This window comes from Pseudomonas sp. WS 5011, assembly GCF_012985775.1.
Lineage (GTDB): Bacteria > Pseudomonadota > Gammaproteobacteria > Pseudomonadales > Pseudomonadaceae > Aquipseudomonas > Aquipseudomonas peli.
On the sequence record NZ_JAAQXA010000026.1, the window covers coordinates 1 to 41,632 of the forward strand.

Annotated in this window: 38 protein-coding genes; 31 read left to right on the plus strand and 7 right to left on the minus strand. The window is 60.4% G+C overall.

Annotated elements, in window-relative coordinates:
• Positions 1–252 precede the first annotated feature (252 nt).
• A complete protein-coding gene (locus HBN63_RS19405; protein WP_090248566.1) occupies positions 253–657 on the plus strand; it encodes an acyl-CoA thioesterase in 405 nt (134 codons plus the stop codon).
• Positions 658–679: 22 nt separating this feature from the next.
• Here the strand turns inward: HBN63_RS19405 and HBN63_RS19410 are convergent, their stop codons facing one another.
• On the minus strand, positions 680–1,357 hold the full coding sequence (locus HBN63_RS19410) for a hypothetical protein (protein WP_160085231.1): 678 nt from the start codon (positions 1,355–1,357) through the stop codon (positions 680–682).
• A 223-nt stretch (positions 1,358–1,580) separates the two neighbouring features.
• Between HBN63_RS19410 and xerD the strand changes: the two genes are divergently transcribed.
• The 6 genes from xerD (at position 1,581) to HBN63_RS19440 (ending at position 7,304) form a co-directional block, all read left to right on the plus strand.
• A complete protein-coding gene (xerD, locus tag HBN63_RS19415) occupies positions 1,581–2,477 on the plus strand; it encodes a site-specific tyrosine recombinase XerD (RefSeq protein WP_170050543.1) in 897 nt (298 codons plus the stop codon).
• Between the two features lie 93 nt (positions 2,478–2,570).
• Positions 2,571–3,296, plus strand: a complete 726-nt coding sequence (dsbC, locus tag HBN63_RS19420) for a bifunctional protein-disulfide isomerase/oxidoreductase DsbC (RefSeq protein WP_170050544.1) — start codon at positions 2,571–2,573, stop codon at positions 3,294–3,296.
• A gap of 112 nt (positions 3,297–3,408) precedes the next feature.
• Positions 3,409–4,713, plus strand: a complete 1,305-nt coding sequence (locus HBN63_RS19425; RefSeq protein ID WP_170050545.1) for a homoserine dehydrogenase — start codon at positions 3,409–3,411, stop codon at positions 4,711–4,713.
• Positions 4,714–4,778: 65 nt separating this feature from the next.
• On the plus strand, positions 4,779–6,188 hold the full coding sequence (gene thrC, locus HBN63_RS19430; RefSeq protein ID WP_167141976.1) for a threonine synthase: 1,410 nt from the start codon (positions 4,779–4,781) through the stop codon (positions 6,186–6,188).
• An 89-nt stretch (positions 6,189–6,277) separates the two neighbouring features.
• Positions 6,278–6,538: a ribosomal protein L7/L12 gene (locus HBN63_RS22155; protein ID WP_223181888.1), complete on the plus strand. Its 261-nt coding sequence runs from the start codon at positions 6,278–6,280 to the stop codon at positions 6,536–6,538.
• A gap of 31 nt (positions 6,539–6,569) precedes the next feature.
• A complete protein-coding gene (locus tag HBN63_RS19440; protein ID WP_170050546.1) occupies positions 6,570–7,304 on the plus strand; it encodes a transporter substrate-binding domain-containing protein in 735 nt (244 codons plus the stop codon).
• A gap of 23 nt (positions 7,305–7,327) precedes the next feature.
• On the opposite strand, the gene HBN63_RS19445 is transcribed toward HBN63_RS19440, so the two are convergent.
• Complete coding sequence (locus HBN63_RS19445) at positions 7,328–8,527, minus strand: CaiB/BaiF CoA-transferase family protein (RefSeq protein WP_170050547.1); 1,200 nt, start codon at positions 8,525–8,527, stop codon at positions 7,328–7,330.
• 259 nt (positions 8,528–8,786) lie between these two features.
• Between HBN63_RS19445 and HBN63_RS19450 the strand changes: the two genes are divergently transcribed.
• From HBN63_RS19450 to recJ, 3 genes are all read left to right on the plus strand, one after another.
• Positions 8,787–9,350 (plus strand): rhomboid family intramembrane serine protease, encoded by a 564-nt coding sequence (locus HBN63_RS19450; RefSeq protein ID WP_170050548.1) that lies wholly within the window; start codon positions 8,787–8,789, stop codon positions 9,348–9,350.
• A gap of 94 nt (positions 9,351–9,444) precedes the next feature.
• Positions 9,445–9,984, plus strand: coding sequence for a YaeQ family protein (locus tag HBN63_RS19455; RefSeq protein ID WP_160085224.1), 540 nt, complete (start codon positions 9,445–9,447; stop codon positions 9,982–9,984).
• 202 nt (positions 9,985–10,186) lie between these two features.
• A complete protein-coding gene (gene recJ / locus HBN63_RS19460) occupies positions 10,187–11,899 on the plus strand; it encodes a single-stranded-DNA-specific exonuclease RecJ (protein WP_170050549.1) in 1,713 nt (570 codons plus the stop codon).
• Positions 11,900–11,903: 4 nt separating this feature from the next.
• Here recJ and HBN63_RS19465 read toward each other — a convergent pair whose 3' ends face one another.
• Complete coding sequence (locus HBN63_RS19465; protein WP_170050550.1) at positions 11,904–12,575, minus strand: transglutaminase-like cysteine peptidase; 672 nt, start codon at positions 12,573–12,575, stop codon at positions 11,904–11,906.
• 289 nt (positions 12,576–12,864) lie between these two features.
• On the opposite strand from HBN63_RS19465, the gene HBN63_RS19470 reads away from it, so the two are divergent.
• Both HBN63_RS19470 and HBN63_RS19475 read left to right on the plus strand, forming a co-directional pair.
• Positions 12,865–13,611 (plus strand): tellurite resistance TerB family protein, encoded by a 747-nt coding sequence (locus HBN63_RS19470; protein ID WP_170050566.1) that lies wholly within the window; start codon positions 12,865–12,867, stop codon positions 13,609–13,611.
• A gap of 91 nt (positions 13,612–13,702) precedes the next feature.
• Positions 13,703–14,497: a hypothetical protein gene (locus HBN63_RS19475; protein WP_170050551.1), complete on the plus strand. Its 795-nt coding sequence runs from the start codon at positions 13,703–13,705 to the stop codon at positions 14,495–14,497.
• Between the two features lie 3 nt (positions 14,498–14,500).
• Here the strand turns inward: HBN63_RS19475 and HBN63_RS19480 are convergent, their stop codons facing one another.
• Entirely contained in the window at positions 14,501–16,138 is a 1,638-nt protein-coding gene (locus HBN63_RS19480) for a sensor domain-containing diguanylate cyclase (RefSeq protein ID WP_170050552.1), read from the minus strand.
• 170 nt (positions 16,139–16,308) lie between these two features.
• Here HBN63_RS19480 and prfB point away from each other — a divergent pair.
• The 7 genes from prfB to HBN63_RS19515 all read left to right on the plus strand — a co-directional run bounded on the left by prfB (position 16,309) and on the right by HBN63_RS19515 (position 23,041).
• A protein-coding gene (gene prfB / locus HBN63_RS19485) for a peptide chain release factor 2 (protein WP_170050553.1) occupies positions 16,309–17,404 on the plus strand; the annotation gives its coding sequence in 2 pieces (ribosomal slippage) (positions 16,309–16,380 and positions 16,382–17,404; 1,095 coding nt in all).
• A 61-nt stretch (positions 17,405–17,465) separates the two neighbouring features.
• Positions 17,466–18,968 carry a lysine--tRNA ligase gene (gene lysS, locus HBN63_RS19490; RefSeq protein ID WP_090251173.1) on the plus strand — a complete coding sequence of 501 codons (1,503 nt, stop codon included), beginning with the start codon at positions 17,466–17,468 and terminating at the stop codon, positions 18,966–18,968.
• Between the two features lie 127 nt (positions 18,969–19,095).
• Positions 19,096–19,809 carry a TetR family transcriptional regulator gene (locus HBN63_RS19495; RefSeq protein WP_167141924.1) on the plus strand — a complete coding sequence of 238 codons (714 nt, stop codon included), beginning with the start codon at positions 19,096–19,098 and terminating at the stop codon, positions 19,807–19,809.
• Between the two features lie 30 nt (positions 19,810–19,839).
• On the plus strand, positions 19,840–20,391 hold the full coding sequence (locus HBN63_RS19500) for a hypothetical protein (RefSeq protein ID WP_090248542.1): 552 nt from the start codon (positions 19,840–19,842) through the stop codon (positions 20,389–20,391).
• A 20-nt stretch (positions 20,392–20,411) separates the two neighbouring features.
• Entirely contained in the window at positions 20,412–21,707 is a 1,296-nt protein-coding gene (locus HBN63_RS19505; protein ID WP_170050554.1) for a flavohemoglobin expression-modulating QEGLA motif protein, read from the plus strand.
• 189 nt (positions 21,708–21,896) lie between these two features.
• A complete protein-coding gene (locus HBN63_RS19510) occupies positions 21,897–22,643 on the plus strand; it encodes a TIGR00266 family protein (RefSeq protein WP_170050555.1) in 747 nt (248 codons plus the stop codon).
• A gap of 92 nt (positions 22,644–22,735) precedes the next feature.
• A complete protein-coding gene (locus tag HBN63_RS19515; RefSeq protein WP_090248537.1) occupies positions 22,736–23,041 on the plus strand; it encodes a hypothetical protein in 306 nt (101 codons plus the stop codon).
• 2 nt (positions 23,042–23,043) lie between these two features.
• Here the strand turns inward: HBN63_RS19515 and HBN63_RS19520 are convergent, their stop codons facing one another.
• Positions 23,044–23,385: a pilin assembly protein gene (locus tag HBN63_RS19520; RefSeq protein ID WP_090248535.1), complete on the minus strand. Its 342-nt coding sequence runs from the start codon at positions 23,383–23,385 to the stop codon at positions 23,044–23,046.
• Positions 23,386–23,550: 165 nt separating this feature from the next.
• Here HBN63_RS19520 and ppc point away from each other — a divergent pair, with 165 nt between their 5' ends.
• From ppc to HBN63_RS19555, 7 genes are all read left to right on the plus strand, one after another.
• Positions 23,551–26,187: a phosphoenolpyruvate carboxylase gene (gene ppc, locus HBN63_RS19525; protein ID WP_090248534.1), complete on the plus strand. Its 2,637-nt coding sequence runs from the start codon at positions 23,551–23,553 to the stop codon at positions 26,185–26,187.
• A 246-nt stretch (positions 26,188–26,433) separates the two neighbouring features.
• On the plus strand, positions 26,434–27,081 hold the full coding sequence (adk, locus tag HBN63_RS19530) for an adenylate kinase (protein WP_090248532.1): 648 nt from the start codon (positions 26,434–26,436) through the stop codon (positions 27,079–27,081).
• 194 nt (positions 27,082–27,275) lie between these two features.
• The gene (locus HBN63_RS19535; RefSeq protein ID WP_170050556.1) at positions 27,276–28,061 is read left to right on the plus strand and encodes an HAD family acid phosphatase; all 786 of its coding nucleotides are present in this window, start codon (positions 27,276–27,278) and stop codon (positions 28,059–28,061) included.
• A gap of 161 nt (positions 28,062–28,222) precedes the next feature.
• Positions 28,223–28,903: a tRNA (adenosine(37)-N6)-threonylcarbamoyltransferase complex dimerization subunit type 1 TsaB gene (gene tsaB, locus HBN63_RS19540; protein ID WP_170050557.1), complete on the plus strand. Its 681-nt coding sequence runs from the start codon at positions 28,223–28,225 to the stop codon at positions 28,901–28,903.
• Between the two features lie 134 nt (positions 28,904–29,037).
• Positions 29,038–29,379, plus strand: a complete 342-nt coding sequence (locus HBN63_RS19545; protein ID WP_090248529.1) for a hypothetical protein — start codon at positions 29,038–29,040, stop codon at positions 29,377–29,379.
• A gap of 134 nt (positions 29,380–29,513) precedes the next feature.
• A complete protein-coding gene (locus HBN63_RS19550) occupies positions 29,514–30,374 on the plus strand; it encodes a DUF72 domain-containing protein (protein ID WP_170050567.1) in 861 nt (286 codons plus the stop codon).
• A gap of 13 nt (positions 30,375–30,387) precedes the next feature.
• Complete coding sequence (locus HBN63_RS19555) at positions 30,388–31,080, plus strand: extensin family protein (RefSeq protein WP_170050558.1); 693 nt, start codon at positions 30,388–30,390, stop codon at positions 31,078–31,080.
• Between the two features lie 169 nt (positions 31,081–31,249).
• Here HBN63_RS19555 and HBN63_RS19560 read toward each other — a convergent pair whose 3' ends face one another.
• Entirely contained in the window at positions 31,250–32,014 is a 765-nt protein-coding gene (locus HBN63_RS19560; protein WP_262499046.1) for a hypothetical protein, read from the minus strand.
• Positions 32,015–32,119: 105 nt separating this feature from the next.
• Here HBN63_RS19560 and HBN63_RS19565 point away from each other — a divergent pair, with 105 nt between their 5' ends.
• Positions 32,120–32,908 carry a class I SAM-dependent methyltransferase gene (locus tag HBN63_RS19565; RefSeq protein WP_170050559.1) on the plus strand — a complete coding sequence of 263 codons (789 nt, stop codon included), beginning with the start codon at positions 32,120–32,122 and terminating at the stop codon, positions 32,906–32,908.
• Positions 32,909–33,070: 162 nt separating this feature from the next.
• Here HBN63_RS19565 and HBN63_RS19570 read toward each other — a convergent pair whose 3' ends face one another.
• Positions 33,071–33,709: a TetR/AcrR family transcriptional regulator gene (locus HBN63_RS19570; RefSeq protein ID WP_170050560.1), complete on the minus strand. Its 639-nt coding sequence runs from the start codon at positions 33,707–33,709 to the stop codon at positions 33,071–33,073.
• A gap of 91 nt (positions 33,710–33,800) precedes the next feature.
• Here HBN63_RS19570 and HBN63_RS19575 point away from each other — a divergent pair, with 91 nt between their 5' ends.
• The 4 genes from HBN63_RS19575 (at position 33,801) to HBN63_RS19590 (ending at position 41,521) form a co-directional block, all read left to right on the plus strand.
• The gene (locus HBN63_RS19575; protein WP_170050561.1) at positions 33,801–34,922 is read left to right on the plus strand and encodes an efflux RND transporter periplasmic adaptor subunit; all 1,122 of its coding nucleotides are present in this window, start codon (positions 33,801–33,803) and stop codon (positions 34,920–34,922) included.
• Positions 34,923–34,927: 5 nt separating this feature from the next.
• Positions 34,928–38,008, plus strand: a complete 3,081-nt coding sequence (locus HBN63_RS19580; protein WP_170050562.1) for an efflux RND transporter permease subunit — start codon at positions 34,928–34,930, stop codon at positions 38,006–38,008.
• Positions 38,009–38,371: 363 nt separating this feature from the next.
• Positions 38,372–39,811: a sodium:solute symporter family protein gene (locus tag HBN63_RS19585; protein WP_170050563.1), complete on the plus strand. Its 1,440-nt coding sequence runs from the start codon at positions 38,372–38,374 to the stop codon at positions 39,809–39,811.
• 1,098 nt (positions 39,812–40,909) lie between these two features.
• A complete protein-coding gene (locus HBN63_RS19590) occupies positions 40,910–41,521 on the plus strand; it encodes a restriction endonuclease (RefSeq protein ID WP_170050564.1) in 612 nt (203 codons plus the stop codon).
• The last annotated feature ends 111 nt before the right edge of the window (positions 41,522–41,632 follow it).

The window sequence follows — 41,632 nt, forward strand, 5'->3', positions numbered from 1 at the left end:
ATGCCACCCCTGCGTCGCTGCGCTCCGACTGCCCGGCCGGATGGCCGTGGAACAGGTGGCCAGATGGCCCTGGAATGCCTGGCCAGATGAGAGCGGACTGGGTGGCCGGATGGCGTGGAATCCGCATTTCTGGGCCGGTGACTGGTAAGTTTTACCCGCCTTAGCTCTGCCCGTTTGGCAGCGTGAAAATAATCATAAGAACCTCCCGCAGCACAGTGGCAGCCACATCCGATTGATTCAGGCAGTAGTGGTATGACCCCGAGAGAGCAAGAAATCCTGCGGCGCATCGAGCTATCGGAAACCCGTGTGACCAAGGCGGTATTCCCGCCGACCACCAACCATCACAACACGCTGTTTGGCGGTACGGCGCTGGCCTGGATGGATGAAGTGTCGTTTATCGCCGCCACGCGCTTTTGTCGCTTGCCCTTAGTGACGGTGTCGTCTGATCGCATCGACTTCAAGCACGCGATTCCCGCCGGCTCGATCGTCGAGCTGATTGGGCGAGTGATCAAGGTCGGCAATACCAGCCTTAAAGTCGAGGTCGAGGTGTTTGTCGAAAGCATGTGCAGCGATGCCCGCGAACGGGCAATCAGCGGCGTGTTTAGCTTTGTCGCGATTGACGGGCAGAAGAAGCCGGTGCCTGTGTTGCCAGTCTGAAGGCTGGTGTCTGCTGTCGGTTCTATTGGTGCAGGCTGATTCGCAGTGAGGCCTGCGACAGGTCGATATCGTGCAAGCTCAGGCTGCCGAAGCTCTGTCCTGGTGAGGCGCCAGCAACGCGGATGTTGTCGAAGCGCAGCTCACCAATCGAACTCGGCAGGCGCACATTGACTGAGCCATCGGCATTGATCGCAGAGGTCAGTTTGCTGGTGTCGTACTGCACATCCTTCATCGAGGTTTCCGCCTCAAGGCTGCTCAGTACGGGCATTACCAGTTTGCTTAATTGACCAACGGTGCCCAGGCCGTCGCCGCTGCCGGCCTGTAGAAACAAACCTTGCAGTACATCGTCCAGGCCCTGCGCGCTGACATTACTCATTTCCATATCGCTCAGCGGGCGCAGGCCGCGCGGGGTTTCTTCCTGGCTGATGGCGCTGGGCAGGTTGCGTGGTGCATCGGCACTGGCAATCTGGAAGGGGCTGAGCAGGGCGGCGACCAGAGTGGCGGCCAGGCGCAGGTTGTTCTGTTTGCTGAGGGCTTTTTTCAGCTGGCGTTCAGTTAGCCAGCCTTGCTCGATCAGCGTCTCACCTAGGCGTTTATGGTTGGTGAGTTGCAGTTGAATGGCCGCATCCAGCTGGCCGCGGTTAATCAGTCCTTTGTTGATCAGAACCTGACCAAGGCGTGAGTTCTGTTGGCTGGACATGCGTTGGCACCATTGTGCTGTAGTGGCGTGATGCAATCATGGTCTGCAAATGGGCATCTGTCACCCTCCCAAAGATAGGGTGACGACGGCTTTTTTCATTGGTCTCGCCACCGCTGGTCGGTTGTCTATCGACCTTCCGGTGCGGTCTTGCGTGCATGTGCTTAACGCTGGCCCATGGCGCTGCGCTCGTGGACACTAGGGGGATGTCGTTTGAGGTTTTTTGATGCCTGCTATTGATCACCTGTTGATTGACCGTTTTCTTGAGTCGCTCTGGCTCGAGAAGGGCTTGTCTGTCCATACACGCGCCGCCTATCGCAGCGATTTGGCGCTGTTCAATGGCTGGTTGCAGGCGTGTGATGTGCAACTGGCTGACGCGGGGCGTGAACTGATTCTCGATCACCTGGCCTGGCGCATGAATGAGGGCTACAAGGCGCGCTCTACCGCGCGTCTGCTCTCGGGTTTACGCGGTTTTTACCGGTTTCTCCTACGTGAACAATTAATCAGCCGTGATCCGACCCTGCAGGTGGAGTTGCCGCAACTGGGGCGGCCCCTGCCGAAGTCGTTGTCCGAGGCCGATGTCGAGGCTCTGTTGGCCGCTCCTGAGTTGGATGATCCGATTGGTTTGCGCGACCGCGCGATGCTTGAGGTGCTCTATGCCTGCGGCCTGCGCGTGAGCGAGTTGATCGGTTTGACGCTGGAGCAGGTCAACCTGCGTCAGGGTGTGTTGCGGGTGTTCGGCAAGGGCAGCAAGGAGCGCCTAGTGCCGCTGGGTGAGGAGGCGATTGCCTGGATCGAGCGTTACAGCAAAGAGGCGCGACCGTTTCTGCTGGATGGCAAACCCAGCGATGTGTTGTTTCCCAGCCTGCGCGGCGAGCAGATGACCCGGCAAACCTTCTGGTACCGCATCAAGCACCAGGCAAAAGTGGCAGGAATCAGTAAAAGCCTGTCGCCCCATACGCTGCGTCATGCGTTTGCCACGCACCTGCTCAATCACGGCGCCGATTTGCGGGTGGTGCAGATGTTGCTGGGGCACAGTGATCTGTCAACCACGCAGATCTACACCTATGTTGCCCGCGCGCGGCTGCAGGAGTTGCATGCGCAGCACCATCCGCGAGGCTGAGAACGCCGTCCGGCCTGCGATGGTCGGCCTCTGTGGGCTTCTATGGTAGGCTGCGTGCATCCTTTATTAGGTCGTCTTCCGCCAGGAGTTTGTATGCGTTTTAACCGCATTGTTGTTGCATTGGCCTTGGGTCTGGCCAGCAGCGTGGGCGTTGCCGCCGATGCCGATCAGGCCATTCGCAACAGCCTCAAAGCTATCGATCCTGCTCTGCCGATTGAGGCAATTGCCGAAAGTCCGATGCCCGGCGTTTATCAGGTCGAGCTGGCCGGTGGCCGGCAGCTGTACACCAGCGCCGACGGCCAGTTTCTGCTGCAGGGTTACCTGTTTCAGGTCAAGGACGGCAAGCCGGTCAACTTGACCGAAGCCGCTGAGAGCAAGGGCGTGGTCAAGCTGCTGGATGCCATCCCTGCTTCGGAAATGGTGGTGTTTGCGCCCAAGCAACCGAAAACCCACATCACCGTATTTACTGACACCGACTGTGGCTATTGCCAAAAGCTGCACAGTGAAGTGCCTGAGCTCAATCGTTTGGGCATTGAAGTGCGTTACCTGGCCTTCCCGCGCCAAGGTTTGGAAAGTGAAGCGGCAAAAGAATTGTCCAATGTGTGGTGCGCTAAGGACCAGCAAGACGCCATGAACCGTGCGAAGAGCCGTCAGGGCGTGGCGGATGCTCAGTGCGACAGCCCTGTTGCCAAGCAGTATGCCCTTGGGCAAATGATCGGGGTCAGCGGTACACCCGCCATCGTTCTGGCCAATGGCAAGATCATTCCGGGCTATCAACCAGCTCCGCAGCTGGCGAAAATTGCCCTGGAATCCAAATGATCTGAGGCATGCGCCTGATTGACTAATAAACAGCCGCTTCGTATGGTGCGGCTCTTTTCTACGGCCGGGGCTTGCTCCGGCCGTTTTACGCAGTGCAGATGGGGAGTTCAGTGTGAAACCGGTGAAAGTAGGCATCTGTGGGCTGGGTACCGTCGGTGGCGGTACGTTGAATGTACTCAAGCGAAATGCCGAGGAAATTACCCGGCGCGCAGGGCGCGGTATTGAAGTTGCCCAAATTGCCATTCGCTCGCCCAAGCCGCAGTACGACACGACCGGTATTAGCATCACCAGCGATGTGTTTGAGCTGGTGAACAACCCTGAGATCGATATCGTTATCGAACTGATCGGCGGTTACACCTTGGCCAAGGACCTGGTGCTCAAAGCCATCGAAAACGGCAAGCACGTGGTTACCGCCAACAAGGCGCTCATCGCTGTGCACGGCAATGAAATTTTTGCCAAAGCGCGTGAAAAGGGCGTGATTGTCGCCTTTGAAGCCGCTGTTGCGGGCGGTATCCCGGTGATCAAGGCGATTCGCGAAGGCCTGGCAGCCAACCGTATCAACTGGCTGGCCGGCATCATCAACGGTACTGGCAACTTTATCCTCAGCGAAATGCGCGAGAAGGGTCGCACCTTTGACGACGTGCTGGCTGAGGCGCAAGCGCTGGGTTATGCCGAAGCCGATCCGACCTTCGACGTTGAAGGCATCGATGCTGCACACAAGCTGACCATCCTGGCTTCCATCGCCTTTGGAATCCCGCTGCAGTTCGACAAGGCCTACACCGAAGGCATCACCAAGCTGACCACCGCTGACGTGAACTACGCCGAAGCGCTGGGCTATCGCATCAAGCACCTCGGCGTTGCCCGTCGTACCGACGCTGGTATCGAGTTGCGCGTACACCCGACGCTGATTCCGGCGGATCGTCTGATCGCCAACGTCAACGGCGTGATGAACGCCGTAATGGTCAATGGTGATGCCGCCGGCAGCACACTGTTCTACGGCGCGGGTGCTGGTATGGAACCGACTGCGTCTTCGGTGATCGCTGATCTGGTTGACGTAGTCCGTGCGCTGACCGCCGATCCAACCAACCGCGTGCCGCACTTGGCCTTCCAGCCCGACTCGCTGTCCGATCACCCGATACTGCCGATTGAGGCTTGCGAGAGCGCTTATTACCTGCGCGTTCAGGCCAAGGATCATCCGGGTGTGCTGGCCCAGGTGGCGAGCATCCTGTCGGCACGCGGGATCAATATCGAGTCGATCATGCAGAAGGAAGCTGAGGAGCAGGACGGTCTGGTGCCGATGATCCTGGTCACCCATCGCGTGCTAGAGGCACAAATCAATGAGGCGATCAGCGCCCTTGAAGCCTTGACTGATGTGGTCGGCAGCGTTGTGCGTATCCGCGTCGAGCAGCTGAACTAATCCGCTTTTGGCCGCCGCAGCCGGGCTGCGGTGGCTCTCGAAGATTTAACCGAAGGTTTGCCCCTATGCGCTATATCAGTACCCGTGGCCAGGCACCGGCCCTGAATTTCGAAGATGTGCTGCTCGCCGGCTTGGCCAGCGATGGCGGCCTGTACGTACCGGAAAATCTGCCGCGTTTCACCCAGGAAGAAATCGCCTCCTGGGCCGGCCTGCCGTACCACGAGCTGGCCTTCAGGGTTATGCGCCCGTTCGTCACTGGCAGCATTCCGGATGCCGACTTTAAAAAGATCCTCGAAGAAACCTACGGCGTGTTTGCCCATGGCGCTGTCGCGCCGCTGCGTCAGCTGAACGGTAACGAGTGGGTGCTGGAGTTGTTTCACGGCCCCACCCTAGCGTTCAAGGATTTCGCCCTGCAGCTGCTCGGTCGTCTGCTCGATTACGTGCTGGCCAAGCGCAATGAGCGCGTAGTGATCATGGGCGCCACTTCCGGTGATACCGGCTCTGCGGCCATCGAAGGCTGCAAGGCCTGCGATAACGTCGACATCTTCATCATGCACCCGTACAACCGTGTGTCCGAGGTGCAGCGCCGGCAGATGACCACCATCCTCGGCGACAACATCCATAACATCGCCATCGAAGGCAACTTCGATGACTGCCAGGAAATGGTTAAGGACAGCTTCGCTGATCAGGGCTTCCTCAAAGGCACCCGTCTGGTCGCGGTGAACTCGATCAACTGGGCGCGGATCATGGCCCAGATCGTTTACTACTTCCACGCAGCCCTGCAGCTTGGTGGTCCGGCGCGTTCCATCGCGTTCTCGGTACCGACTGGTAACTTCGGTGACATCTTCGCCGGCTACCTGGCGCGCAACATGGGCCTGCCGATCAGCCAGCTGATCGTCGCGACCAACCGTAACGACATCCTGCACCGCTTTATGAGCGGCAATCAGTATGTGAAAGACACCTTGCATCCGACCCTGTCGCCGTCCATGGATATCATGGTGTCGTCGAACTTCGAGCGTCTGCTGTTTGACCTGCACGGCCGTAACGGTGCGGCAATCGCCGAGCTGATGGCCAACTTCAAACAGGGCGGCGGTTTCAGTGTTGATCAGGATCGCTGGACCGAAGCACGCAAGCTGTTCGACTCCCTCGCGGTGGATGATGCGCAGACCTGCGAAACCATCACCGAGGTGTTTAACGAGTGTGGCGAGCTGCTTGATCCGCACACGGCCATTGGCGTGCGTGCTGCACGTGAGTGCCGTCGCAGCCTGGCGACGCCGATGGTCATCCTCGGTACCGCGCACCCGGTGAAATTCCCGGAAGCCGTTGAGAAGGCCGGTGTCGGTCAGGCGCCTGCCTTGCCGGCGCACCTGGCGGATCTGTTCGAGCGTGAAGAGCGTTGCACGGTTCTGGCCAATGACCTGAAAACCGTACAGGGCTTTGTGGCCCAGCACGGTAATCGCGGCAAGCCGCTGTAAGCCCGGCGCTGGTCAATAAAGCCGGTACCCGCAAGGGGCCGGCTTTTTTTGTGGCTATGCTCTGGCTACTTACCGGAGAGGGATGTGCGATGGCTGAGTCTGATCAGGATTTACCCGCGCAGGTAGTGGCGGCGCTTGAGCGTGGGCAGAAAATCGAGGCGATCAAACTGCTGCGCGAGCTCAGGGGGCTGGGCTTGAAAGAGGCCAAGGATTTAGTCGAGGGCTGCGGAACGGATCGACAGATGGCAGGTGTATCGGTGGTGCAGTCGGGCGGGCATGGCGGTATCGTCTGGTGGCTGGGTTTGCTCGTGCTGGGTGCTGCAGTGGCCTGGTGGTTTGGCGCGTTTTAGCGGCAGTGTGTTGTGCAGTAGAGGTAGTCGGGTGAAGGGGTTGATCAAAGCGGTTGTGCTGCTGTGCGGTTTCTCTCCTCTGGCTGGTGTCCATGCCGCTAGTTTTGATGTTGGTTTTTATAACTACCCGCCGATGATGATCGAGCAGGATAAGACCGGCATCTATCAGGATATTTTCGATGAGTTGGGCAAGCTGACGGGCGATACCTTCAACGTGCACTACTACCCCTATCCGCGCCTTGGCCTGTTGTTTAATGGCGGGCAACTGGATATCGAGCCGGGTGTTTATCCGGGCTGGGTGCAGGGGCAGTCGACGCCTGGGGTATTTTCGGTACCGTTTGGCAAGGTCGTCGATGTCATGGTATTTGCCCCAGGTAAGGCCTTCCCGGTGGCGCGGCCTGAGGATTTGCGCGGTAAGTCAGTTGGGTTAGTGCGTGGCTATGCCTACCCAGACCTGCGTGCGTTGATTGATGAGGGGCTGCTGGATCGGCGCAATGCACTGAATGAAGCGCAATTGCTGGAGATGCTGGCCAAATCGCGCTTCGATCAAATTGTGGTCAATAAGGCGATTGCGCAATACAGCCTGGCAAAGATCCTTGAGTATCGGGATCTCGAGATTGGCGATGTGATGAGTTCTTTTGATATCAGCATGCGTGTTCAGCCGCGCCATGAGGCCTGGGTCGGCAAGCTTGATGCCGCCATTCTGACGCTCAAGCAGCGCGGTGTAATTGACGCGATCTATGCCAGGTATGGCATTCATCTCTAATTGCGCGCACATGCAATGGCTGATTAGATGACACCGTCGCGGCGTAAAGCCGCAATCTGCTCACCGCTGTAACCTAACCGGCTCAGCACCTGTTCATTGTGCTCGCCCAGTTCCGGGCCGACCCAGTTCACCTCGCCTGGTGTGTCGCTTAGTTTGGGTACGATGCCGGGCATTTTGAAGGCTTTGCCGTCTGGCAGCTTGGCCGACAGGAGCATTTCTCGGGCGAGAAACTGCGGGTCGTTGAACATGTCCTCAGCGCTGAAAATGCGGCTGGCCGGCACTTCGGCTTGGTTCAGCGTCGTCAGCACCTGCTCCAGCGGCAGCGAGCCGACCCAGCGGTCGATCACGCCATAAATCTCGTCGCGTCGCGCATCGCGGCCGTCATTGCTAGTCAGCGTCACGTCGTCTGCCAGGTCCCGGCGGCCGATGGCCTGCATAAAGCGCTTGAAGATCGCATCGCCGTTGGCGCCTATCTGAATATGTTTGCCGTCGCTGCTGGTATGGATGGAGGAGGGCGTAATGCCGGGCATGATGTTGCCGGTGCGCTCGCGGATAAAACCGAACACATCGAACTCCGGCACCATGGACTCCATCATGGCGAAGATCGCCTCATAAAGCGCCACGTCCACCACCTGGCCGCTACCGCCGTTCACTTCGCGGTGTCGCAGCGCCATCAGTGCGCCGATCACGCCCCACAGCGCGGCAATCGAATCACCAATGCTGATGCCGGTGCGCACTGGTGGGCGATCCTCGAAGCCGGTGATGTAGCGCAGCCCGCCCATGGACTCACCCACTGCACCGAAACCCGGTTGATCTTTCATGGGCCCGGTTTGACCGAAGCCTGACAAGCGCACCATCACCAGCTTCGGGTTCAGTGCATGCAGCACGTCCCAGCCCAGGCCCAGTTTCTCCAGCACGCCGGGGCGAAAGTTCTCAATCAGAATATCCGCTTCACCAAGCAGCTTCTTCAGTACCTCACATCCGGCCTCGTGTTTGAGGTTGAGGGTGATCGACTGCTTGTTGCGCGCCTGCACAAACCACCACAGCGAGGTGCCCTCATACAGCTTGCGCCACTTGCGCAGCGGGTCACCGCCGTCCGGTGACTCGACCTTGATCACCTCTGCGCCAAACTCGGCGCAGATGCGCGAAGCAAACGGGCCGGCGATCAGGGTGCCGAGCTCGATCACTTTCAGGTCGGCGAGGGGTTTGCTGGGCAAGGACATGCTGTCTCCTAGGCTTGTGGGGCGCGGCTAAGCCTATTGCATTGTGCGCGGTTGGGCTATTGCTCCAGGCGGTTGCGGCAAGGCACCGGCTGCAGTGGCCGAGCCGCTGCAATCTGCCCTCTGGAAAGCCCGGCCGATATCCGGCATAACGGCTTACTGCCCTGATGGATGCGCTAAACCCGATGATGACCCTCGAGCCCTGCCTGTATCGGCACCTGTCCAGCCCGTCGCGGCCGGATTGTATGGCCGGTGAGCGACCATGAAAACCTGGCTGCTGGTACGCCTGCAGTTGCTGCTGGGCATTGCCGTGCTGATGCTGCTTTTGCAGGTGGGTAACAGCCTGAGCGGTTACAGCCTGAATATCTGGGGGGTGATACCGCGGCGGGTCGAATCCTTGCCGGGCATTATCTTCGCACCCTGGTTGCATGGCGGCTGGGCGCATCTGTTGAGCAATCTCAGCGGGCTGCTGGTGCTTGGTCTGCTGGCGCTACTTGAATCGCGGCGCGACTTTATCAAGGCAAGTGTGGTGATACTGCTCGGCAGTGGCTTGTTGGTCTGGGTGTTCGGCCGCGAGGGTATCCATGTCGGAGCCAGTGGCTGGCTGTTCGGGCTTTGGTCGTTATTGCTGGCGCGTGCCTGGTTTCGCAGTAGTTGGCTGGATCTTCTGCTGGCGGTCCTGGTGCTGCTGTTGAATGGTGGCTGGGTATTCGGTCTGTTGCCGCAGCAGGGTATTTCCTTCGAATATCATCTGGCGGGCGCTCTGTGCGGTGCGCTCTACGCGGCCTGGCGCTATGCCCCGCGGCGGCGACAGCAGGGCGGTTGAATAGGGCTCTGCTCCACCGAGCGCTCGGGTTCGTTGCAGGGCTGCCTTTGCGGTAGACTTGCCGGCTTATTCGACCAGTCAAGAAGCCCCGTCCATGGCCCTGCCGTCTACCACTTACAAAATCGAGCTGAACCTCACCGACATGGACCGCAGTGTCTATGAAAACCTGCGTTTCACCGTGGCCAAGCACCCTTCGGAGACCGAAGAGCGCCTGGCAGCGCGGCTGGTGGCCTATTGCCTGTTCTATCACGAGCAGCTGGCCTTCGGTCGCGGCCTGTCGGATGTGGATGAGCCGGCGTTGTGGGAAAAGAGCCTGGATGACCGTGTGCTGCACTGGATCGAAGTCGGTCAGCCAGACAGCGACCGCATCACCTGGTGCTCGCGGCGTACCGAAAAATTCAGCCTGGTGGCCTACGGCAACCTGCGCGTTTGGCAGACCAAGGCGCTCGATCCGGTGCGCAGCCTGAAAAATATCAACGTCGTCGCCCTCGACCAGGAAGCCTTGGCCAAGCTGGCGCTGGATATGCCGCGCTCGCTGAACTGGAGCGTGATGATCAGCGACGGTGAGCTGTTCGTCACCGATGAGCGCGGCCAGCATGAGCTGCCGATCGAGTGGTTGGCTGGCGAGCGCTAAGAACCTATTGCGATCTGCTGCGCGTCGGCCCTGCTGCGTTAAAAACAGGCTCGGCAAGCCGCTTGCGGCTAACGCGCTTTAGCGCGGCCCGAAGGGCGAGCGAAGCGAGTAGTGCTCATTTACAGCTAGTCGTAGTGCGGGCAGCACCCGCCCCGTTTTGATTTCGGCGGGTTGCACCCGCCCTACATGACAAAGAATAACCATGCGTATCGAGTCCCGCCCGCTTCCTGAAATCCTGCCTAATCTTGGCGCTCTGCCGCCGTTGTTGACCCGTTTGTATGCCGCTCGCGGCGTGCAGTCGGCTGCCGAGCTGGACAAGGGCCTGGCGCGGCTGATTCCGTATCAGCAGCTTAAAGGCCTGGACGCGGCAGTCGATTTGCTGGTGCTAGGGCTGCAGCAAAGCCAGCGCATGTTGATCGTCGGCGACTTCGATGCCGATGGTGCCACCGCCAGCACGGTCGGTGTGCTGGGGCTGCGCATGCTCGGCGCAGCGCATGTCGATTACCTGGTGCCCAATCGCTTTGAGTACGGCTACGGACTTACGCCTGAAATCGTCGCAGTGGCGCTAGAACGCGAGCCGCAATTGCTGATTACCGTGGATAACGGTATTTCCAGCGTCGAAGGCGTGGCCGCAGCTAAGGCCGCGGGGCTCACCGTACTGGTTACCGATCACCATTTACCCGGTGCCGAGTTGCCAGCGGCGGATGCCATCGTCAATCCTAATCAGCCGGGCTGTGCGTTCCCCAGCAAGGCGCTGGCTGGGGTTGGGGTGATGTTCTATGTGCTGCTGGCGCTGCGTGCGCGGCTGCGAGAAACAGGTTGGTTCAGTGCTCAGCATCCAGAGCCGAACCTGGGCGAGCTGCTTGATCTGGTGGCTTTGGGTAGCGTGGCCGATGTGGTGCCGCTGGATGCCAATAATCGCATTCTGGTGCATCAGGGCCTCGCACGGATTCGTGCCGGCCGTGCGCGGCCGGGCTTGCGCGCGATTCTCGAAGTGGCGGGGCGTGATCATCGGCGCATCACCTCCACGGACCTGGGTTTTATCCTTGGCCCACGGCTGAATGCGGCCGGGCGGTTGGATGATATGGCGCTGGGCATCGAATGCCTGCTCTGTGAAGACGAAGCGCTGGCCCGCGATATGGCCGTGCAGCTCGATCAGCTCAATCAGGACCGCAAGGCCATTGAGCAGGGCATGCAGCGCGAGGCTTTGGCCCAGCTCAAGGACTTGCCGTTGGAAGACATGCCCTTTGGTTTGTGCCTGTTCGAGGCGGATTGGCATCAGGGGGTAATCGGCATCCTCGCCTCGCGGATGAAAGAGCGTTATCACCGTCCAACCATCGCCTTTGCCGATGCCGGCGATGGTGTGCTGAAAGGTTCGGCGCGTTCTGTGCCGGGTTTTCATATTCGTGATGCGCTGGATGCGGTGGCCGCCAAACACCCGCAGCTGATCAGCAAGTTCGGTGGCCACGCGATGGCTGCCGGGTTGTCACTGCCGCAGGAGAATTTCGGCGCCTTCGCCGCAGCCTTTGACGCCGAAGTGCGCCGCCAGTTGTGTGAGGACGATCTGACCGGGCGGTTGCTGTCCGATGGCGCCTTGTCTATCGAAGAATTCCACCTGCCCTTGGCCAAGGAACTGCGCAATGCCGGGCCCTGGGGTCAGCATTTCCCTGAGCCGCTGTTTCATGGCGTATTTCAGCTGGTGCAGCAGCGGGTGGTGGGTGAGCGGCACCTCAAAGTGGTGCTGAAAAGCGAATGCGGCAGCGTGCAGCTCGATGGCATCGCCTTTGGTGTGGATCGCGAAATCTGGCCGAACCCGACCGTGCGCTGGGTTGAGTTGGCCTACAAGCTGGACGTCAATGAATACCGTGGGCAAGAAAGTGTGCAGTTGCTGATCGCCCATATCAGCCCGCGCTGATTGGCTAGCTCTGTGGTGAGGGCGCGGCTGAGCCATCGGCCAGCGCGCGTTCGCTCAGCTCATACCAGCGGGCGAGAAACTCCGGTGGCTGGCTGAGGCGCTGCGGCGACTTGGCCAGAAACACGCCGTGGTTATTAAAGGAATACACCGGCAGCAGATCGCCACGCTCACTGGCCGGACGGATGCGTGGGTCGAGGTTGTCGAGAATCAGCGGTTGTTCGCTGGCGCTGGGGTAATAGGCCAGCACCATATGCGCTTGGTTCTGCTTGAGTGCCTTGACGAAAGTCAGGCGCAGTTTGTCGCTCGGCACGCCCATACGCACCAGGCTGAAGTATTTGGCGATGGCGAAATCTTCGCAGTCACCTTGGCCCAGGCGGAGTGTTTGCGCCGGCGTGGCCCAATAATCGTCGGCTCCCCAGGCCTGTTGGTCGCTGACAAAACTCACTGAACGGTTGATGAAGTGGTTGACCCGCTCAAGTTGGGCGCGCTCGTCGTCGCCGGTTGAGTTGTCGAGCAGGTTGATCCAGCTGGCCAGACGCGTATCGCTGAGAGCCTTAGCCAGGGTGCTGTGTTGGGTGGTCGGTGCATCGGCCACTAGCACCGGGCTGAATAGCCAGCAACTGGCAAGCAAGCTGCGCAGCAAGCGGTGGGCGGGGCGATTGGCGCGTGGGTGCATGGCGCGAAGTCTCCGGCGTAGGCTCTTGATAGCCTTTTGCCGTTGCGAGGTTTGTGTCCGTCATCCTATCGGCGTCAAATATAGATCGACCATCGGCAGAATGTGATGGTGACCACTATTTGACATATTTGCAGTCCTGTTACCGGCAGAAAGCCGACGAATAGCCGGTTTCCCTGGCTTTCACACTCGTTGGCAATCTTTCGAAGCACTCTGGCGTTAGGTGGCGAGAAACCTCCCTCTCTAGAATCGGTCTGTGTGCTTGCACAACCATTTTTAGGGAGAGCGCTTGATGATTACCCGTGGCTTGCTTGATCAGTTGTTGAAATCCGGCCAGGACCTGATGCAACAGAAATCCGCCGGCGGCAAAGGCGGTTCAGCGGGTGGCCTTGGCGGCGCTCTGGGCGGTTTGCTCGGCGGCGCCGGTAAAAGTGGCCAGGGCGGTGATCTCGGCACTCTGCTCAAAGGCGCGGGCGGTGGCGCGTTGGCCGCTGGCGCGCTTGGCATGCTGCTGGGCAACAAGAGTGCGCGCAAAATGGGCGGCAAGGCGCTGACCTACGGCGGCCTGGCCGCACTTGGTGTGGTTGCCTACAAGGCCTACAGCAACTGGCAGTCGCAGCAAGCCAGTGCGCCACAGGCTGAGCCGCAAACCCTGGACCGCTTGCCGGCACCTCAGGCTGAGATTCACAGCCAAGCCATTCTCAAGGCGCTGGTGGGTGCGGCCAAAGCCGATGGTCATGTCGACGCCCGCGAGCGGGAGTTGATCGAAGGCGAGCTGGTCAAGCTCACCGGCGACGCCGAGCTGCAGCATTGGCTGCAGGCCGAATTGAACAAACCACTGGACCCCGCCGAAATCGCCCGCGCGGCCAGCACGCCGGAAATGGCCGCTGAAATGTACATAGCCAGTGTGCTGATGGTCGATGAAGAGCACTTTATGGAACGTGCCTACCTGGAAGAGCTAGCTCGTCAGCTCAAGCTGGATCCGGCGCTAAAGGCCGAGCTTGAGGCTCAGGTGCGTCAGGAGCTGGTGGCGGGCTAATAGCGCGTAGCGGCCATTTGCCCAGGGTTCTGGCCGCTAGCCGGCGGCCTCCCTATAATCGGCGCCTTTCCTTGCTATGGATGGATGCCTGATGCGCCGCACCTACACGAATTGCCTGCTGAGTCTGGCGCTGGTTCTTTTCAGCGCAATCGTGCATTCCGCGCCTGATGTGGCGCTGACTCAAGTGCAGCTGGCGCAGGTACAGGTGTTTCGCGCCAGTACTGATCTGTTTATCCATCGTGGTGAAGGCGGACATGCCGAGCTGGCGGCCAAGGTGCAGGCTGACCTGAGCAAACTGCGTGAAAGCCTGGCGACCGCGCAGACGCAGCCGCTGACCGACTCAGCGCGCTTGGCGATGGAGCAGTTGCAGCCGCCGCTGGCATCCTTTACCGCCCTAGTCGAACAGACTCTGGCCTACAACCCCAGTGAGCCGGACCTGCCGTGGGAGTTCAATTTTCAGTACAGCAAGGCTCAGCGTGAGCTGGTGGCGGCCTTGGAGGCGCTTGAGCAGCAGCTGTTAAAAGGCCTGGCGCAACCCTTGACGTCGGCAGACCTGCGTTTGCAAAGCCTGCCGGCCAAGGTGCAATACCTGGCGGCGCGCTACACCGCGCGGGCTTATGTTGGTGATATCGAGACTCTGCCTGAGCAACAGCAGCATTACCTGAATCAGGATATCGATGTGCTGGCCAAGCAGGTTGATGCCGAACTCGCCACCCTGGCGACTGAGTTGACCGGCGAGCAGCAACAGCGTTTGCAACGGGCGCAGACGCGCTGGAAGTTTATCTACTCGCGTCTGGTCGGCTACAACGACAACCTGGTGCCGCTGGTGGTCGAGCGGCACGCGGCCGAGATGGCGGACCAGTTGCTGCGTCTGCGCGCTAAATAAGCCTCAGTGTTTGTAGGCCGTGTGGAACACCGCGCAGTTCTTGCCAGCATGTTTAGCCCGGTACAACGCCTGGTCGGCCAGCTCCAAGGCTTCGGCCAAGTTGCTGCTGTCCAACGGCCAAAGCGCGCCACCGATGCTGCAGCCAACCTTGACTTGGTTATTGCCCAGGTCAACGGGGGCGCTGAGTGCCGCCAGCGTGCGTTCGGCTATCAGCTGTGCCTGTGGCAGCGCTTCGCTGTTGGGCACTGAAAGCACCATCAGGAACTCATCACCGCCCAGACGTGCGACCAGGTCGCCCTCACGCAGGCAGCTGCGCAGCCGCACCGCCACCTCACGCAGCAGTTGGTCGCCCGCCGCGTGGCCGAACTGATCGTTGATCGGTTTGAAACCATCCAGGTCCAGGTAGAACAACGCCAGGCAATTGCTGCCGGCTTGGCTGCGTTGCTGGGCGCGTGGCAGGTAGCTTTCCAAGGCGACGCGGTTGGGCAGGCCGGTGAGTGCGTCGTGGTGGGCGAGATTTTCCATGACGCCGAGGGCGTTTTGCTGATGGGTCAGGCTCTCCACCAAATGGCGGATCGAGTTGCTGAGTGCTTCGATCTCCCGGGTGCTTTTCAGCTCCGGTATCACACTGATTTCTCCGGCGCTGAGGCGGTCCGCCGCCTCGGCGATCTGCCGCAAGGGGCGGGTGAAGTAACCGGTGATCAGCCAACCCAATAGCGCAAACAGCAGCGCCAGGACGCTGCCCCAAAGCAGAATGTAGAGCGTGGTTTCGCGCGCTGGGGCGTAGGCTTCGTCCAGCGGTTGGCGGGCAATTACTGTCCAGCCCAGCCCCTTGTAATCCATGTGGCCTTGGCTCAGCGCCAGGCCCGTGAGGTACTGCTTGCCGTCCGGCCATTCCTGCACGGCCCACAAGTCATCGCGTTGCGTCACTTCGTTAAGGGCGGGCAGGTGCAGGCGTTGACCGATCATGTCTTTGGGTGCCAGGAGGATCGTGCGGTCCTTGCCGATCACAAAGAACTCGACATTACGGCGTTTCTGGATCGGTTCGAGAATGGCCCGGCGCACCTCGTCAGCCCACGACCAGGACAGGTGCGAGGCCAACACGCCCACCAGGCTGCCGTCTGTGGCAAACACCGGCAGGCTGATATCAACGAATTTCATGGCCTCACCGGTTGGGTTGGGCAGCAGTTTGGCCAGCAGCACGGCTTCATGCACATCGCCGATAAATACGTTTTTCTGTGCTTCGAGGAATACGGGGCGCTGGCCGATGCTGGCGCCCTCAAGCACGCCATCGCTTGAGGCCAGCACCGTGCCCTGGGTATCGGTAAAACCGATCCAGGCGATGCTCGGAAACTCGGTTTGCAGGCGATCAAGCAACACGCGTACTTCAACAATATCGTCTGGCTTGCGCAGGGCGCGCAGTTTGCCGATCACCTGCAGCATGGCGGCGCGGCTCTGCATGTCGCGGTCTAGGCGATCGACCATCATGAAGGAGACTTCAGCGAGGTCGCGGCCCACTTCCTCACGGATGCGCTGGCTGGCGTCATGGCCAATCAGGGTGCCGAGCAACCAGCTCAGGCTGGCGACCAGCAGGGCGATCAGAATTGCGAAGCGGCTACGCAGGCTGTGCGATGAAGTCATGGCACGACGGCTCCTGAGGGCGGGTAGGCAGTGTACAGATGAGTTTGAGTATAGTGCGCCGTTGGTCTGCATGGCTGTGCGCCAGCGCCAATTGCGGGCTGCAAGGGCGGATTCGAGTGGGGTATACTCGCCGGCTTTTCCGAAAGTTTGACCTACGAGTGCTGCCAGCCATGGAAATCAACCCGATCCTTAATAGCATCAAGGACCTGTCCGAGCGCACCCAGACTATTCGGGGGTATCTTTGACTACGATCACAAGCATGATCGTCTGGTCGAAGTAAACCGCGAACTCGAAGACGCTAACGTCTGGAACAACCCCGAATACGCACAGAACCTGGGCCGCGAACGCGCCATGCTGGCGCAGATCGTCGAGACCATCGACGATCTTACTGGCAGTCTGGCCGACTCGCGCGACCTGCTCGATATTGCCGTCGAAGAAAACGACGAAGGTGCGGTGAGCGATATCGTCAGCGAAGTCGAGCGCCTGCGCGGCATTCTCGAGAAGCTGGAATTCCGCCGTATGTTCAGCGGCGACATGGATATGAACAACGCCTACCTCGACATTCAGGCCGGCTCCGGCGGCACCGAGGCGCAGGACTGGGCCAACATCCTATTGCGCATGTATCTGCGCTGGGCTGACAAACGTGGCTTCAGCGCCGAGATCGTTGAACTGTCTGCCGGCGAAGTCGCTGGCATCAAGGGCGCGACCGTGCACATCAAGGGTGAATATGCCTTTGGCTGGCTGCGTACCGAGATCGGCGTGCACCGTTTGGTGCGCAAGAGTCCGTTCGACTCTGGCAACCGTCGCCACACCTCGTTTTCGGCGGTGTTCGTCTCGCCAGAAATCGATGACAACATCGAGATCGAGATCAACCCGGCTGACCTGCGCATCGACACCTATCGCTCTTCTGGTGCCGGTGGTCAGCACGTAAACACCACCGACTCGGCGGTACGTATCACCCACGTACCAACCAACACCGTGGTGGCGTGCCAGAACGAACGCTCACAGCATGCCAACAAAGACACCGCAATGAAGATGTTGCGTGCGCGCTTGTACGAGCAGGAAGTGCAGAAGCGCAACGCTGCCTCCCAGGCGCTGGAAGAGACCAAGTCGGATATTGGCTGGGGCCACCAGATCCGCTCCTATGTGCTCGATGCTTCGCGGATCAAGGATCTGCGGACCAACATCGAACGCAGCGATTGCGACAAGGTGCTCGACGGCGATATCGACGAATACCTCGAAGCCAGCCTGAAACAGGGCCTGTAAGACCTTTCAGTTCCTCCCCCTGTGCGGGGAGGTGACGAACCCGTGACGGAAACCGATGACCATGAGCGACCAACAACTCGACCAGCACGACCTGCAACAGGAAGAAAACAAGCTGGTTGCCCAGCGCAAGGAAAAGCTTGCTGCTATCCGTGAACAGGGCAATGCCTTCCCGAATGATTTCCGCCGTGACAACTACTGCGCCGACCTGCAGAAACGGTACGCCGAATCGAGCAAGGAAGAGCTGGCCGAGGCGGCCATTCCGGTCAAGGTAGCCGGGCGCATCATGCTCAACCGTGGCTCGTTCATGGTGATTCAGGACATGACCGGGCGCATCCAGGTCTACGTCAACCGCAAGACCCTGTCCGAAGAAACCCTGGCCGCGGTGAAAACCTGGGACATGGGCGACATCATCTCCGCCGTTGGTACCCTGGCCCGTTCCGGCAAGGGCGACCTGTACGTGGAAATGACCGACGTGCGCCTGCTGACCAAGTCGCTGCGCCCGCTGCCGGACAAGCATCATGGCCTGAGCGATACCGAGCAGCGCTACCGTCAGCGCTACGTTGACCTGATCGTCAACGAAGACGTGCGCCAGACGTTCCGCGTGCGCTCGCAGGTTATCGCGCATATCCGCAGCTTTCTGATGAAGCGCGACTTCCTCGAAGTGGAAACGCCGATGCTGCAGACCATCCCAGGTGGCGCAGCGGCCAAGCCGTTCGAGACGCACCACAACGCCCTGGATATGCAGATGTTCCTGCGTATCGCGCCGGAGCTTTACCTCAAGCGTCTGGTGGTGGGTGGCTTCGAGAAGGTGTTCGAGATCAACCGCAACTTCCGTAACGAAGGTGTCTCGACCCGGCATAACCCGGAATTCACCATGTTGGAGTTCTACCAGGCTTACGCCGACTACGAAGACAACATGGACCTGACCGAGGAGCTGTTCCGCGAGCTGGCTCAGCTGGTACTCGGCACCACCGACGTGCCTTATGGCGACAAAGTGTTCCACTTCGGCGAGCCGTTCGTGCGTCTGTCGGTGTTCGACTCGATCCTCAAGTACAACCCTGAGCTGACTGCTGCCGACCTGACCGACATCGACAAGGCCCGTGCCATCGCTAAGAAGGCCGGCGCCAAGGTGCTGGGTTTTGAAGGTCTGGGCAAATTGCAGGTGATGATTTTCGAAGAGCTGGTCGAGCACAAACTGGAGCAGCCGCACTTCATTACGCGCTACCCGTTTGAAGTGTCGCCGTTGGCCCGTCGCAGTGATGATGATCCGAGCGTTACCGACCGCTTCGAGCTGTTTATCGGTGGCCGCGAGATCGCCAACGCCTACTCCGAGCTCAACGATGCCGAAGATCAGGCTGCGCGCTTTATGCAGCAAGTGGCCGACAAGGACGCCGGCGACGACGAAGCCATGCACTACGACGCCGACTTCGTCCGCGCCCTGGAGTACGGCATGCCGCCGACCGCTGGCGAGGGTATTGGTATCGACCGTCTGGTGATGCTGCTGACCAATTCACCGTCGATTCGCGACGTGATCCTGTTCCCGCACATGCGCCCGCAGGCCTGATGTTGCTAAGCCGCCTCCGGGCGGCTTTTTATTGCCTGGCTTTTTATTGTCTGCAGATGGATTATTTTTGAGATTTACTGACTAAGTCATTAGTAATCTTGAATAAACGACAGAGGATCGTCTTGCTGTGACAGCCAAGCCTGCCCAAGAAAGCGCCACCCTGGTGGCCAACGCCGTCGCCGAGAGCGTGCAATACCAAGGCCGCAAAGCCAGCCGACAGGGCAGTGAACAGCGCCGTCAGGCCATTCTCGATGCCGCCATGCGTATTATCGTGCGTGAAGGCGTGCGTGCCGTACGCCACCGCGCGGTGGCCGCTGAGGCCGAAGTACCGCTGTCGGCGACTACCTATTACTTCAAAGACATTAATGACCTGATCACCGACACCTTTGCCCAGTTCGTCGAGCGCAGTGCGGCGCATATGGGCCAGTTCTGGAGTAGTACCGAAGGGTTGTTGCGTGAGCAGGTCAACCGTCTGGATGGCAGTGCCGAGGCGCGCCGGCGTCTGGCCAATGAAATCGCCCGGTTGGCGGTGGAGTACGTGCGTCAGCAATTGCTGACCCGCCGTGAGCACCTGCTGGCCGAGCAGGCCTTTCAGCAGGAGGCCTTGCTTAACCCACGCCTGCATGAACTGTTGCGGGCCCATCGGCAGATTCTGCTGCAGGGTGTGACGCACTTCTTTGAAGTACTGGGCTCACAACAAGCAGAGCAGGATGCCAAGCTCTTGACGGCGATTATTGTGCGCATGGAGTATCAGGGCCTGCTTGATGGCGTTGATCATCTAGACAGTGAAGAGATGTTGGCCATGCTTAAACGCTATATGCATCTGGTACTGGGCTTGTAACCCGGTCAATCCGTTCACAAGGAGAGCTGAATGAAAGCCTGGCGCGCGCTGCTTGCCGTGTCCTTCCTGTTGCTTGGTGGCTGTCTGGTGACCTTCAAGGACCCGATTCCCGCCAATGAAGCAGCCCCGATTCCCTTGCTTGGCGAGTGGTCGCGCAAGAATGAGTGGGGCGAGCAGCTGTATCTGCAAATTACCCGCTCCGGCTCTAATGTTTACAAGGCTCGGGCCTATGTCGACAGCCTGGACAACCTCGACAGCGTCGAGGAGTACGGTTTTACCGTGGCCCATCATGGCCGCCGTTGGTACCTGTCGGCGGGGTTGCCGAAAAGCCTGGGGGCGAACTTCGCCATCGCCGGTTTTGAGCTGACCACCAGCAATGAGCTGGTGATCTACAACCTGGATGTCGACCGCATCCTTCAAGAGTTGGAGCAGGGCGCCTTACAGGGCGAGGTAATTGATGGTGCAGAAGGCGATGGCGTGCTGATCAGCAGCCCGCTGGAGCAGGTGTTCAGCTATCTCGACGACCAGGCCAATTCGGATGTGTTTATCGAAGTCGCGCGTTATCAGCGGGCGGGTGACTAGCAGGTTGTGGTGAGGAAAGCATGAACAGTCATACCGGGTTGGACGATTATCAGCTGATCGTGCGCGCGCTATCCGACCGTCTAGTCGACGCGCAGACGCCGATTCGCGTGCTGGATGCGGTGAAATGGGACGACTCGATACGCAGCGAGTTTCTCAAGCACAAAGGCAAGAAACTGCCCGCCGTTGACCGTTCCTACTACGCCAACCGGCCGCTGCCCTTTGATGCGTCGGCGAAGAAGCTGGAATTCCAGAATATCGAGCGCGACATCACTCGCCAGCTCGGCCAGTTCAACCCGGTGGGCAAGATCATGCGGCGCATGTGCCGCGAGTACCGCATGGTCATTCGTATGCTTGAAGCACGCGGCACCGAGGACTTCGGTCTGATCAGCCAGGAACTCTACGGTGCGGCTTCCGACGCCTTCCATGCCGGCGATCCAACCCTGGCCGACCTGGGCCTGATGTTTTCCGACTTCCTGAATAACATCGACAAGCGCGGCGACCTCAAGGACGAAGCCAAGACCCTGACGGCCAAGGAAGCGGTCAGCCTGTTGCAACAGCGCCTGAACAAGGTGTTTGGCGAGGAGGAGGGCACCATTCGGGTGTTTGAGTCTGACGGTATTCTCGCCGATGCGGCCGCCGGTGCCGACTACATCAAGATCCGCGCCGATGCGATGTTCAATGAGCGCGATGTAAAAGCCCTGGAAGTGCACGAGGGCCTGGTGCACGTGGCGACCACCCTGAATGGTCTGAGCCAGCCGGTTTGCACCTTTCTGGCCAAGGGCCCGCCCTCGTCCACGGTGACCCAGGAAGGCCTAGCAATCCTGATGGAGGTGATCACCTTTGCCTCCTACCCAACCCGTTTACGCAAGCTGACCAACCGCACCCGCGCCATTCACATGGCCGAAGAGGGCGCCGATTTCCTGCAAGTGTTCGACTTCTACCGCGAGCAGGGTTTTAGCCAGGAGCAGAGCTACAGCAACGCCAACCGAGTGTTCCGCGGTTCCACCCCCAACGGCCTGCCTTTCACCAAGGACCTGTCCTACTTGAAAGGCTTCATCATGATTTACAACTACATCCAGCTGGCTGTGCGCAAAGGCAAGCTGGAGCAGATTCCGCTGCTGTTCTGCGGCAAGACCACCCTGGAAGACATGCGCTCCTTGCGTCAGCTGGTGGATGAGGGGTTGGTTGTTGCGCCCAAGTACCTGCCACCGCAGTTCAGTGATCTCAACTCGCTGTCGGCCTGGATGTGTTTCTCCAACTTCCTCAATCACCTGAGTTTGGATCGGATCGAAGCCGACTACGCCAATATCCTCTAGGAGCTACTGCGCTCGGATATGCAGCGTTGCGCACGACCTGAAAAATGCTCATTTACAGTCGTAAACTCCGCTTTTCAGATCTTGCGCGCCTTGCCTAACCTTCGCTCGTGACGCTCCTAGCCCTTTAATAGACGATTCGTAGCCCGGATGAAATCCGGGTTGCTCTTCCCGCATTAACAGGAGCTGCGCATGCCCAGTCATCAACTCGACTACGAAATCCTCGGCGCCTCTGCGCAGAGCGTGGAGATCATTCTCGATCCGGGCGAAACAGTGATCGCCGAAGCTGGCGTGATGAATTACATGACCGATGGCATCCGCTTTGAAACACGCATGGGCGATGGCGCGGCCACGGGCTTGCTGGGCAAGCTGTGGGGCATGGGCAAGTGCATGCTGACCGGTGAATCGCTGTTTATGACGCACTTCTCCAATGCCGGTAAAACCCCGGCGCGGGTAGCGTTTGCGGCGCCTTATCCCGGCACCGTGGTGCCGATCCAGTTGGCGGAGCATGGCGGTACGCTGATTTGCCAGAAAGATGCCTTTCTCTGCGCCGCCTATGGCACGGCAGTCGGCATCAGCTTTAACAAGCGTCTGGGCGCCGGTTTCTTCGGTGGTGAAGGGTTTATTCTGCAGAAGCTCGAAGGTGACGGCCTGGCCTTTGTGCATGCCGGTGGCACGGTCATTCGCAAGGAACTGAATAACGAAACCCTGCGTCTGGACACTGGCTGTCTGGTGGCTTTTACCAGTGGCATTGATTACGACATCGCCCTGGCTGGCGGCCTGAAAAGCATGCTGTTCGGCGGCGAGGGGATCCTCCTCGCTACGCTCAAGGGCACTGGTACGGTGTGGGTGCAGAGCCTGCCGTTCTCGCGCCTGGCCGAGCGCATCTATGAAGCGACGTTCAAAGCACGCGAGGAAGTACGCGCTGGCGGCAAATGATGCGGCAATCTGGGCCTTTGCAGGCGTGAATGTTTGCTGCAAGCTGCGCCGCCTGTGCTTAGCACGCTAACTGAAAAATCCGAGAGCCTGTTATGAGTGAAGTTAACCCCATCCCGCTGATCCTCACCGGTATTGGCAGCATCTGCGCCACGGTGGCTGTGCTCAGCTATTACGGCTATCTGCACATCGCCAAGCCAGAAGATGCGTTACTGCTGTCCGAGTTCACCATGCTTAAGACGGTGCCGGGCGAGGACTATAAAGTCTCCCTCAAACCTGCCAGCCAAGTCGCCCAGTGCATTGATGGCGTACTGGTGATGTTTGACCTGGAGCAGAAGGGGCTGAGCGGCGTGCTCGTCGACCGCCGCAAGCAGGCTGTGCGCTGCAGCGAAGGCCAATAACCTCAGTCCGTCTGCTTTTGCTGTTCGCTGAGGCGCTGCAAATGTCGGCGTGACAGGGCGAGGAAGCGCGGTGTGAGGCCGATGTCTTCATACAGCGGGTCGCCCTGTTCATCGCTGGCCACCACTTTGCTGCCCTGAACATAGGGCAGGCTGGCCTCCAGCTCATCAAGCGCGGCACCGAGCAATTCCCCGAGCAGCTCTTCAATGTGGTGCTTGGGGTACATCTCCTGCAGGGCCGCCAGGCGCGCTTCGGCTTCCAGGTCGAGTCGTATCTGATAAGGCGTTGCGCTCAGCCGCCCTTGGGCATTCTCCTGCCAGTGCTGAACAAGCTCGCGAATCTTCATGATGACCTCGTGTCTGTTCTGTGCCCGCCCTGTGAGTCTGGGCTGGGCTGGGCTTGCTTAACTCAGACTAGTGCCTGCCCCGATAAGTGCGGCCGCAGCGTCGCGCACTTGTAAGAAGTTGGCGCGCTGGGCACTCTGGAGGCAGGATCAGCGGAGGCAACACTCATGGCAGAAATCGACGCGCGTCTGCGCGAGGACGTCCACCAGCTCGGCGAACTACTGGGTAACACCATCAGCGTGCAGCATGGCGCTGCCTTTCTCGACAAGATTGAGCGCATTCGCAAGGGCGCTAAGGCCTCGCGCCGCGGTTCGCAGGAGGGTGCAGAGCAACTCAGTGCAACCCTCAATCAACTGGATGATGACGAGCTGCTGCCGGTGGCGCGGGCGTTCAACCAATTTCTCAACCTGGCCAATATCGCCGAGCAGTACCACCGTGTACGCCGCCGCGCGCCGGGTGAAGCGCAGCCGTTTGAAGACAATATGCTTGCCGATCTACTGCAGCGGTTATCCAGCAACGGCCACAAAGGCGATGCGCTGGCCCGTCAGTTCGGCCGCCTGGATATCGAGCTGGTGCTGACCGCACACCCCACCGAAGTGGCGCGGCGCACCCTGATTCAGAAATACGATGCAATGGCCGAACAGTTGGCGGCCGGCGACCATAGTGACCTTTCGGCGGCCGAGCGTGAGCAGGTCAAACAGCGCCTGCAACGGCTGATTGCCGAAGCCTGGCACACCGAGGAAATCCGCCGCAGCCGGCCCAGCCCGGTGGATGAAGCCAAATGGGGCTTTGCGGTGATCGAGCATTCGCTCTGGCATGCCATCCCCAATGTGCTGCGCAAGGCCGATCAGGTGCTGCATAGCGCCACCGGGTTGCACCTGCCGCTTGACGCCGCACCGATTCGCTTCGCCTCGTGGATGGGCGGCGACCGTGACGGCAACCCGAATGTCACCGCAAGCATTACCCGCGAAGTGCTGCTGCTGGCGCGCTGGATGGCGGCGGATCTGTACTTGCGCGATGTCGATAACCTGGCCGCCGATCTGTCCATGCAGAAGGCAAGCCCGGCGCTGCTGGCGCGGGTAGGCGAGAGCGCCGAGCCCTATCGCAGCCTGCTCAAGCAGCTGCGTGAGCGTCTGCGCGCCACCCGCAGCTGGGCTCAGGCCGCGCTGCATGAACACGTGCCGACGTCTGCAGCCGTGCTGCAGGACAATCGCGAGCTGCTGGAGCCGTTGACCCTGTGTTACCAGTCGCTGCATGAATGCGGCATGGGCGTGATCGCTGATGGCCCGTTGCTCGATTGCCTGCGCCGCGCGGCGACCTTCGGGCTGTTTCTGGTGCGTCTGGATGTGCGTCAGGACTCCAGCCGCCACGCCGCCGCCATGAGCGAAATCACCGATTATCTCGGCCTGGGCCGTTACGCCGAGTGGGATGAAGAGGCGCGCCTGGCGTTTCTACTGAAAGAGCTGGAAAACCGCCGGCCGCTGCTGCCGGGGCATTTCAAACCCAGCGGCGAAACCGCGGAGGTGCTGGCCACCTGCCGTGAAGTGGCCAGTGCGCCTGCCGCATCCCTGGGTTCCTACGTGATCTCCATGGCCGGTGCGGCTTCCGATGTGCTGGCAGTGCAACTGCTACTCAAGGAAGCCGGGTTGCAACGGCCGATGCGCGTGGTGCCGCTGTTTGAAACCCTCGCCGATCTGGACAACGCCGGTCCGGTGATCAGCCGGCTGCTGGCGCTGCATGGCTACCGCGCGCGCTTGCACGGGCCGCAGGAAGTGATGATCGGTTACTCCGACTCCGCCAAGGACGCTGGCACCACTGCGGCGGCCTGGGCGCAGTACCGTGCCCAGGAAACCCTGGTGCAGGTGTGCCGTGAACAGGATGTCGAGCTGCTGCTGTTTCACGGCCGCGGCGGTACGGTGGGGCGTGGCGGTGGCCCGGCACATGCGGCGATTCTGTCGCAGCCGCCCGGTTCGGTGACGGGGCGTTTCCGCACCACCGAGCAGGGTGAAATGATTCGTTTCAAATTCGGCCTGCCAGATATCGCCGAACAAAACCTCAATCTCTACCTGGCGGCAGTGTTGGAAGCCACCTTGTTACCGCCGCCCAGCCCGGAACCGGCCTGGCGCGAGCTGATGGACAAACTGGCCAGCGATGGCGTCAGCGCCTACCGCGCGGTGGTGCGCGAACACCCGTTATTCGTCGACTATTTCCGCCAGGCTACGCCGGAGCAGGAGTTGGGCCGCTTGCCTCTGGGCAGCCGCCCGGCCAAGCGTCGCGAGGGTGGCGTCGAGAGCCTGCGCGCGATTCCGTGGATTTTCGCCTGGACGCAAACGCGCCTGATGCTGCCGGCCTGGCTGGGCTGGGAAGCGGCGCTGGACAATGCCTTGCAGCGCGGCGAAGGCGAGCTGCTCGGGCAGATGCGCGAGCACTGGCCGTTCTTTCGCACCCGTATCGACATGCTGGAGATGGTGCTGGCCAAGGCTGACGAGTCCATCGCCCAGTTGTATGACGAGCGGTTGGTCGAGCCAGCCCTGCGTCCGCTGGGTGAGCATCTACGCGGCCTATTGTCGCAGGCGGTGGTCGCAGTGCTGGGTTTGACCGGGCAGTCGCAGCTCTTGGCGCACAGCCCGGAAACCCTGGAGTCGATCAGTGTGCGCAACACCTACCTGGACCCGCTACACCTGCTCCAGGCCGAGCTACTAGCACGCTCCCGGCTGCGCGACAATCAGGCCGACAGCCCTCTGGAACAGGCCTTGCTGGTCAGTGTGGCGGGAATTGCGGCGGGGTTACGTAACACCGGCTAGGCGTATTGCAGAGGGCGGAGGGGGCTTTCGCTGGTGCATATGTAGTGCGCTGGCGAAAGCACTACCTTTCAGAGGTGGTCGCAGGTGTATCCGACTTTCGGTGGCTTGTGCGCTATGGGTGCGCTGTGTATCTTGAGCGGCCTTTCGGCACTCTGGCCCAGTTTGGCAGCGCTGCTTGAACAATTCTGAGATTGGCCCCACGAGGCGAGTCCGACGATTTTTACTTAAATCTTGAGGAGCACATCGATGCGCGTGATTTTGCTGGGGGCGCCCGGTGCCGGTAAAGGTACCCAAGCTGGTTTCATCACCAAGAAGTTTGGTATTCCGCAAATCTCCACCGGTGACATGCTGCGTGCTGCGGTCAAGGCTGGCACTGAATTGGGCCTGGTTGCCAAAAGCGTGATGGACAGCGGTGGTCTGGTCTCCGATGACCTGATCATCAATCTGGTCAAGGAGCGTATCGCCCAAGCCGATTGCGCCAATGGTTTCCTCTTTGATGGCTTCCCGCGCACCATTCCTCAGGCTGAAGCCCTGAAGGAAGCCGGCGTGGTCATCGACAACGTGGTCGAAATTGCCGTTGATGACGAAGAAATCGTCGGCCGTATCGCGGGTCGTCGCGTGCACCCTGCATCGGGCCGCGTCTACCACACCGAGCACAATCCGCCGAAAGTCGCCGGTATTGACGATGAAACCGGTGAAGCGCTGATCCAGCGTGATGACGACAAAGAAGAAACCGTACGTCATCGCCTGTCGGTCTACCACTCGCAGACCAAACCACTGGTGGACTTCTATCAGAAGCTCGCTGCCGCTGACGGCACGCCGAAGTACAGCGCCATCGCAGGCGTTGGCTCGGTCGACGAGATCACTGCCAAGGTGCTTGCTGCGCTCAGCTAAGCCTTGCTGCAGTCAGCCAACGGCCCGCTTTTGCGGGCCGTTGTCGTTTCTGCGGTTGGCGCGCTGGACTCGCTGAGCGTCGTTCATGGAACAGTAACCTTGCTCGCCTAAGTTAGCATCGGCTTGGTCTATACCAAGATGGACTGGTTGTAGGCATTAAGCCTTTACTCATACGAAGGAAGAGAGCGCATTCAATGACCGAGAAAACAGCAAAGAGTGCCATCTGGTTGGGCCTTGCGTTAGCGCTGGTGGGGAGTCCTGCGACCTTCGCCGAGACTCCGGCGAAGCCCAAGACCGACTGCAGCGTTGCCGAGTTCACCATGGGGCTGCGCTTCCAGCAGCAATCGGCGGAAGTTCAGGCCCTGCAGCTGCAGGCGTACAACATCGCGACGCTGAAGCTGGATGCGGCAGTGGCCGCAGCGAAAGATCCGTCCAAGCTGGCCATCGTTACCGACCTGGATGAAACCGTTATTGATAACAGCGCCCTGCTTGCGCGTGATCTGGCCAACTGTCACACCTATGACGGCTGGGACACCTGGCTGCCTTGGGAGCGTGACGGTACCCCTGCGCAGATTCCAGGTGCGAAGCAATTTCTTGAGCACGCCGACAAGCTCGGGGTGACCATTCGCTACATCTCTGATCGCGCCGATGAGCAGAAGAAGTACACCCTGGCCACGCTGAGCAAGCTCGGGCTGCCGCAAATCTCTGAAGAAAGCGTGCTGTTGCTGGGGCCGCCTAAAGTGGAACGTCGCGCCATCGTCAGTGCAGATCATCAGATCGTGTTGCTGCTGGGGGACACCCTGCATGACTTCGATGGACGTTTCCGCAAGACGCCGCTCGCCGATCAACGCGCTACCGTGGCCGCCGAAGCAGGCAAATGGGGCACCGAATGGATCGTCTTCCCCAACGCGAGTTACGGCACTTGGTCCAAAGCGCCGTTGCAAGGTTGGGATGCCAAGACCGTTATTCAGCCTTGGTAAGCACGCTTCAGTCAGGCAACAGCGGGCCTGTTGTGGCTCGCTGCAGGCTTGTGGTGCTGTGAGTTCGCTCGCGTGACAGGCGCGGGCGGCAGTGATTGCGCTGGAAAAAAAAGCCTCAAGCCGGTCTAATGCCCGTCCATTTCGTCACCTGTCCGACCGCAATGACCACTCTCCTGGCCCTGGATACTGCCACCGAAGCCTGCTCCGTTGCCCTGCTGCATAACGGTCAGGTGCTCAGCCACTACGAAGTGATTCCGCGCCTGCACGCCCAGCGTCTGCTGCCCATGATCAAGCAGCTGCTGGCCGATGCCGAGGTGCCGTTGTCGGCGCTCGACGCAATTGCCTTTGGCCGCGGTCCTGGTGCTTTTACCGGTGTGCGGATTGCCATTGGCGTGGTGCAGGGGTTGGCGTTTGCCCTGGAGCGTCCGGTGCTGCCGGTGTCCAATCTGGCCGTGCTAGCGCAGCGCAGCTTGCGTGAGCATGGCGCGCAGCAGGTGGCTGCAGCCATTGATGCACGTATGGATGAAGTCTATTGGGGATGCTACCGCGCTGAGCAGGGCGAAATGCGCCTGGCCGGCGTCGAGGCTGTATTGCCTCCGGAACGTGCCAGCCTGCCGGGTTATGCTAGCGGCGACTGGTTTGCTGCCGGTACTGGTTGGGGCACCTTTGCAGCGCGTATTCCAGTTGCCGTCAGCGGGCAGGATGCCGCCATGCTGCCGCATGCCGAAGACCTGCTCAGCCTGGCGCGCTTTGCCTGGGCGCGTGGTGAGGCGCTGGACGCTGACCTGGCGCAGCCGGTTTACCTGCGGGATCAAGTGGCCACGCCCAAAGCCTCGGTTTAAACCGCTGGGTACCGGCGCACCTTCTGTCGCGCATATTGTCGCGTTGCACCGCGCTTGATTGCCAAGCCGCTCTACGGGGGCTAAATTGCCATCACTTGTGTCCATCGTTGGCTAAGCAAGCCGAGCAGTAACTGATGCGTATCGACGGTTTTACCTCCTCTTATTCGCCAGACCGCAGTGCCCGCTCGGGCTCTGCGGTTACGCCATTTCGCGAAGCACAGCGCGAGATTGAGGAACGTCGCGAGCAGCCTGCATCACCCGCCAGTACCCAGGGCTTTGAGCCAGTAGCCCAAACGCGCAAGGTTGAAGCCAGTAATGCCAGCAGCGACAGCCTGCCTTCGCGCCTGCAAGACCAGCTGTATCAACCGCCACTGAACAACCGCGCCGCCCAGGCGTTGGCCAGCTACAGCTCAACCGCCAGTTTCGCCAGCGAGGCGGATGCCCAGCAGGTTATGGGCCTCGACCTCTACGCCTAGAACCCCTGCGAAACTACTGCGTTCGGCCATGCCGCGTTGATATCAGCCTCGTCGTACTCATATACAACTCGTACACTGCTTCCCTCAGCTGATTTCGTCTTTGCTCGCTACCTTTCTCAACGGTCTTCGAATTGATCTTGCCTTACTACCTCGGTTGCCCGTCATGGAGCGAGCCCGCCTGGCGCGGTTTTTTGTATCCAGAAGGCAGTCGCAGCGCCGACTTTCTGCCGTTGTATGCCCAGGTGTTCAATGCCGTTGAGGGCAATACCACCTTCTACGCAAAGCCTTCCGTCGATACCGTGGCCCGTTGGGCCGAGCGCATGCCGGCGCATCTGCGCTTTTGCGCCAAGCTGCCGCGTGAGATCAGTCATAACGGCGACCTGCGTGACCAGCTGAGCGCCACCGAAGATTTTCGCCGCCTATTGGCGCCGTTGGGTAAGCGGGTCGCGCCGTTCTGGCTGCAACTGCCCGCAAGCTTCGGGCCGCAGCGTCTGGCGGAGCTGAGCGCTTTTATCGAGCCTTGGCAGGCCGAGGAGCTGGCCGTCGAGGTGCGCCATCCGGCGTTCTTTGCCAAAGGCGAGGAGGAGCGCAGCCTCAATCGTCTACTGCATGGTCGCGGTATCGAGCGTATCTGCCTGGATTCACGGGCGCTGTTCAGCTGTGTATCCAGCGCGCCAGCCGTATTGCATGCGCAGGCCAAGAAACCGCGTCTGCCGCTGCGGCCCACGGCCTTTAGTCAGGCCCCGCAGCTACGCTTTATCGGTCATCCCGAGTTGCTGGCCAATGATCCCTTTATGGCGCCTTGGCTGGACAAGGTGGCGGGCTGGATCGAAGAAGGGCGCACGCCCTACGTCTTCCTACATACCTCGGATAATCGCCTGGCTCCGCAGCTAGCACAGCGTTTCCACCAGCAATTGATGCAGCGTTTGCCAGGGTTGCCAGCCTTACCTCAGGTGCAGGTCGAGGACGAGGTCGAGCAGTTGGGCCTGCTCTGATAGGCTGCGCTCCATGACTTTATTCCGTGCTTTTCTGCTTCTCTGTGTAGTGCTCGCCGGCCTGTTGCTGGCGATTTGGCGTGGCTGGCTGGATGTGCCGCCGCGCTGGAATCCCTGGGCGGTGCTGGATATTCGCGAAACGCCGAACCTGGTGACCAGCTTCAAGCTCTGGCGGTTGCAGGATGATCCCGCGCTGTGCCAGCAGGCGTTGAACACCTCTTCACTGCGCTTTACCCCGCAAGCCGACAGCAGCCCAGAGGTGGCGTGCCCGCTGAACAATACCCTGCGCGTACACAGCTCCGGCGTTGCTTTCAGCAGCAGCTTTATCGCCAGCTGCCCGCTGGCAGCGGCCTTTGCTCTGTTTGAACAGCATGATCTGCAGCCAACTGCCCAGGCAGTGTTTGGTCAGCGCGTGGCGCGGGTCGAGCATGTGGGTAGTTTCGCCTGCCGCACTATTGCCGGCAGTCAGCGGCGCAGCCAACATGCCTCGGCCAATGCGCTGGATATCGTCGGGTTTCGCCTGGCTGATGGGCGGCGCATCAGCGTGCTGCAGGATTGGCCCAAAGAGGGCAAGAACGCCGAGTTTCTACGCCAGGTGCAGCAGGGGGCTTGTCGACGATTCAATACCACCTTGGGGCCGGAATACAACGCGGCCCATCGCGACCACTTTCATGTGGATATGGGGTTATGGCGCATGTGCCGCTAAGAACCTGGTTCGGATCAGCTGCGCGTCGGCGATCCTGCGTTAGAAATGGCCTCGGACTGCTCATTTACAACCCGTAAACTCCGCGCCCTCAGCCATTTCTGCCTTGTCTCGCTCTAGCTCGCGAGATCGGAACACAGGTTCTGAAAGCGTCCCTACGGGCCGCTTTGACTTAACGCTGCGCCAACAATAGGTCGGCAGCCTGGCCGCTGCGGCCGTCGGCGAATTCGAAGCGGCCGAGTTGGGCGATTTCGTCGTAGGCGCCCAGGGCAATCTTCACGTCGCGTGCCTGCAGGTCAATCGCACTGACCCCGGCCTCACTCAGCGACTGACTGGATTGCCGGCCCTGAGCATCGAAGCGCAACAGGCTCAGGCGCTCGAAGATCGCATCCTGGCTGTCGATACGGCCATCGCCGTTGTCATCGTATTTGCGCAGTTCGGCAAAGCCGTTGGCTGCGCCATTCTGGTCGCCAAACAGCTCGCGACCATCATCAATGCGGCCGTTAGCGTTGCGGTCATAAGCGAGCAGGGCATCGTCGCCGGTGGGCACGCTGATCTGGTCGAGCTTACCGTCGGCATCCAGATCGAAGCGTACCGAGCGGGCCAGGCCGCTGGTGCTGAAGCCGTTGCCGGCTAGGTCCAGCACCAGAGGGTCGGTTTTCTGCGGTTCTGCGTTGATACTGACATTCAGCTCTAGCTCGCGTTGGGCTGCCATTTCCTGAAAATCACTGGCCTGGGCGGTGACAGCGGGCGGCTCGCTGGGCGTTTCCGGCGCCTTGGCAGGCGCTTCGGCTTCCACTTCATCGGGCATCAGGGTGCGCCGCAGAATTTGGTAATTCAGCGACGTGCGTTTGCCATCCTCCAGCGTCTCGCTGATTGAACTGGTATTAGCGGCCGACGGCGCGACGCTGCGTGGGGCGGAAATTACATCGAACATGGCGAACTCGGTGCGGCTGGAAGCTGCCGGGTCTGGCAAAATGCCGCTCAGGCAGGTTATCGGCCGCTGTGACGGTCAATTGAGTGATTTTGAGCACATTTTCTGATGAGTGATGAGCGGCTAATAGCCAGAGTTCGTATGCAAGCCCTCGCTACCCATTTGCAGGCGGCGGCTGAAGCCTGGGCCGCGCGCCTGGGTTTACCGCTGGAGGGCGACAGCGAGTTTGCCCTGCAACTGGGTGAGGGCGGCTTGCAGCTGGTGGAGCTGGGCCCGCAAGCGCCGGGGCCGGTGAGAGTGGATTTTGTCGAAGGCGCTGTGGCGCATCGCCGGCTGTTCGGCGGAGGCAGCGGGCAGATGATCGCCAAGGCGGTTGGGGTGCAGGCTGGGGTGCGCCCGACTGTGCTGGACGCCACGGCCGGCCTGGGTCGTGATGCCTTTGTGCTGGCCAGTCTGGGTTGCCGCATGACTTTGATCGAGCGCCAGCCGCTGATTGCCGCGCTGCTGGAAGATGGTCTCGCGCGTGCGGCGCTGGATCGCGATGTGGCGCCGATTGCTGCGCAGATGCAGTTGCTCAATGGTAATGCCATCGAGCTGATGCACGCCTGGCAGGGCGAGCCGCCGCAGGTGATCTACCTCGACCCGATGTTCCCGCACCGCGACAAGAGCGCGCTGGTGAAGAAGGAGATGCGCCTGTTCCGGCCCTTTGTTGGCGATGACCTGGATGCGCCCGCATTGCTTGAAGCGGCGCTGAATCTGGCCAGCCATCGGGTGGTGGTCAAGCGTCCGCGCAAGGCCCCGCTGATTGAAGGCGCCAAGCCGGGTTATGCCCTGGAAGGCAAATCCAGTCGCTACGACATCTACCCGAAGAAGAAGCTGCAGCCAGCCAGCGAATAACGCTGGCGACACCTTGCGCTAGCAGGCCGTTGAAAAACTACCTACGTTGCCATCGCGGCGTTAAAAACAGGCTCAAAATGCTCATTTACAACTTGTAAACTCCGCTTTTTCGCCTGTTTTTGCCTTGCGCTGGCTGCCTCGCCTACGTTTTTCAACGGACTGCTACTCGGCGCGGAAGGCACGCAGAAAAACGTCTACCGCATCGCGCACATGGGCTTCGGCCTCGTTGCCTTGCAGGGCCTCGCCACAGCCGATCAGCAGACGGAAGTTGGCGCCGCCCTTGATCAGGCAGAAGAACTGATCGGCAGCGTTCAGCGGGTCGGGTACGCGCAGCTTGCCGCTCTGGTCGGCGCTGCGTAGCAGCTCTTCCATGCCGTACAGCACACGCTGTGGGCCGGCTTCATAGAACATCCGCGACAGCGTCGAGTCCTGCGCCGCCAGGCTCACCATCACCCTGTGCAGCTCCACGGACTCACGGCTGTTGATCAGCAGGTTAAAGCCGCGACCAATGTTCAGCAGCGTCTGCGCAATAGGTACCTGGTCATCCAGTTCGAAGAGCAGCTCGGGTAGTTGCTCTTCGCATTTGGACTTCACGGCTTCAGCGAACAGCTTCTCCTTGTCGGTGAAGTGGCTGTACACCGTGAGCTTGGAAACCCCGGCTTCCGCGGCAATTGCGTCCATGCTGCTACCGTCATAACCATTGCTAAGAAACAGGGTCTTCGCCGCTTCCAGAATGGCTTTGCGCTTGGCCAGATCTTTGGGTCGGCCGGGGCCGCTGGGTGGCAACACTTTGTTTGGCATTGGTCGTTTTTAATACTGGACTAGTGAGTTTGCTATTTTTACTATACCCGCCAGTATAAATATTCAAAAGCCTCCACAAAGGTTAGTCATCATGTTTCGTCATGCACTGTCTGTTGCGTTGCCTGTCAGTCTTATCCTGTTGCTCGGCGCTTGCGGTAATGGCGAGCCCGCCAAGGTTGCCGTGCGCCCGGCCATGGTGGTGCAGCCGCAACTGGCTGGCGACCTGATGAATGCCTACCCCGGTGAGGTGCGTGCGCGCCTGGAGCCGGAGCTGGCGTTCCGTATCGGTGGCAAGGTGGCCAAGCGCCTGGTTGATGTGGGCGCGCGGGTGAAGAAGGACCAGCCGCTGGCCGAACTGGACCCGCAGGACGTGCGTCTGCAGCTGGAGGCTATCCGCGCCCAAGTGGCGGCGGCCGAGGCCAACTTGCAGCTGGTACGTGCCGAGCGTGACCGCTACAAAACCCTGCTGGCGCGTAACCTGGTCAGCCGCTCGCAGTATGACAATGCCGAAAACACCTACCGCTCTGGTGAGGCGCGCCTGAAACAAGTGCGTGCTGAATTCAACGTGGCTAACAACCAGGCTGGTTACGCGGTACTGCGCGCGTCCCAGGACGGTGTGGTGGCGCGGCGGATGGTTGAAGTCGGTCAGGTGGTAGCCGCTGGGCAAACCGTGTTCACCCTGGCTGCGGATGGCGAGCGGGAAGTGTTGATCAACCTGCCGGAGCAAGCCTTCGAGCGCTTTAAGGTCGGTCAGGATGTGGCGGTTGAACTGTGGTCGCAGCCGGATCAGCGCTTCCCGGGGCGCATCCGTGAGATGTCGCCATCGGCCGATCCGCAATCGCGCACCTTCGCTGCCCGCGTGGCCTTCGTGGAAGGCAAGGTGCCGGCCGAACTGGGCCAGAGCGCCCGCGTATTTATCGCCCACAACGGCGACGTGCCGCTGGCCGTGCCGCTGTCGGCCGTGACAGCCGAGAAGGGCCAGCCCTATGTCTGGGTGGTCGACCCCAAGGATTCCACCCTCAAGCGCACCGACGTGCGCATTGGTGCCTACGGTGAGAAAACCGTGCCGATACTCGAAGGCCTGCAAGCCACTGATTGGGTGGTAGCGGCCGGTGGTCAGGTATTGCGTGAAGGCCAGCAGGTGCGTCCGGTAGACCGCGACAACCGTGCGGTGCAGTTGACGGCCAAGGCCGACCTGACGGTCGAGGAGTAAGCCCGATGGATTTCAACCTCTCCGCCTGGGCGCTGCGTAACCGCCAGATCGTCCTGTACCTCATGCTGCTGCTGGCTGTAGTCGGCGCTATTTCCTACACCAAGCTGGGCCAGAGCGAAGACCCGCCCTTTACCTTCAAGGCCATGGTGGTGCGCACCAACTGGCCAGGGGCGAGCGCCGAAGAGGTGGCCCGTCAGGTCACTGAGCGCATCGAAAAGAAGCTGATGGAGACCGGCGACTACGACAAGATCGTCTCGTTCTCGCGTCCGGGTGAATCTCAGGTGACCTTTATCGCCCGTGATTCGATGCATTCCGCCGACATTCCTGACCTGTTCTATCAGGTGCGTAAAAAGGTCAGCGATATTCGCCACACCTTGCCCCAGGGTATTCAGGGGCCGTTCTATAACGATGAATTCGGCACCACCTTCGGCAATATCTACGCACTGACCGGTGAAGGCTTCGACTACGCCGTGCTCAAGGATTACGCCGACCGCGTCCAGCTGCAGCTGCAGCGGGTCAAGGACGTCGGCAAGGTCGATCTGCTTGGTTTACAGGACGAGAAGGTGTGGATCGAACTGTCCAACACCAAGTTGGCGACCCTTGGCCTGCCACTGGCGGCCGTGCAGCAGGCGTTGGAGGAACAGAACGCGGTGGCCGCCGCCGGCTTCTTCGAAACCGCCTCGGATCGCGTGCAACTGCGCGTCACCGGGCGTTTTGAAACGGTTGATGAAATCCGTAACTTCCCGATTCGCGTGGCCGACCGTACGTTCCGCATCTCTGATGTAGCCGAGGTTAAGCGCGGCTTCAATGATCCACCCGCGCCGCGCATGCGCTACATGGGTGAAGACGCCATCGGCCTGGCGGTGTCGATGAAGGCCGGTGGCGACATTCTGGTGCTGGGCGAGGCCCTGGAGGGTGAGTTCGCTCGCCTGCAGGAAACCCTGCCGGCCGGCATGCAACTGAACAAAGTGTCGGATCAGCCAGCAGCGGTGAAGACGGGCGTCGGTGAGTTCGTTCGCGTGCTCACCGAAGCGGTGATCATCGTGCTGCTGGTGAGCTTTTTCTCTCTCGGCCTGCGCACCGGTCTGGTGGTGGCGCTGTCGATTCCGCTGGTGTTGGCGATGACCTTCGCCGCCATGTACTACCTGGGCATTGGCCTACACAAGATTTCCCTCGGCGCGCTGGTGCTGGCGCTGGGCCTGATGGTGGATGACGCGATCATTGCCGTGGAGATGATGGCGATCAAGATGGAGCAGGGATACGACCGCATTAAAGCGGCCAGTTATGCCTGGACCAGCACTGCTTTCCCCATGCTCACCGGCACCCTGATTACCGCCGCCGGCTTCCTGCCGATTGCCACGGCGCAGTCGGGCACTGGCGAATACACCCGCTCGATCTTCCAGGTGGTGGCGATTGCCCTGCTGGTGTCGTGGATCGCTGCTGTGGTGTTTGTACCGTACCTCGGCGCCAAACTGTTGCCTGATCTGGCCAAGCTGCATGCGGCCAAGCATGGCGGCAGCGCCGATGGCCACGACCCCTATGGCACGCCGTTCTACCGGCGCGTGCGTACGGCGGTGGAGTGGTGCGTACGCCGGCGTAAAACCGTGATCCTGCTGACCATCGGCCTGTTTGTTGCCTCGATCGTGCTGTTCCGCTTTGTCCCGCAGCAGTTCTTCCCGGCTTCCGGCCGTCTGGAGCTGATGGTCGACCTCAAACTCAGCGAAGGCGCTTCCCTGGCCGCCACCGAAGAGCAGGCCAAGCGTCTGGAGCAGCTGCTCAGCGGTCACGAAGGCATCGACAACTTCGTCGCCTACGTCGGCACCGGCTCGCCGCGCTTCTACCTGCCGCTGGACCAGCAACTGCCGGCCGCCAGCTTTGCCCAGTTCGTGGTACTGGCGAAAAGCATCGAAGACCGCGAGAAGATCCGCACCTGGCTGATTGATGTGCTGCAGGACGAGTTCCCAACTCTGCGCACCCGTATCGCCCGCCTGGAAAACGGCCCGCCCGTGGGGTATCCGGTGCAGTTTCGCGTTTCCGGCGAGCATATCGACGAAGTGCGCCAGCTGGCCCGTCAGGTCGCCGACAAGGTGCGTGAGAACAGCCACGTGACCAACGTGCACCTGGACTGGGAAGAGCCAAGCAAGGTGGTGCGCCTGAACATCGATCAGGAGCGCGCCCGCGCCCTGGGCGTCAGCACTGCCGACCTGTCGCGCTTCCTGCAAAGTTCGCTGACCGGCTCGCCAGTCAGTCAGTACCGCGAAGGCAACGAGCTGATCGAAATCCTCCTGCGCGGCACCTTGAGTGAGCGTCAGGAACTCGGTTTGCTGCCAAGCCTGGCGGTGCCCACCGACAATGGCCGCAGCGTGCCGCTGTCGCAGATCGCCACCCTGGAGTACGGCTTCGAGGAAGGCATCATCTGGCACCGCAACCGCCTGCCAACCGTCACCGTGCGCGCTGATGTGTACGGCAAGGAGCAGCCGGCCAGCCTGATCAAACAGATCCTGCCGACCCTTGAGCCGGTGCGTGCGCAACTGCCGGACGGCTACCAGCTGGATGTTGGCGGCACCGTGGAGGATTCCAGCCGTGGCCAGGCTTCGGTAAACGCCGGTATTCCGCTGTTTATCGTGGTGGTGCTGACCCTGCTGATGCTGCAGCTGAAAAGCTTTTCGCGCTCGGCCATGGTGTTCCTCACCGCGCCGCTGGGGCTGATCGGCGTGACGCTGTTCCTGCTGATCTTCCGCCAGCCGTTCGGCTTTGTGGCCATGCTCGGCACCATCGCCCTGTCGGGGATGATCATGCGCAACTCGGTGATTCTGGTCGACCAGATCGAGCAGGACATCGCCTCGGGCATGGACCGCTGGCACGCGATTATCGAAGCCACCGTGCGGCGCTTCCGGCCTATCGTGCTGACGGCTTTGGCCGCCGTACTGGCGATGATCCCGCTGTCGCGCAGCGTGTTCTTCGGGCCAATGGCGGTTGCCATCATGGGCGGTCTGATCGTCGCCACCGCGCTAACCCTGCTGTTCCTGCCGGCGTTGTATGCGGCGTGGTTCCGGGTTAAGGAAGTGGAGGCGAAACCAGCCTGAATCGGCGCTTGATGATGTGAAAAAGCCAGGCTCAGCGCCTGGCTTTTTTATGCCTTTCGGTTAGGGCGCTTGCTGGGCTGCTGTCAAAAATATGCAACTACCTGCAGCTGCGCTTGAACAGGTTATGCAGCGATTACAGTCTGTTACAGAGGCGTGCAGAGTGTTTTGGCGAATTATCTGCTTACGTTTCGTCGTTTTTGTTTGACATATTTTACGTATTTGCCAGACTGCGCGACCTTGAACGGGCGCGTGCAGCTACCCGTCAAAAATGGTCATAACAAAAACCTGTAGCCCATCGTTACGTCCTGCGCAGCCTGCGTGGGCCATGCATGCGGTGGGCTGACGTCTGTGGAACGGGAAAGCATGCTGATCTGGTTCGTTGCGCTCTATTTGCTGGTGACTGTCGCCATCGGTTTCTACGCCTCCACCCGGGTGCACAACACCCGCGATTTCGCCTCTGGTGGTCGTAGCATGGGCTTCCCCATCGTCGCCGCCATGGTGTTCGCCACCTGGTTTGGCAGCGAGGCGGTACTGGGGATTCCTGCCACCTTCCTTGAGGAAGGCTTCGCCGGGATCATCGAAGACCCGTTCGGCTCCTTCGGTTGCCTGTTCCTGGTCGGCCTGATCATCGCCCGGCCGCTGTACCGGATGAACCTGCTGACCATCGGCGACTACTTCAAGAAGCGCTTCGGCCCGCAGGTCGAGCTGATCATCAGCCTGGTCATCGTCATGTCCTACCTGGGCTGGATCGCCGCGCAGCTGATCGCGCTGGGCCTGGTGTTCAACGTCATCTCCGACGGCAGCATCAGCACCACCCAGGGCATGTTCCTCGGCACCTTTATCGTGCTGCTGTACACCTTGTTTGGCGGCATGTGGTCGATTGCCCTGACCGACTTCTTCCAGATGATCATCATCGTCGTCGGCCTGATCTACCTGGTCTGGCTGTTCAGCGACATGGCCGGCGGCGCCGATCTGGTGATCAGCAAGGCGGCCAGCGAAGGCAAGTTCACCTTTATGCACGCCTTCGAGCCCAAGGACATCGTCGCCTTTATCGGCGCGGCGGTGACCATGATGCTCGGCTCCATCCCGCAGCAGGACGTGTACCAGCGTGTGATGTCGGCCAAGAGCGAGAACATCGCCGCGCGCGCCTCGATGACCGGTGCGGTGTTCTACCTCGGCTTCTGCATGCTGCCGGTGTTTCTGGTCTACGCCGCCTCGATGATCGACCCGGCGCTGGTCGAGAAGTGGCTGGCCGAAGATTCGCAGATGATTCTGCCGCTGCTGATCCTCGACAAGACGCCGCTGTTCGCCCAGATCATGTTCTTCGGCGCGCTGCTCTCGGCCATCATGTCCACCGCCTCCGGCACCTTGCTGGCGCCGTCGGTGACCCTGACCGAGAACGTGCTCAAGCGTTTCCTGCCGGTGCTTAACGACAAGCAGTTCCTGCTGCTGATGCGCGTCACCATCGTGGTCTGCGCGGCGGCGACCCTGAGCTTTGCCCTGTATTCCGATGCGAGCATCTACGAGATGGTCGGCAACGCCTACAAGGTGACCCTGGTAGCGGCCGTGGTGCCGTTGTTTGCCGGGTTGTTCTGGAAACGCGCGACCACCCAGGGTGCGCTGGTGGCCATCGCTTTTGGTCTGGTGTCGTGGATTTACCTGGAATACACCTGGAGCGAAGCCGCCTTCTGGCCGCCACAGCTGGCGGGCCTGCTGTTCAGCATGGCCGGTATGTTGATTGGCACGCTGCTGCCGCAGTGGAGCCGTAATCACAACGGCACGCTGGTGGCGCAGGCGGAATAAGCCTGGCGCTTGGCCGACAAAACCCCGCTGATTGGCGGGGTTTTGTTTTTCGGCCCCGGCGAGGGCATATCGCCTTTGTAGGAGCGGCCCATGGCCGCGAGCTTTGTTGTTTCTGATTGGTATTGATGTGGCTGGTTTTGTGTCTTTGTATACGCCGCTTATGTGTTGGCCGGGCTAAAGGTTCCGCCCTTACGGCGGCTCACTTTTGGCAAACGCCCCAAAAGTAAGCAAAAAGTCTTGCCCCTTGCATCCGGCCCGACTTCGTCGGGTTCCCTCGCTCCATCATTGCTCCAGGGGCCGGCGTACAAGGGCCGTCCCTGGCCCTTTACGCCTCTCGCCGCATCCATGCGGCTCGCTCCCTTCCGCAACGATTCCACTCGGCCTGCTGATGGGGCGTTTGTCCTGGCGCTAGCGGATTGGTTCGGCGGCGCAGCGAGTTGGCTTTTGATTTGTAGGATGGGGGGAGCGCAGCGATACCCATCAATCAACCGCATGGGTATCGCGCGGCTCAACCCATCCTACGAATGTTCGCCGACCCTGTAGGAGCGGGCTTGCCCGCGATGCTTTTGCTTCTGCTTTTGCCTTTCGCTCTGCCTTCCACAAATCGCCCAAACAACGCGGTCCACAAATCCCGTCAGGAGGCCGAGCATAGGTGCTGTGGAGAGGGGCGTTTGGCATGGATACCAAACGAGGAGCGATGGGCCAGGGATGGCCCACCGTGACGACCCTCGGAGCAGCGCCGGAACGAGGGAAGTTAAGCGCAGCGAAACCCGGATGCCGGGCGCGCTTTCTCTTTGGTTACTTTCTTCGCGAGTAAAGAGATACGGAGCGAAGCGCAGTAACAGCCGAAGGCTGGCCCGCAGGGTGAGCGCAGCGAATCAAGTGACTCGCCGTAAGGGCGAAAAGGTGATTCACGGCCAATACATATGCGGCGGGCGTTAGAAGCTTGATGGGTATCGCTTCGCTCAACCCACCCAACGAGTGGCGTGCTGATAATGAAAACGTGACGTAGTGAACGTTTGGGTTTCCCTGCCCATACCTTTGCGGCATGATCCGGTATCGCTGATGGCTTATTGCCACGCACTGCTGGAGTCAAGGATGGCCCGTCGTAGCAAAACATCCCCCTTCGAAGACCTGATCTTTATTGCCTCGCGCCTACCCTGGTGGCTTAGCCTGCTGATCGCTTTGGCCGCCTGGCTGTACTTCCATTCCGTCGCTATTAGCCCACCGCCTACCGCCACCGATCCCAAGCAGTTTGCCTCGGCCATGACCGGGCAAATGTGGCGAACCTTCGCCATGTTTCTGCAATACATCGTGCCCGTAGCATTTATCTTCGGCGCGATTGGCTCGGTATTCGCCCGCGCCAAGCGGCGCAAGTTGCTGGACGATGTTGCCAATGCCACACGCCCCGGCAAAACCGTTGAAGGCATCAACTGGCAGCAGTTTGAACAACTGGTTGGCGAGGCCTTTCGCCGGCAGGGCTTTACCGTCACGGAAAGCGGCGGCAATGGGCCGGATGGCGGTATTGATCTGATTCTGCACAAAGGCAGCGAAAAGCATCTGGTGCAATGCAAGCAGTGGCGCGCTACCAAGGTTGGCGTTGCAGTAGTGCGTGAGTTCTTCGGGCTGATCGCTGCAGAAGGTGCCACCGGCGGCTTTGTGGTGACCTCCGGCAGCTTTACCGCAGATGCTAAGGATGGTCTGAAGTAGTCCTGTATTTTCAGTCGACTTCAGCCGTCGCCGATTTTGAAAGCAGCAAACCAATCAAAAACGATCAGATCACCCGCTCATTTCAGTGTTTCTGGCCGCCGCGATAACCTC

Excerpts from the sequence above, each read along its gene's own strand:
- HBN63_RS19405 (WP_090248566.1), top strand. The coding sequence starts at position 253 with ATGACCCCGAGAGAGCAAGAAATCCTGCGGCGCATCGAGCTATCGGAA.
- HBN63_RS19410 (WP_160085231.1), bottom strand. The coding sequence starts at position 1,357 with ATGTCCAGCCAACAGAACTCACGCCTTGGTCAGGTTCTGATCAACAAA.
- xerD (WP_170050543.1), top strand. The coding sequence starts at position 1,581 with ATGCCTGCTATTGATCACCTGTTGATTGACCGTTTTCTTGAGTCGCTC.
- dsbC (WP_170050544.1), top strand. The coding sequence starts at position 2,571 with ATGCGTTTTAACCGCATTGTTGTTGCATTGGCCTTGGGTCTGGCCAGC.
- thrC (WP_167141976.1), top strand. The coding sequence starts at position 4,779 with ATGCGCTATATCAGTACCCGTGGCCAGGCACCGGCCCTGAATTTCGAA.
- HBN63_RS22155 (WP_223181888.1), top strand. The coding sequence starts at position 6,278 with ATGGCTGAGTCTGATCAGGATTTACCCGCGCAGGTAGTGGCGGCGCTT.
- HBN63_RS19445 (WP_170050547.1), bottom strand. The coding sequence starts at position 8,527 with ATGTCCTTGCCCAGCAAACCCCTCGCCGACCTGAAAGTGATCGAGCTC.
- HBN63_RS19450 (WP_170050548.1), top strand. The coding sequence starts at position 8,787 with ATGAAAACCTGGCTGCTGGTACGCCTGCAGTTGCTGCTGGGCATTGCC.
- HBN63_RS19455 (WP_160085224.1), top strand. The coding sequence starts at position 9,445 with ATGGCCCTGCCGTCTACCACTTACAAAATCGAGCTGAACCTCACCGAC.
- recJ (WP_170050549.1), top strand. The coding sequence starts at position 10,187 with ATGCGTATCGAGTCCCGCCCGCTTCCTGAAATCCTGCCTAATCTTGGC.
- HBN63_RS19465 (WP_170050550.1), bottom strand. The coding sequence starts at position 12,575 with ATGCACCCACGCGCCAATCGCCCCGCCCACCGCTTGCTGCGCAGCTTG.
- HBN63_RS19470 (WP_170050566.1), top strand. The coding sequence starts at position 12,865 with ATGATTACCCGTGGCTTGCTTGATCAGTTGTTGAAATCCGGCCAGGAC.
- HBN63_RS19475 (WP_170050551.1), top strand. The coding sequence starts at position 13,703 with ATGCGCCGCACCTACACGAATTGCCTGCTGAGTCTGGCGCTGGTTCTT.
- HBN63_RS19480 (WP_170050552.1), bottom strand. The coding sequence starts at position 16,138 with ATGACTTCATCGCACAGCCTGCGTAGCCGCTTCGCAATTCTGATCGCC.
- lysS (WP_090251173.1), top strand. The coding sequence starts at position 17,466 with ATGAGCGACCAACAACTCGACCAGCACGACCTGCAACAGGAAGAAAAC.
- HBN63_RS19500 (WP_090248542.1), top strand. The coding sequence starts at position 19,840 with ATGAAAGCCTGGCGCGCGCTGCTTGCCGTGTCCTTCCTGTTGCTTGGT.
- HBN63_RS19505 (WP_170050554.1), top strand. The coding sequence starts at position 20,412 with ATGAACAGTCATACCGGGTTGGACGATTATCAGCTGATCGTGCGCGCG.
- HBN63_RS19510 (WP_170050555.1), top strand. The coding sequence starts at position 21,897 with ATGCCCAGTCATCAACTCGACTACGAAATCCTCGGCGCCTCTGCGCAG.
- HBN63_RS19515 (WP_090248537.1), top strand. The coding sequence starts at position 22,736 with ATGAGTGAAGTTAACCCCATCCCGCTGATCCTCACCGGTATTGGCAGC.
- HBN63_RS19520 (WP_090248535.1), bottom strand. The coding sequence starts at position 23,385 with ATGAAGATTCGCGAGCTTGTTCAGCACTGGCAGGAGAATGCCCAAGGG.
- ppc (WP_090248534.1), top strand. The coding sequence starts at position 23,551 with ATGGCAGAAATCGACGCGCGTCTGCGCGAGGACGTCCACCAGCTCGGC.
- adk (WP_090248532.1), top strand. The coding sequence starts at position 26,434 with ATGCGCGTGATTTTGCTGGGGGCGCCCGGTGCCGGTAAAGGTACCCAA.
- HBN63_RS19535 (WP_170050556.1), top strand. The coding sequence starts at position 27,276 with ATGACCGAGAAAACAGCAAAGAGTGCCATCTGGTTGGGCCTTGCGTTA.
- tsaB (WP_170050557.1), top strand. The coding sequence starts at position 28,223 with ATGACCACTCTCCTGGCCCTGGATACTGCCACCGAAGCCTGCTCCGTT.
- HBN63_RS19545 (WP_090248529.1), top strand. The coding sequence starts at position 29,038 with ATGCGTATCGACGGTTTTACCTCCTCTTATTCGCCAGACCGCAGTGCC.
- HBN63_RS19555 (WP_170050558.1), top strand. The coding sequence starts at position 30,388 with ATGACTTTATTCCGTGCTTTTCTGCTTCTCTGTGTAGTGCTCGCCGGC.
- HBN63_RS19560 (WP_262499046.1), bottom strand. The coding sequence starts at position 32,014 with ATGTTCGATGTAATTTCCGCCCCACGCAGCGTCGCGCCGTCGGCCGCT.
- HBN63_RS19565 (WP_170050559.1), top strand. The coding sequence starts at position 32,120 with ATGAGTGATGAGCGGCTAATAGCCAGAGTTCGTATGCAAGCCCTCGCT.
- HBN63_RS19570 (WP_170050560.1), bottom strand. The coding sequence starts at position 33,709 with ATGCCAAACAAAGTGTTGCCACCCAGCGGCCCCGGCCGACCCAAAGAT.
- HBN63_RS19575 (WP_170050561.1), top strand. The coding sequence starts at position 33,801 with ATGTTTCGTCATGCACTGTCTGTTGCGTTGCCTGTCAGTCTTATCCTG.
- HBN63_RS19580 (WP_170050562.1), top strand. The coding sequence starts at position 34,928 with ATGGATTTCAACCTCTCCGCCTGGGCGCTGCGTAACCGCCAGATCGTC.
- HBN63_RS19585 (WP_170050563.1), top strand. The coding sequence starts at position 38,372 with ATGCTGATCTGGTTCGTTGCGCTCTATTTGCTGGTGACTGTCGCCATC.
- HBN63_RS19590 (WP_170050564.1), top strand. The coding sequence starts at position 40,910 with ATGGCCCGTCGTAGCAAAACATCCCCCTTCGAAGACCTGATCTTTATT.